General features: G+C 42.3%; 52 protein-coding genes (2 of these 52 running past the window's edge). 7 read left to right on the top strand and 45 right to left on the bottom strand.

Annotated elements, in window-relative coordinates; translation table 11 throughout:
• Positions 1 to 398: the 3' portion of an NAD(P)/FAD-dependent oxidoreductase gene (locus tag EL081_RS03835; protein WP_126404038.1), read on the top strand. The gene continues 571 nt to the left of window position 1, outside the view; 398 of the gene's 969 nt are visible here — the last part of the coding sequence; the start codon falls outside the window, past its left edge; it ends in the stop codon at positions 396 to 398.
• Positions 399 to 436: 38 nt separating this feature from the next.
• On the opposite strand, the gene whiA is transcribed toward EL081_RS03835, so the two are convergent.
• From whiA to cdaA, 11 genes are all read right to left on the bottom strand, one after another.
• Positions 437 to 1357, bottom strand: a complete 921-nt coding sequence (gene whiA, locus EL081_RS03830; protein WP_126404037.1) for a DNA-binding protein WhiA — start codon at positions 1355 to 1357, stop codon at positions 437 to 439.
• Positions 1354 to 2331, bottom strand: a complete 978-nt coding sequence (locus EL081_RS03825) for a YvcK family protein (protein ID WP_126404036.1) — start codon at positions 2329 to 2331, stop codon at positions 1354 to 1356. The genes whiA and EL081_RS03825 overlap by 4 nt, the downstream gene beginning before the upstream one ends.
• Complete coding sequence (rapZ, locus tag EL081_RS03820; RefSeq protein WP_126404035.1) at positions 2328 to 3224, bottom strand: RNase adapter RapZ; 897 nt, start codon at positions 3222 to 3224, stop codon at positions 2328 to 2330. Before rapZ ends, EL081_RS03825 begins: the two co-directional genes overlap by 4 nt.
• A gap of 111 nt (positions 3225 to 3335) precedes the next feature.
• Positions 3336 to 3713, bottom strand: a complete 378-nt coding sequence (locus EL081_RS03815) for a RidA family protein (RefSeq protein WP_126404034.1) — start codon at positions 3711 to 3713, stop codon at positions 3336 to 3338.
• 16 nt (positions 3714 to 3729) lie between these two features.
• Positions 3730 to 3891: a hypothetical protein gene (locus EL081_RS03810; RefSeq protein WP_006596601.1), complete on the bottom strand. Its 162-nt coding sequence runs from the start codon at positions 3889 to 3891 to the stop codon at positions 3730 to 3732.
• Positions 3892 to 3914: 23 nt separating this feature from the next.
• Entirely contained in the window at positions 3915 to 5228 is a 1314-nt protein-coding gene (gene obgE, locus EL081_RS03805; protein WP_126404033.1) for a GTPase ObgE, read from the bottom strand.
• A gap of 45 nt (positions 5229 to 5273) precedes the next feature.
• Positions 5274 to 5405: a DUF4044 domain-containing protein gene (locus EL081_RS03800; protein WP_006596603.1), complete on the bottom strand. Its 132-nt coding sequence runs from the start codon at positions 5403 to 5405 to the stop codon at positions 5274 to 5276.
• 194 nt (positions 5406 to 5599) lie between these two features.
• Positions 5600 to 7060: an Ig-like domain-containing protein gene (locus tag EL081_RS03795; RefSeq protein WP_126404032.1), complete on the bottom strand. Its 1461-nt coding sequence runs from the start codon at positions 7058 to 7060 to the stop codon at positions 5600 to 5602.
• A 42-nt stretch (positions 7061 to 7102) separates the two neighbouring features.
• Complete coding sequence (gene glmM, locus EL081_RS03790; RefSeq protein ID WP_126404031.1) at positions 7103 to 8458, bottom strand: phosphoglucosamine mutase; 1356 nt, start codon at positions 8456 to 8458, stop codon at positions 7103 to 7105.
• A gap of 27 nt (positions 8459 to 8485) precedes the next feature.
• A complete protein-coding gene (locus tag EL081_RS03785) occupies positions 8486 to 9226 on the bottom strand; it encodes a CdaR family protein (RefSeq protein WP_126404030.1) in 741 nt (246 codons plus the stop codon).
• On the bottom strand, positions 9223 to 10071 hold the full coding sequence (gene cdaA, locus EL081_RS03780) for a diadenylate cyclase CdaA (protein ID WP_126404029.1): 849 nt from the start codon (positions 10069 to 10071) through the stop codon (positions 9223 to 9225). The genes EL081_RS03785 and cdaA overlap by 4 nt, the downstream gene beginning before the upstream one ends.
• A gap of 180 nt (positions 10072 to 10251) precedes the next feature.
• Between cdaA and murT the strand changes: the two genes are divergently transcribed.
• The 3 genes from murT to EL081_RS03765 are packed head-to-tail and all read left to right on the top strand — an operon-like array spanning position 10252 to position 12680.
• Positions 10252 to 11592: a lipid II isoglutaminyl synthase subunit MurT gene (gene murT / locus EL081_RS03775; RefSeq protein ID WP_126404028.1), complete on the top strand. Its 1341-nt coding sequence runs from the start codon at positions 10252 to 10254 to the stop codon at positions 11590 to 11592.
• A complete protein-coding gene (gatD, locus tag EL081_RS03770; RefSeq protein ID WP_126404027.1) occupies positions 11592 to 12380 on the top strand; it encodes a lipid II isoglutaminyl synthase subunit GatD in 789 nt (262 codons plus the stop codon). Before murT ends, gatD begins: the two co-directional genes overlap by 1 nt.
• 9 nt (positions 12381 to 12389) lie before the next feature.
• Entirely contained in the window at positions 12390 to 12680 is a 291-nt protein-coding gene (locus tag EL081_RS03765; RefSeq protein ID WP_048717218.1) for a LapA family protein, read from the top strand.
• A gap of 293 nt (positions 12681 to 12973) precedes the next feature.
• Here the strand turns inward: EL081_RS03765 and EL081_RS03760 are convergent, their stop codons facing one another.
• From EL081_RS03760 to EL081_RS03640, 25 genes are all read right to left on the bottom strand, one after another.
• Complete coding sequence (locus EL081_RS03760; protein ID WP_126404026.1) at positions 12974 to 14161, bottom strand: MFS transporter; 1188 nt, start codon at positions 14159 to 14161, stop codon at positions 12974 to 12976.
• Positions 14162 to 14271: 110 nt separating this feature from the next.
• Positions 14272 to 15450 (bottom strand): MFS transporter, encoded by a 1179-nt coding sequence (locus tag EL081_RS03755; protein ID WP_126404025.1) that lies wholly within the window; start codon positions 15448 to 15450, stop codon positions 14272 to 14274.
• Between the two features lie 23 nt (positions 15451 to 15473).
• Complete coding sequence (locus tag EL081_RS03750) at positions 15474 to 16346, bottom strand: XRE/MutR family transcriptional regulator (protein ID WP_126404024.1); 873 nt, start codon at positions 16344 to 16346, stop codon at positions 15474 to 15476.
• A complete protein-coding gene (locus EL081_RS03745) occupies positions 16347 to 18254 on the bottom strand; it encodes an ABC-F family ATP-binding cassette domain-containing protein (RefSeq protein WP_126404023.1) in 1908 nt (635 codons plus the stop codon). It lies immediately after the preceding gene.
• A gap of 82 nt (positions 18255 to 18336) precedes the next feature.
• Positions 18337 to 18708 (bottom strand): hypothetical protein, encoded by a 372-nt coding sequence (locus tag EL081_RS03740; RefSeq protein WP_126404022.1) that lies wholly within the window; start codon positions 18706 to 18708, stop codon positions 18337 to 18339.
• Between the two features lie 2 nt (positions 18709 to 18710).
• Entirely contained in the window at positions 18711 to 19430 is a 720-nt protein-coding gene (locus EL081_RS03735; protein ID WP_126404021.1) for a matrixin family metalloprotease, read from the bottom strand.
• A gap of 166 nt (positions 19431 to 19596) precedes the next feature.
• Positions 19597 to 20409, bottom strand: a complete 813-nt coding sequence (locus tag EL081_RS03730) for a DNA/RNA non-specific endonuclease (protein WP_185946472.1) — start codon at positions 20407 to 20409, stop codon at positions 19597 to 19599.
• A gap of 104 nt (positions 20410 to 20513) precedes the next feature.
• On the bottom strand, positions 20514 to 20702 hold the full coding sequence (locus EL081_RS03725; RefSeq protein ID WP_126404019.1) for a DNA-directed RNA polymerase subunit beta: 189 nt from the start codon (positions 20700 to 20702) through the stop codon (positions 20514 to 20516).
• Complete coding sequence (murA, locus tag EL081_RS03720; protein ID WP_023026629.1) at positions 20692 to 21975, bottom strand: UDP-N-acetylglucosamine 1-carboxyvinyltransferase; 1284 nt, start codon at positions 21973 to 21975, stop codon at positions 20692 to 20694. Before murA ends, EL081_RS03725 begins: the two co-directional genes overlap by 11 nt.
• A gap of 66 nt (positions 21976 to 22041) precedes the next feature.
• Positions 22042 to 22272, bottom strand: coding sequence for a DUF1146 family protein (locus tag EL081_RS03715; RefSeq protein WP_040803274.1), 231 nt, complete (start codon positions 22270 to 22272; stop codon positions 22042 to 22044).
• 86 nt (positions 22273 to 22358) lie between these two features.
• A complete protein-coding gene (locus EL081_RS03710; protein ID WP_006596621.1) occupies positions 22359 to 22778 on the bottom strand; it encodes a F0F1 ATP synthase subunit epsilon in 420 nt (139 codons plus the stop codon).
• A 13-nt stretch (positions 22779 to 22791) separates the two neighbouring features.
• Complete coding sequence (atpD, locus tag EL081_RS03705) at positions 22792 to 24198, bottom strand: F0F1 ATP synthase subunit beta (RefSeq protein ID WP_006596622.1); 1407 nt, start codon at positions 24196 to 24198, stop codon at positions 22792 to 22794.
• Between the two features lie 88 nt (positions 24199 to 24286).
• A complete protein-coding gene (locus tag EL081_RS03700; RefSeq protein WP_006596944.1) occupies positions 24287 to 25168 on the bottom strand; it encodes a F0F1 ATP synthase subunit gamma in 882 nt (293 codons plus the stop codon).
• Positions 25169 to 25183: 15 nt separating this feature from the next.
• Positions 25184 to 26689: a F0F1 ATP synthase subunit alpha gene (gene atpA, locus EL081_RS03695; protein ID WP_125335369.1), complete on the bottom strand. Its 1506-nt coding sequence runs from the start codon at positions 26687 to 26689 to the stop codon at positions 25184 to 25186.
• 15 nt (positions 26690 to 26704) lie between these two features.
• A complete protein-coding gene (locus EL081_RS03690; protein ID WP_126404018.1) occupies positions 26705 to 27241 on the bottom strand; it encodes a F0F1 ATP synthase subunit delta in 537 nt (178 codons plus the stop codon).
• Positions 27241 to 27735: a F0F1 ATP synthase subunit B gene (atpF, locus tag EL081_RS03685; protein ID WP_126404017.1), complete on the bottom strand. Its 495-nt coding sequence runs from the start codon at positions 27733 to 27735 to the stop codon at positions 27241 to 27243. Before atpF ends, EL081_RS03690 begins: the two co-directional genes overlap by 1 nt.
• Positions 27736 to 27750: 15 nt before the next feature.
• Positions 27751 to 28467 (bottom strand): F0F1 ATP synthase subunit A, encoded by a 717-nt coding sequence (atpB, locus tag EL081_RS03680; protein ID WP_126404016.1) that lies wholly within the window; start codon positions 28465 to 28467, stop codon positions 27751 to 27753.
• Between the two features lie 32 nt (positions 28468 to 28499).
• A complete protein-coding gene (locus tag EL081_RS03675) occupies positions 28500 to 28700 on the bottom strand; it encodes a F0F1 ATP synthase subunit C (protein ID WP_006596628.1) in 201 nt (66 codons plus the stop codon).
• 268 nt (positions 28701 to 28968) lie between these two features.
• Complete coding sequence (locus EL081_RS03670) at positions 28969 to 34908, bottom strand: ZmpA/ZmpB/ZmpC family metallo-endopeptidase (protein WP_126404015.1); 5940 nt, start codon at positions 34906 to 34908, stop codon at positions 28969 to 28971.
• 246 nt (positions 34909 to 35154) lie between these two features.
• Positions 35155 to 36582 (bottom strand): glycogen synthase GlgA, encoded by a 1428-nt coding sequence (gene glgA / locus EL081_RS03665; protein ID WP_126404014.1) that lies wholly within the window; start codon positions 36580 to 36582, stop codon positions 35155 to 35157.
• Positions 36582 to 37718: a glucose-1-phosphate adenylyltransferase subunit GlgD gene (gene glgD, locus EL081_RS03660; protein ID WP_126404013.1), complete on the bottom strand. Its 1137-nt coding sequence runs from the start codon at positions 37716 to 37718 to the stop codon at positions 36582 to 36584. Before glgD ends, glgA begins: the two co-directional genes overlap by 1 nt.
• Positions 37708 to 38850 (bottom strand): glucose-1-phosphate adenylyltransferase, encoded by a 1143-nt coding sequence (locus tag EL081_RS03655; RefSeq protein ID WP_006596633.1) that lies wholly within the window; start codon positions 38848 to 38850, stop codon positions 37708 to 37710. The genes glgD and EL081_RS03655 overlap by 11 nt, the downstream gene beginning before the upstream one ends.
• 117 nt (positions 38851 to 38967) lie before the next feature.
• Positions 38968 to 40869: a 1,4-alpha-glucan branching protein GlgB gene (glgB, locus tag EL081_RS03650; RefSeq protein ID WP_126404012.1), complete on the bottom strand. Its 1902-nt coding sequence runs from the start codon at positions 40867 to 40869 to the stop codon at positions 38968 to 38970.
• Positions 40870 to 41256: 387 nt separating this feature from the next.
• Positions 41257 to 42990 carry a phosphoenolpyruvate--protein phosphotransferase gene (gene ptsP, locus EL081_RS03645; RefSeq protein WP_126404011.1) on the bottom strand — a complete coding sequence of 578 codons (1734 nt, stop codon included), beginning with the start codon at positions 42988 to 42990 and terminating at the stop codon, positions 41257 to 41259.
• Positions 42991 to 42992: 2 nt separating this feature from the next.
• The gene (locus EL081_RS03640) at positions 42993 to 43256 is read right to left on the bottom strand and encodes a phosphocarrier protein HPr (RefSeq protein ID WP_006596636.1); all 264 of its coding nucleotides are present in this window, start codon (positions 43254 to 43256) and stop codon (positions 42993 to 42995) included.
• Between the two features lie 428 nt (positions 43257 to 43684).
• On the opposite strand from EL081_RS03640, the gene nrdH reads away from it, so the two are divergent.
• From nrdH to nrdF, 3 genes are all read left to right on the top strand, one after another.
• Positions 43685 to 43903, top strand: coding sequence for a glutaredoxin-like protein NrdH (nrdH, locus tag EL081_RS03635; protein ID WP_006596951.1), 219 nt, complete (start codon positions 43685 to 43687; stop codon positions 43901 to 43903).
• A 132-nt stretch (positions 43904 to 44035) separates the two neighbouring features.
• Positions 44036 to 46195 (top strand): class 1b ribonucleoside-diphosphate reductase subunit alpha, encoded by a 2160-nt coding sequence (nrdE, locus tag EL081_RS03630; protein WP_126404010.1) that lies wholly within the window; start codon positions 44036 to 44038, stop codon positions 46193 to 46195.
• 122 nt (positions 46196 to 46317) lie between these two features.
• The gene (gene nrdF, locus EL081_RS03625) at positions 46318 to 47277 is read left to right on the top strand and encodes a class 1b ribonucleoside-diphosphate reductase subunit beta (RefSeq protein WP_126404009.1); all 960 of its coding nucleotides are present in this window, start codon (positions 46318 to 46320) and stop codon (positions 47275 to 47277) included.
• A gap of 260 nt (positions 47278 to 47537) precedes the next feature.
• Here nrdF and alaS read toward each other — a convergent pair whose 3' ends face one another.
• From alaS to EL081_RS03570, 9 genes are all read right to left on the bottom strand, one after another.
• Positions 47538 to 50156, bottom strand: a complete 2619-nt coding sequence (alaS, locus tag EL081_RS03615; protein ID WP_126404008.1) for an alanine--tRNA ligase — start codon at positions 50154 to 50156, stop codon at positions 47538 to 47540.
• Between the two features lie 36 nt (positions 50157 to 50192).
• The gene (locus tag EL081_RS03610; protein WP_125374277.1) at positions 50193 to 50675 is read right to left on the bottom strand and encodes an LURP-one-related/scramblase family protein; all 483 of its coding nucleotides are present in this window, start codon (positions 50673 to 50675) and stop codon (positions 50193 to 50195) included.
• Positions 50676 to 50965: 290 nt separating this feature from the next.
• Entirely contained in the window at positions 50966 to 51907 is a 942-nt protein-coding gene (locus EL081_RS03605; protein WP_126404007.1) for a peptidylprolyl isomerase, read from the bottom strand.
• 77 nt (positions 51908 to 51984) lie between these two features.
• A complete protein-coding gene (locus EL081_RS03600) occupies positions 51985 to 52698 on the bottom strand; it encodes an O-methyltransferase (protein WP_126404006.1) in 714 nt (237 codons plus the stop codon).
• Position 52699: 1 nt separating this feature from the next.
• Entirely contained in the window at positions 52700 to 54502 is a 1803-nt protein-coding gene (gene pepF / locus EL081_RS03595) for an oligoendopeptidase F (RefSeq protein ID WP_126404005.1), read from the bottom strand.
• Positions 54503 to 54571: 69 nt separating this feature from the next.
• Positions 54572 to 55522, bottom strand: a complete 951-nt coding sequence (locus EL081_RS03590; protein WP_126404004.1) for a competence protein CoiA — start codon at positions 55520 to 55522, stop codon at positions 54572 to 54574.
• A 310-nt stretch (positions 55523 to 55832) separates the two neighbouring features.
• On the bottom strand, positions 55833 to 56387 hold the full coding sequence (locus EL081_RS03580; protein WP_126404003.1) for a hypothetical protein: 555 nt from the start codon (positions 56385 to 56387) through the stop codon (positions 55833 to 55835).
• Between the two features lie 165 nt (positions 56388 to 56552).
• Complete coding sequence (locus EL081_RS03575; protein ID WP_126404002.1) at positions 56553 to 57104, bottom strand: hypothetical protein; 552 nt, start codon at positions 57102 to 57104, stop codon at positions 56553 to 56555.
• Positions 57105 to 57569: 465 nt separating this feature from the next.
• Positions 57570 to 57671, bottom strand: the final stretch of a protein-coding gene (locus tag EL081_RS03570) for a D-alanyl-D-alanine carboxypeptidase family protein (RefSeq protein ID WP_126404001.1). The gene runs 1188 nt beyond the window's last position; the window shows 102 of its 1290 coding nt (coding positions 1189–1290); the start codon falls outside the window, past its right edge; it ends in the stop codon at positions 57570 to 57572.

The raw sequence follows: 57671 nt of genomic DNA, 5'->3' as shown, positions 1-57671 counted from the left end.
AATTAAAAGCTTCTTCTGTCTCTATTCAAACTCCTCATGTTCCTAGCCGGTTAATCGGAGAAAACGGCCGTGCCAGCCATCTAGAAATCACCAAGGTTAAATCAGATGAAACCCAATTACTCCCCATCGATGAACTCTTTGTCAACTACGGCTTCAAATCCTCAGTCGGAAAATTAAAAGAATGGGGCTTGGATCTCCAACGTCATAAAATCCTCGTGAATCGCAAACAAGAAACCAGTCGCGAAGGAATCTACGCGTGTGGCGATTGTTGCTTCTACGAAGGGAAAATCGACTTAATCGCGACCGGATTAGGCGAGGCTCCGACTGCGGTAAATAATGCGATAAACTACATTTATCCAGACAAGAAAGTTCAACCAGTCCACTCGACTAGCTTATAAGAAAAAGTCTTTGAATTAAACAATTCAAAGGCTTTTTCTTATAGATTATCTAGCTCGTCTGCAATCTTATTGATTTTTCGCAAGCGATGATTGACGCCACTTTTTGTCAAAGGCGTTTTCAAGGCATCCGCAATTTGCTGGATAGAATAGTCGGGATTCTGAATTCGAACATAGGCAACTTCCTGAAGCTCAACCGGAAGGCCACCTAATCCAATAGTATCCATGATTTTGACAATATTGTTAATCGTCTTCATACTAGCCGTAACTGTACGAGCAATATTGGCCATTTCAGCATTATTGGCTCGATTGAGATCATTGCGCGCCTCTCGCAAAACCTTGACAGATTCGAATTCTTCCAAAGCCTGCTTGGCTTCTACCAAGATGAGAAAATCAATAATATCCTCTGCTCTCTGCAAATAGGTGACGACTCCTTTTTTGCGTTCGATAGTCTTGGCATCTAACAAGAAGTGTTGCATCAAGTTTGCTAAGTCCTGGGCATGGTCAGAATAAACAGAGCTAATCTCTAATTGATAGCGCCCAGACTCCGGATCCTTGATGGTCCCACTTGCTAAGAAAGCGCCTCTCAGATAAGCGCGACTCGCTTCATCTTCTTCTAAGATTCTCGGGTCAATCCCAGTCTCAATACCAAAGAAAGAATCCGCTAAGTGTAGGTCTGCAAGAATCTCTTCGACTTTTTCATCAATAGAAACAGTATAGACACGATTCTTCTTCAAATTGGTTTTTTGGTGGTGACGAATGTCAGATTTGACCTGATAAAACTCTACAATTAATTCATAGATATGGCGGGCAATCTTAGCATTCTCCGTTGTCAAAGACAAACTTAAGCCCCCCATACTCAAGCCCAAACTACCTGACATCTTAATCAGAGCAGATAACTCACTTTTCTCAAAGCGATGAAGGGTCAAGAGCTCTTCTTTTACTTTAATGGTAAAACTCATTTAATCACCTGTACAATTTGCATCAACTCATCTACCACAGCTCCTCCATCATGGAAGGCGCCGCCGTTTTCCAAGCGAAGGAAATTGCTTGAAATAACTCGGGGAACCTGCGATTTCAAACCTGCAAAATTGTGTTCTACTTGAACCAGGTATTCATCAAAGCGATTCGTGTCCATATATTCTTGAGGGACTTTTTCAATATTGACTAAAACAGTATCAATAAACGGCTTCTTCAAGTGTTTATGAAGGACGGAAACATGGTCACTATCGGTAAAGTGTTCTGTCTCCCCACGTTGGGTCATGATATTGCAGACATAAGCGACCTCTGCTTTCGTCTCAAGCAAGGCCTGTCCAATTTCTTCAATCACTAGATTAGGAAGGATTGATGTAAAAAGAGAACCGGGTCCTAAAATCACCATATCGCTTTCTAAAATCGCATCTACTACTTTTCGACTCGCTTTCGGTGTCTCATCATTATAGGTATTGGTGACATAGACATAATCAATCATTCCCTCATGATGGGCGATTTCACTCTCACCTGCGACCTCTGACCCATCCGTAAAGACGGCATGAAGGGTCAACGGTACATCGCTGGAAGGATAAATTTTTCCTGTCGTATGGAAAAATTTAGTCAGCAATTGCATGGCATTATAGGTCGAGCCCTGCATTTCAGAAATCCCGGCAATGATCAAATTCCCAAGAGGATGACCAGCTAGTGGCCCATCGTCTTCTGCAAAACGGTATTGAAAGACTTTTTCATAAAAGCGAGGCATGTCAGACATGGCTACTAGCACATTTCGCAAGTCACCTGGTGGTGTCAATTGATGAATATTTTTTCGAAGTTCCCCAGAACTACCCCCATCATCCGCCACTGTCACAATAGCCGTAATTTCAACATCCTTTTTCCGAAGGCTATCCAAGATGACGGAAATCCCTGTACCGCCTCCGATGACGGTCATTTTTGGTTTTCTCATGAACGATTCACCGTTTCTTTCCGTCGGTCTTTGTCGCGATGACTCATATTAACCGTCCAATCTTTCTCTAGATCCCGTCCAAGACGAGCAGCAAAGGCTACTGAACGGTGTTGACCCCCTGTACAGCCCACTGCAATTGTCAAAACGGATTTTCCTTCTCGTTTGTATGCAGGCAAGATGGGAGCAATCAAATCGTAAAGATGACGATAAAACTCCTCTGATTCTTTGTGATTCATGACATAGTTATAGACATCATCATCTAGCCCCGTTTGATTCCGTAGCTCTGGTTGGTAATAAGGATTCGGTAGGAAACGAACATCAAAGACCAAGTCTGCATCTAAAGGCAAACCATACTTAAAACCAAAGGACATGACTTCAATCCGAAACTCAGGCTGACTATCTTGTCTGGAGAATTGTTCAGCAATCACTTTACGAAGATTACGAGGCGTTAGTTCCGTCGTATCAATGACATTTTGACTCATGTTTTTAAGTGGAGCCAAAAGTTCCCGTTCCAACGTAATCCCATCCAAGACGCGCCCATCAGCAGCCAGTGGATGGCTACGACGAGTCTCTTTGTAGCGAGCAACCAATTCACTATCGGTCGCATCCAAAAAGAGAATTTTAAAATCAATCCCTTCGTGGTTCTCTAATTCGTCTAAAATGGAGCGAATTTCTGCAAAGAAAGACCGACTACGCATATCCACGACGAGAGCCAACTTGTTATTGTCCATCGAAAGTTGAATCAGCTCAATAAACTTCGGCAAGAGAGCTGGTGGCATATTGTCGATGGTGAAATAGCCCATATCTTCAAAGGATTGAATGGCTACGGTCTTTCCTGCACCACTCATTCCTGTTACAATGACCAGTTGAATGGTCTTTTCTGTATCTGTCATCCTAATCACCTTTTCCTTACAAAAAAGGAGGAGGGCATCATCTTTCCAGTTGGTCAGTCGATGGCTCTCACTCCAACATTCTTTTTACCCGAATGCATTCCTCTATTCAGACTAAACTTCTGCAATGACTTCAATTTCGATTTTGACATCGCGTGGCAAGCGAGCCACTTCTACTGCAGAACGTGCTGGAAATTCACTTGAAAATGCTGTCTTGTAAACCTCGTTAAAAGGTACAAAATCATTCATATCACTTAAGAAACAAGTTGTTTTCACTACGTGATCAAAGTCCGTTCCAGCTTCCTCAAGGATAGCAGCAATATTCTTCAACACTTGTTGGGTTTGTTCTTGGATGGTTTCTCCAACAATTTCACCAGTTTCTGGTGAAAGAGGTACTTGCCCACTTGCAAATAAAAGATTGCCTACAATTTTTCCTTGAACATAAGGTCCAATTGCTGCCGGTGCTTTGTCTGTGTGAATTATTTTTGCCATTTTCTTCTCCTGATTCCTAATTTTCACTGGATGCTGCTAATTTTTCCCGTTCTAAGCGTAACTTACGTTTGGGATTCAGCTTATTAAAGAGTTCTTCCAATTTTTCTGCATTCCAAACGTCTGCAGCAGAGACAAAATTTCCGTCTTTATCACGAAAGGATATAGGTTTATCTCCCATCTTCTTCTCCTCTTTAGCTCTAACTAGTCAACAAATTCAAATTCGAATTTACCGATACGTACGATATCTCCATCTTTGGCACCACGCGCACGAAGGGCTTCATCGACACCCATTCCGCGCAATTGACGCGCAAATTTCATGACAGACTCATCGCGATCAAAATTAGTCATATTGAAGAGCTTCTCTAGCTTATCACCGGACAAGATCCAAGAAGCATCATCATCACGATTAATCTCGAAGGCTGGTTGTTCCTCATCAAAGCCGTAGTAGACTTCTTCTTGCGCCATATCTTCTTCTGTATAGAGCAAGAATTCTGGTGTTTTGTCTAACAAGTCTGCTGTTGCTTCTAACAAGTTGTCCAAACCTTGATGCGCCAAACTAGAGATTGGGAAGATTTGTGGCAGTTCATCAAACTCGTCGTAGTTGGCCGCCAATTTTTTCTTGAACTCTTTCAAATTTTCCTGGCTCTCCGGCATATCCATCTTATTCGCCACGATAATCTGAGGACGTTCCATCAAACGAAGATTATAAGTTTCGAGCTCTTTATTGATTTGAACATAATCTTCATAAGGATCGCGTCCTTCACTGGCTGACATATCGATGACATGCAAGATGACACGGGTGCGCTCGATGTGACGAAGGAACTGGGTTCCTAGCCCCACTCCTTGGCTAGCCCCTTCAATCAATCCAGGAAGGTCAGCGACTGCAAAGGATTCACCTGACGGAGTCCGAACCATGCCCAAATTTGGAACGATGGTTGTAAAATGATAAGCTCCAATTTTTGGCTTAGCAGAAGTAATCACACTGAGAAGAGTTGATTTCCCTACTGATGGGAAGCCAACCAAACCAACGTCTGCTAGGACCTTGAGTTCTAATTCGAGTTCGCGTTCCTGGCCTGGTTCCCCATTTTCTGAAATCTCAGGAGCTGGATTTTTAGGAGTTGCAAAACGGATATTTCCGCGTCCTCCACGACCACCGAGTGCGACAATGTATTCTTGTCCATTTTCAACCAAGTCGGTAATGACCTTACCAGTTTCAGCATCTCGTACAGTTGTCCCTTGCGGTACTCGCACATAGAGGTCTTCTGCACCCCGTCCGTGCATCCCTTTGGTCATCCCCTTCTCGCCATTTTGAGCTTTAAAATGCCGGTTATAGCGGAAGTCCATCAGCGTGCGCAAGCCTTCATCTACAACGAAAATGACATTGCCTCCGCGTCCACCATCACCTCCCCAAGGACCGCCATTGGGAACATACTTTTCACGGCGAAAGGCCACCATGCCATCACCGCCATTTCCAGCCTTGACCTTAATCTTGGCTGTATCTAAAAACATACTCATAGTTTATCGTTTTCCTTTTATAACCAAGTATTACTTGGTAGTCCCTTAGTAGGATAGTGCACCCAAAGCTGCAGCAAAAATTGCTCCAACCGTTACAATCAACATAATCACAATGACAAGCATAGTCAATTTTTCAAAAAAAGTTTTTTTACGTTTTCCGTTATCTCCAAAAGCCACGTTTTTTACCTCAATTACAATAAATTCATTAGTCCTATTTTACCACGAAAAAGGGCATTTTTCAAACATCCACCCTCTAGAAGAAAGACAGCTAATGTATGGCAGTTGATTTTTCACAACCAAATTTTTGTATATTTATTTTTATCCATCCAATTAAAAAAGACTGGAAAATTCCAGCCTTTTAAAAACGAGGATTATTTTGTTAACTTCTTAGAGCGTAACACTGTAATAGCAACTGCACATCCCAAGATACCGACAAGGAAGATAAGAGGCGTCATCTTTTCCCCTGTACTTGGAAGAACTTTTTTCTTCCCAGTTTTTGGAGTTTCTTCTTCTTTGACAGAAGTTGATGATGAATTTGATGACTTCGGTTCTGTTTGTGGTTTAGATGGCTCTGGGTCTGGACTTGGTTTTGGATCCGGTTGAGGGTTAGATGGCTTTGGATCTGGATTTGGTTTTGGATCCGGTTGAGGGTTAGATGGCTTTGGATCTGGATTTGGTTTTGGATCCGGTTGAGGGTTAGATGGCTTTGGATCTGGATTTGGTTTTGGATCCGGTTGAGGGTTAGATGGCTTTGGATCTGGATTTGGTTTTGGATCCGGTTGAGGGTTAGATGGCTTTGGATCTGGTGTCGGTGGGGTTTGTTCTTTCTCACCTAATCCTTCTCCAGATCCTGATTCCAGTCTCACTTCTCGTGTTAAACTACGAGGCTCAGGGAAATTGGTTGCTGTCCATGTCAAGGTGTTATGAACTAGATCTCCAACTTTTGTACCAGGAGCTACTCTAGTAGAGTATTCAATGTACATTGGCCAATGGTAGTTATCTCCAAATTCAATAGTAAATCCTGTGATCTGACCAGCTGCATTCTTGTCGAAGACAGCTTTTTTACTGAAATTGTCTAATACTGGCAGACTTAAAATATGGGCTTCGTTTCTAATTCCACCATCTACTGGATTAAAGCGAACCGCACGGAAACTACCTTCTACCAGTGTCAAACCATCTCCAAATTGATCCTTAATGACCATTCCACGAAGGATATCTTGACGAGCATTTAAAATAATACGCCATTTTACAATCGTTGGATCTGTCTGATCTTGGTAGCCATATTTCATTTCATAGTCACCAGCTTGACCATCTGTTTTTTCGTAGTTTAATGAAAAATCTGTATTGCCAATTTTAAAAGTCAATGGGGATGTTTTTGTAACAACCTCTGTATCCACTTTCACATCAAAACGTAAAGAAACGCGTTTATTGAGTGGGTGTGAAGCAAAATAATCGTTAAACGTAACCGTTACAGTCTTGTTTGCCGAATTGACAACAGCTTTCCCAACTGTCTGACCATTTGTTTGGCCTTCTTCTACCACATCAAATTCAAGAGCTGTATAGAAGGTTAATTCTTTCGGCAAAGACAAGGTCAGAGTGTCTCTTGCTTGAATGGATTGTGTATCTGGAAAGGCTACATTGATGGTAGCGGACAATTTTTCGTTTGATAAGACTGTAGTTCCACTGCTTACTACTTGATTGTCCTTACTTAAGCTTGCTGTTTGCGTATAAGACAGGACTTCTGACGCTTGAATCGTTTGCACAAAAGCATTCGAAAAGAGAACTGTAGCAACAAGGGCTAGGGACCACATGATTCGACGTAAATATTTCATATTGACCTCCTCAACTCTCGCTTGGAGAGTTTACTTCTTTATTTAATCTTCAAGACCAATTTCATCTTTGACTACAGCAGCAATGGTATCCACATAGTAATCCACTTCTTCATCAGTCGGAGCTTCTGCCATGACACGAAGAAGAGGTTCGGTACCACTTGGACGCACTAAGATACGACCATTCCCAGCCATTTCAGCTTCCATTTTTTCAATAATCGCGCGAATGGCAGGAACTTCCATAGCCTTATCTTTCATGCTGTTTTCAACACGGATATTGACCAATTTTTGAGGATAGATGGTAACTTCTGATGCAAGATCTGATAAAGTACGACCAGTTTCTTGCATAATCTTGGTCAATTGAACGGCACTCATCTGACCATCCCCAGTAGTATTGTAGTCCATGACAATCACGTGACCAGACTGTTCACCACCTAGATTGTAACCAGACTTCCGCATCTCTTCGACCACATAGCGGTCTCCGACAGCAGTCACAACCTTGTTAATGCCCTTGGCATCCAAAGCCTTATGGAAGCCTAAATTAGACATGACGGTCGTTACGATAGTGTTATCTTTTAAGAGGCCCTTCTCAGAAAGGTAGGTCCCAATGATGTACATGATTTTATCACCATCAACTAGGTCTCCATTTTCGTCAACTGCAATCAAACGGTCACTATCACCATCAAAAGCCAAACCAATAGCCGCACCAGATTCTCGGACAGCCTCTTGCAAAGCCTCAGGATGGGTAGAGCCTACTTGGTCATTGATATTGAGACCATTTGGGCTTTCTCCAATAACTGTCAAGCGTGCTCCTAAGTCAGCAAATACTTGGCGGGCACTTGTAGATGCGGAACCATTCGCAGCATCCAAAGCCACGTGCATTCCTTCAAGCTGGGTCCCAGTTGAAACTAAGTATTCTTGATACTTACGAAGTCCTTCAGGATAGTCCATCACTGTTCCAAGACCTTCTGCACTAGGACGAGGAAGAGTATCAGTCTCCGCATCCAATAAGGCTTCAATCTCTAGTTCACGGTCATCGTCTAATTTATAGCCGTCATTCCCAAAGAATTTAATCCCATTGTCTAGGGCTGGATTATGACTGGCAGAAATCATGACCCCAGCACTTGCACCTTCAGAACGAACCAAATAAGCTACACCTGGTGTTGCAATTACACCCAATTTATAAACTTTAATCCCTACAGATAGGAGACCTGCTACGAGAGCACTTTCTAACATTTCACCAGAAATACGGGTATCTCGTCCTACGAAAACAAGTGGAGTTTCTTGCTCATGTTGACTGAGGACATACCCTCCGTATCGACCGAGCTTAAAGGCCAACTCTGGCGTCAATTCGACGTTTGCTTCTCCACGGACTCCGTCCGTTCCAAAATATTTACCCATTATGATAATCCTTTCGATGATTCTTTATTAATTGCTATTATTTGATGAGGAACTGGATGAAGAAGAGCTAGAACTTGTCTGTTTCAACTCAATCTTCATGTATAGCTCTGATGGAGAGATAATGACAGGTAAATCATTCCCCTCGCTATCTACCGCCTTTAAGGAGACGGTTGCCGTATAGGTATTGTTTAAAAGATCTCCTTCAGGGAAGATGGCTTCTACATGATCAACTTTGGCTAAAGTGTCCTGGTCGCTGGTTACAGAGACCTTATCCTCAGAAAAAGTAACATGTGAGAGACTCCACCCTGGGGCAATTTGTTTGTCTGGTACCGTGACGGAAACATCAAACTTTTTCGTTTTTTTCTTACCAATTTTTGCAGTAACTTTCTGAGGTTCGATGGTTGCAGTCAATCCTGAAGGCAGGTCTTCGACCTTTAAGGTGATTTCATGCTGGCCCTCTTTCAGATTGCTCAGATCAGCTACCACTTTAAATTTACGAGTACTAGCCTGCATTTCTGATGCTAAGGCGACACGGTTAGATCCCTTCAGAAAAACTGTTACTTCTGAACTAATCCCGCTAACAAAATATTTACTATCGTTATATTTTACATCAATCGGAATATTGGTTAAGGTGTTCGTGTAAGTTTCAGAGCTCACTTGACGCGCACTACTGTTATTCTGGAAATTAACAGAGGTGGCAATGATGAATAAGAGACTTGAGAAAAAGACTGATGTCACAATATAGACAATTTTTCTTTTTGGAATCATTTGATACGTCCTCCAAAAATTCTTGATTTCAAATCTTTTTTTCCTTGATCTTCTGGAATAATGAAGGAACGCAATTCTTGTTCGAATTCTTCGATACTGAGGTCGTATCTAAAGCTCCCATTTCTCGCAATGGAGATACCACCCGTTTCTTCCGAAACAACAAAGGTGAAGGCATCACTTACCTCAGACAAGCCGATTGCAGCCCGGTGTCGCGTACCGAACTCTTTTGAAATTCCCGTGCTTTCTGTTAAGGGGAGATAAGCACAAGATACAGCAATTTTATCATTGGTGACAATCACTGCCCCATCGTGAAGCGGGGTGTTGGGAATAAAAATATTAATCAGAAGTTCACCCGAAACATCTGCATCGAGGGGAATACCCGTAGAAATATATTCTTGAAGGGTTCTACTCCCTTGAATAGCAACCAAGGCACCAATCTTTCGAGGACTCATATAAGCAACGGCTTTTACATAGGATTGAACCAATTTTTCTTCTGTACTAATCTGGTTGGTTGAGAAAAATTCAGTTGCTCGACCTAATCGTTCTAATCCCGTCCGAATTTCCGGAGAGAAAATCACTACCGCAGCAATGACCCCGTATGTGATGATTTGGTTGATCAACCAAGAAATGGTCGTCAGACCAATCATATTGGCAACTAACTCAAATAAGAAAAAGGTCAAGACACCACGGACTAAAATCATAATTTTAGTGCCGACAATGGCTTTTATAAAATAATACAATAACCAAGCTACTAGGGCAATGTCAATCAGGTTGACAACCACACTCCATGGAGTGGGAAATAAACTGGCCCAATACTGGGGATTTGACAATTGTTGGATGTTCACAATCTCATACCTACCACTTCTCTTCTAGGCTTTTCACGCAGCTAACAACTGTGGATGATTACTGGAAACACAGGGCTTCTAGCAAATGGATAGCGCGTTCAAACTACTCTACATCATTATATCATGTTTCAACAGATTTTTCTGTAACCTTCTGTTGGTTTTTGTGATAAAATATGAATTATGAAGATTAAGACTAGTATAGGGCTTATTGCCGGAAAAACGAGTAGTCACCTCTTGCGTTTGCTTGGTCGTGGCTCTACCCTTCCTGGAAAAATCGCCCTCCAAATTGATAAAGACATTTTACAATACCTGGCCCAGAACTACGAAATTGTGGTTATCACTGGTACGAATGGGAAAACACTAACAACAGCTCTCACTGTTGGCATTCTTCAGGAGGCTTTCGGACCTATCGTGACCAATCCTAGTGGTGCCAATATGATTTCAGGGATTACGACTACTTTCTTGAACGCAAAAGGTTCTTCTGGTCGTCCAATTGCAGTTCTTGAAATCGATGAAGCCAGCCTGGCTCGAATTTGTGACTATATCACTCCGACCTTGTTTGTAATCACCAATATTTTCCGGGATCAAATGGACCGCTACGGAGAAATCTACACGACTTATCGGATGATCTTAGATGGGATTAAAAAAGCGCCACAGGCGACTGTTCTGATGAATGGGGATAGTCCTCTTTTCCATACCCTTCCCCTACCAAATCCCGTTCAATATTTTGGCTTTGACACGGAAAAAACTGCTCCGCAACTAGCTCATTACAATACGGAAGGAATCGTTTGTCCAGAGTGTCACGGTATTTTAACTTACCAATTAAACACCTATGCCAATCTAGGAGATTACATTTGTGAAAGCTGTGGCTTCCATCGTCCTCCATTGACAGTGGCAGTTAATGAATTGACCGAGTTGACCAATACTTCTTCTCACTTTAAAATCAACGGGACAAACTACCACATCAATATCGGGGGCCTCTATAATATTTACAACGCCCTCGCTGCGGTTGCCGTGGCCCATTATTTTGATGTCAGCCCAGACGTCATTAAGCGTGGTTTCGATAAGAGTAAGGCTGTCTTTGGTCGTCAGGAAACCTTTAAGATTGGGGATAAAGAATGTACCTTAGTCCTTATCAAAAATCCGGTTGGAGCTACTCAGGCTATTGAAATGATCAAACTAGCGCCGTATCCCTTCAGCTTGTCTGTTCTTCTCAACGCCAACTACGCAGATGGGATTGATACCAGCTGGATTTGGGATGCCGACTTTGAGCAAATCACCCAGATGGACATTCCAGAAATCAATGCTGGTGGAGTGCGACACTCAGAAATTGCTCGGCGACTTCGGGTCACTGGCTATCCGGCTGACCAGATTACTGAAAATGCAAAATTAGAGGATGTCTTTACCCAGATAAAAGAACAGACTACTCCTCACGCCTATATTTTAGCCACCTATACAGCCATGCTAGAATTCCGTGAATTGCTAGCTCAAGAACACCTGATTGAAAAGGAGATGAATTAATGACGTATACTTCACTACAATCCCCTGATCAGGAAAACTACCAATACGAATTGAGAATTGCCCATCTTTATGGGAATCTGATGAATACTTATGGGGATAATGGCAATATCCTCATGCTCAAGTACGTTGCGGAAAAGCTCGGTGCTCGCGTAACGGTGGACATCGTTTCGCTCAAAGACCGCTTTGATCCAGACACCTACGATATCGCCTTTTTCGGTGGAGGCCAAGACTACGAACAGACTATTGTATCCGAGGATCTACCAGATAAAAAAGAAGACATCGAACGCTTCATTCATGACGATGGGGTGGTCCTGGCTATCTGTGGTGGCTTTCAACTTCTAGGCCAGTACTACATTGAGGCTTCTGGCAAGCGCATTGAGGGACTTGGTATTATGGGACACTATACCCTTAACCAAGAAAACAATCGCTACATTGGCGACATCAAAATCCATAATGAAGAGTTCAACGAGACCTATTATGGTTTTGAAAACCACCAAGGTCGGACCTTCTTGGCGAAGGACGAAAAACCACTGGGCAAGGTCGTCTATGGAAATGGGAACAACAAAGAAGATGGTTGCGAAGGGGTTCATTACAAGAACGTCTTTGGCAGCTACTTCCACGGTCCTATCTTGTCCCGAAATGCCAATTTGGCCTATCGCTTGGTGACAACAGCTCTAAAGAATAAATATGGACAAGATATCGTCTTAGCGACTTATGATGATATTTTAAGTCTAGAAAAAGCGGAAGAATACGCTGATGTGAAAAGTAAGGCTGAATTAGAAGAATAGGGAGACAAAATGAATAAACGAAAACTACAATATGTTGCACTACTGATTTCTGTACTGCTCATTGCGATTATTTCCTTGGCCAATATGCAAACGGTGACTGTGAACTTTTTGCTGGTCCAATTTAAACTCCCGCTCATCATTTTGATTCTGGTCTGTGTCCTTCTCGGTTCGTTGGTGACTTTCTTAGTCAGCCTTCCTAAAAATTTCTCATTAAAACATGAGTTAAAAGCCGCGAAAAAACAACTAGGACAAAAGATGTCCGGTGAAAAAGAAGAAAAAATCAAACAAATCGAAAACTAAAAGCACCGATAGGTGCTTTTTTGATGTAGACAAACTGTTTTTCATAAAACAACCAAGGTGATGCTAAAAAAAATATAAGTAGATACTCAATTTGGCTTACTAAAAGTTATACTTAAACTTTCCGCTGTGAGAAAAGTGCCTGAAACACAATTGTTTCAGGCACTCGGGAGTTTTGGAACCTTAGGTCCAAAACTAAGTCATGGAACTTCTTCGAAGTTCGCTGACGTCCGTACTCACCTAAGGAAAGTTTCTAATATAACTTTGTCTTTAATCTGAAATCAATCGATGCTTTTTCATGCTGATTTACCTTCATTTGATTGCAGTTGCTTGGCGACTACTTGTGCTAGGAGTGAAAAGAGGATGACGCCAGCTCCTATCAGGAGAAAGGATTCTACTCGGACGCTTGGTAACCAGGTCATCAAACCTTTAGCCACCGGCATAAAGAGAATAGCTAGGGTAAAAATGGTGCTTAAGACCCTGCCCAGATAGTCTCCCTCCACCTTGGTTTGAACCTGAGTAAAAAAATGAATATTGAAAATTGTCATAAAGAGTTCACAGACTAAATTTCCAGAAAAGGAAAGAAGAGGCGGAAGAGGCAAGCCCATCATGAAGACTCCTACTCCTGTTAAGATCAATAAGAAGAGAAGCATCTCCATGCTTGATTTAAATTTATTGGCGATCAAAGCTCCGATGATGGAGCCGATAGCCCCCAATGTTAAGATGGTCGCATAGGCTCCTTTGACCCCGTAAAGGCGATTCGAAAAAGGAAGCAAAAACTCAAAAGCCGCAAAAAAGAAATTGACACTGGAAGCCACCAAGAGGAGGAAGAAAATCTCTTTCTGATGCCAGATATAGTCTAGTCCATCTTTCATATCCGAAAAAATATCTTTTCCCGTAAACTGTTTCTTTTCCTGAACCTTGGCTTCTTCTTTCGGAAGCAAAGCCACAAGGACAAAAGCCATGAAAAAGGTCAGCGCATCCAGTAAGAGGGTCGCATGGAGACTGGCAAATTGTAAAACAAGGAAAGAGAACACAGGAGAACTAACACCAACCACTTGTAAAGTCAACTCCAAGCGGGCATTATAAGTCACAATCTCATCCTTCTCTACAACTTCTGTGATAATAGCTTTATTGGCAGTTCTAGAAAAAGCGAAGGCAATGGCCTGGACAATATTGGCAACAATCAGGGCTGCAATCATCCAACGATCATTCCTGATAAAAGAAATCGCCAAACATAGGAGTCCACACACCAGATCGGTCGTCATCAAAATCTTGCGACGGGAAAAACGGTCTGAGATCACGCCTCCAAATGGATTGACTAGAATGGAGGTGACAAGTTCAGAAATTTGATAAATCCCCAACACTGTCTTTCCTATAGTCCCCATCGAGGCTAGCCAGACACTGTTCCCATAATCATAGAGCATATTTCCCATTCTATTGATCGCCCCACGAGCAATTAATTGGACTGCATGTCGATTCATCAAAAAAACCTCCTTCATTTTCTGAAACTATTGTACCAGTTCATGAAAGAGGTTTTTATTTTGTCCCCTATTTGGGAAAATTAGTGTTTTACAAATTTATCAAAGGATCCTTACTGTTCTTTTGATTGAAGCTGCTTAGCTACTAGCTGAGCCAAGAGCGAAAAGAGAATAACTCCAGCTCCAATCAGGAGAAAGGAATCTACTCGGACACTTGGCAACCAAGTCATCAAACCCTTGGCGATGGGCATAAAGAGAACAGCCAAAGTATAAATCGTACTCAAGACTCTCCCCAGATAATCATCTTCCACCTTGGTTTGCACTTGAGTAAAAACGTGGATGTCGAAAATGGTCACAAAAAATTCACAGACCAGATTTCCCGAAAAGGAAAGATAAGTCGGAAGAGGCAAGCCCATCATGAATACTCCTACACCTGCCATGATCAGTAAAAACAGGAGAATTTTCATACTTGATGTAATTTTATTGGCAACAAGTGCTCCTAGAATAGATCCAATAGCTCCCAATGTTAAGATGGTCGCATAAGCCCCCTTGCCCCCGTAGAGTCGATTGGAAAATGGAAGTAAAAACTCAAAAGCCGCAAAAAAGAAATTAACGCCGGAAGCCACCAACAAGAGAAAGAAAATGTCTTTCTGATGCCAGATATAGTCTAACCCCTCCTTGATATCAGAAAAAATATCTTTCCCCGTAAACTGTTTCTTTTCTTGAACCTTTGCTACTTCTTTCGGAAGGAATGCCACTAGGACAAAGGCAATGAAAAAGGTCAGCGCATCTAGTAAGAGTGTCGCATGGAGACTGGCAAATTGTAGAACTAGGAAAGAAAACACGGGAGAACTGACACTAACAACTTGTAAGACCAGCTCCAAGTGCGCATTATAGGTTACAATCTCTTCTTTCTCCACAACTTCTGTAATAATGGCTTTATTGGCAGGTCGAGAAAAACCAAAGGCAATGGCCTGAACAATATTGGCAACAATCAGGGCCGCAATCATCCAACGATCGTTCCTGATAAAAGAAATCGCCAAACACAGGAGACCACACACCAAGTCGGTCGTCATCAAAATCTTGCGACGAGAAAAACGGTCTGAAATCACCCCTCCAAAAGGATTCACGAGGATCCCTGTCACTAACTCAGAAATCTGATAGATTCCTAATACCGTCTTTCCTATAGTCCCCATCGAGGCCAGCCAGACACTATTCCCATAATCATAGAGCATATTTCCAATTTTGGTAATCGCTCCACGACTAATTAATTGGACCGCATGTCGGTTCATAAAATCTCCTTTATCTCTCCTATTTAGGAACATTCATTTTTTACAAATTTATCAAAGTGTTCTTGATAATAGGCTACCTGCTCTGGCAGTCCTAGCACATCAAAAATATGCATGGAATCCTGCATTTGCTTCTGCCCTTCTTCTTTTCTGCCCTTCTGATACAGAGCAAATCCCTTAAGGTAATGAAAGATATTGCGTTCGTAGAGTTTGATGCTCTTGCCGATAATCTTTTCTACGTAGGCTTCAAAATAGCTAGCATTTTCAAAAGAACGGTGTTCTAAACAATGCTGGTAACAATTGAGGGCTAGAATCAAGACTAGTTTTCGATGGCGACCAATTTCCTTGTAGAAATCTTCACGCTCCATCACTTCTCTACCAAGCCGAGTGACATAGTTCACATCATAAAAGCTATAAAGATTGCCAAAGAGGATCAACTCATACATGGTCCACTCTTCCGTTTGAAAGAGATAATCCGCCACCTTGTCCAGATCACTCTGCTTCATGGTGTAGCTGGCATCTCTCTGGCAAATCAGCCCTTGTAACAAAATCCAGTTCAATTCAAAATAAAAGGGATTGGTCGAACGTTTAGCCTTTTCAAGTTGTTCTCCTTGAAGCCTTTGAAAACCATCAATATCATTTGAATAGTAAAGCGGAATAATCTGAGCCATCAAGGCCACATGCTCATGGTGTTGAAAATTTCTGGCCTTATCCATAAAATTCTCAACAGTCACATGGATATTGTCCAAAATGTCAAAGAAGCGCGAAGCAGCCAGATCCGAATCCCCCAATTCAAAACGGGATAATTGGGAAGTCGAGCAAGCTTCTCCTGCAGCTTCTTTCAATGAATATTTTTTACTGATTCGAAATTCGCGAAAAACTTTTCCAAGATCTTCCATCTATTCTACCTGCTCTGACAGTTCTGCCCACTCTTCCATGACCGCTTCCTGCTGGACGGTTAGTTGGTCCAGGTCGCTCTGGAGTTGTACCAAGTCTTTTGCATCATTGGTGCTATGCATGGTTTCGGTGATGGCTTGGATTTTTTGATCCAGCTCTTCCATCTCTGCTTCCAATTGCTCAATGCGGCGGGTGATTTTGCGGAGTTCCTTTTGGTTTTGCTTTTGCAAGTGATAGTCATTGCCAGTGACTTCTTCCGTTGAAGAAGCGGGCTCAGCTTCTGCTTGCGCTGCAGCAAGGGCCTCTAACTCTGCTTTTTTCTCCAGATAATAATCATAGTCTCCCAGATAAAGGGTCGAGCCCTCTTCTGAGAGTTCTAGGACTTGGGTCGCTACCCGATTGATAAAGTAGCGGTCGTGGCTGACAAAGAGCAGGGTCCCATCAAAATCAATCAAGGCATTTTCCAGTACTTCCTTGCTATCGATGTCCAAGTGGTTGGTCGGCTCATCGAGAATCAAGAAGTTATTATTCTCCATAGAAAGCTTTGCCAATAGCAGGCGTGCCCGCTCTCCACCTGACAGCATGCCGACAGTTTTCTTGACATCGTCCCCTGAGAAAAGGAAGGCTCCTAGGCGATTGCGGATCTCCACTTCTGGTGTCAGTTTAAAGTCATTCCAGAGTTCATCCAAGACACTGTTATGAGGGGTTAGCTTACTTTGGGTCTGGTCATAGTAGCCTACTTCGACATTGGCTCCAAAACGGGCTTCCCCCTTGATAAAAGGAATCTGCCCGACGATGGACTTGATAAGAGTAGATTTCCCAATCCCATTTGGTCCCACAATAGCGACCGCATTCATCTTACGGATATCCAGATTGATCGGCTCGGACAGGATTTGATCATCATAGCCAACGGCCGCCTCTTCTACTGTCAAGACGACATTGCCAGAGGTCTTATCAGAATGGAAGGTCATATGGGCAGACTTGGTCCCAGCTTCGGGCTTGTCTAGGCGCTCCATTTTTTCCAACTGCTTGCGACGAGACTGGGCCCGTTTGGTGGTTGAGGCCCGCACCAAATTACGATTAACAAAGTCTTCGAGCGCTGCAATCTCTTTTTGTTGTTTCTCGTAGTTCTTAGCTTCGGTCAGAAGCTTTTGCTCTTTTTGCTCCACAAAGCTGGAGTAATTGCCGACATAGCGGTCCAAGGAATGCTTGGTCAAATCCAAAGTAATGGTTGCGACCTTGTCTAAGAAATATCGGTCGTGACTGACAATGAGAAGGGCCCCGCTATAATTAACCAGATAGTTTTCCAACCAGGCAATGGTCTCAATATCCAAGTGGTTGGTCGGCTCGTCCAGTACCAAGAGATTTGGCTTTTCCAAGAGCATCTTGGCCAGAGCGAGACGGGTATTTTGCCCACCAGATAACTCTTCAATCTTCATCTGCCACATGGACTCATCAAACTTGAAGCCGTTTAGAATAGCTCGGATATCTGCCTCATAGGTGAAGCCACCAGCTTGACGGAATTCTTCCGATAGCCGGTCATAATCCTGCATGAGTTTATCTAGGTCAGCCCCAGTTTTTTCCCCCATCTCAAGCTCCATTTGACGTAAGGTTTTCTCGGTCTTTCTGAGATTGTCAAAGACATGAAGCATCTCATCGTAGATGGTATTGGACGACTCAAAGCGACTATCTTGAGCGAGATATGAGAGGGAAAGGTCACGTTTTTTATTGATTTCCCCAGAAGTCGGCTCTTCTTCTCCCACCAAGATTTTTAAGAGCGTCGACTTGCCAGCTCCATTCTTTCCGACCAGGGCAATCCGGTCCCGTTCATCCACTTGCAGGCTGATATTATCAAAAAGAACCTCCCCTGCAAAAGAGCGTTCAATTTTGTTGGCTTGTAAAATAATCATAGTTTCATTGTACCTTACTTTTGACAAATTGACAATTGAAGAAAAGGCCAAACGCTAGATGCGCTTGACCTTTCCTTACTTTTTAAATCGCTGAGACATTGGAAGCCATTTGACTGTACTGATAGGCTAGGAAAAGCCCGATGCCAATCACCAGCAAAAACAAGCCCCATTTGATGACTCCCTTCACAAAGCGAATCACAAGCAGGATTATCATAGAGCCAATCAGCCAAGTAATGGCCGAATGGGAGAAGAAAGCTTGAACAGCTTCCTTATTGTCCCCGAAAAATTGACGGACTCCCTCAGGAGCATAGTTTTCCCAAGCCTGTTGAATGCCTAATTCATGGGAAATTGATTGACCTTTTTGGAATATCCAAAGAAAGATTCCAGAGTTAAACACGAAGAGTGCCACTTGTTCTGGAAAGGTTCGAATAAGATACAGTATGCGTTTGATCATCCTTACTCCTTGTATAGTTGACGAACAGCCTCAATATCCCTCGCTTGAATGCTATAAAAAGAACCAGCTGCCTGCATGACAGACTCTTCCTCATTATGGTCCAAACCAATGGCATGGCCTAGTTCATGCTCAGCTGTATTCACAATCCGTTGATGGGAATAGTTGTACTGCTTATTTAATAGGTAATAGTGATTTAAACGAACAATCACCCGTTTGAAACGATTGGTTAAAACATTGGTCTGGGTTTCTGCTTCACCTGCTGCAGAAACCGTGCTATCATCCATCTCTGTCAAGAGGATATCTGCCTCTTCTTCACTGGTGACAAGTTGGAAAGTGAAGGCCCCTGTCTGATTCCAAGACTCAAGAGCTTCCTCATAAGCAAGAGTAAAGGTCTCATCCATTGCAGGATCTAGATAAACTTTTGCAGTTGCATGATCCCACCTTGCTCCTGTAGAGGTATGACCATCTGTTGCAAGACCTTCTTGAGCAGATGGACTTCCCGGACCTAGCAAAGGACCAGTTCGATGAAAATAAGCATCCACCTGCGTGACAACCGTTTGGGCTGCTCGACTAACCCCATCAATCCCGCTACCGGTTTTGCCACTAAAGAATAGAACACCAACCAGTAGAGCAAAACTAAGGGTTAGGGTCCAAAACAAGCCCCAAACAAGACTCCAAATGGCCCGTATTAGAAAACGAATCATGCCTATAATGGTTCTCACAAGCTCCTCCTTTCCTTGAGAAGACCTCTGTTTAGGTCTAGAAGACAATAATATACCTTACTTTTCTTAAAATAAACTAAAGATTGAAGTCATAAAAAGAAAAAGATCCAGTTGACAGCAAAGCCAACCGAATCCTTTTCATCCTACTTCTTATTTTATCTTTAGCTTAGCGATGCACTGTTACTTTTCCAGTACGATAATCCAAACTAATCCCACTCTGGACATTCGGAACAAAGACATTAAACTCTAGACTACCATCGCTGGATTTCGCTTCAATCTGACTACCAACTGGTACTAAATCTTCATCCGATGCATAGTAGAGTGTCACCCGATAACGGACCCGTTTATTTTTGTCTAGGGCCTTGCGAACAAGGGTTTCATAGTAATTTTGTCCCGTTGAAAAACTATCACGCGCTTGATTGGCCCAAGCTGTTTGAACCGCAATATTTTTAGGATTCGTCATCGAGGCATCAAATCCATCTAAGTTGCCAATCAAGGCATAGCCGAGAAGGTGTCCCCGATCAACCGCATGGTCATATTCCCCAGCTAAATTGGTTACTTGGTGCCAGCCAGCGGGAGCCCAATCTATGTCCGTCTGTTCTCTCTTTTGGTATTGACGAGTCGCCTTGGTCATCAAAGCGTTGGCAACTGTTGGGATCTCTCTTCCTTTTACAGTCTTTGTCTTGGTATCTGCATAAGGGAGACTCGCAACATCCGCATCCAGATTGGTTTTGTTTTGATTAATGATAAAAGCGCCCGCTTCGTTCCATTGAATGTTCTTTCCTAGTTTAGCTCGAACACTATCTGTCAGAACACTCTCCGCTAGTTCCTTACTCGGGGTTGCTTCTTGACTCGAAGTAACAACCGTTTGAACCTGAGAGTGACTTGCGACTGGCTGGGGTTGACTAAAATAATAGCCACCGATGGAGAGGGCTACTGCCACCACCAAGCCCAGTAGGGTTTGTCCCGATTTTTTCATTTTAAGTGGTTTCTTCTGATTGTTTGCCACAATGTTTCCTCTATTTCTACTGAATGGGAAAGAGCCTGGGATCACAATCTCAAGCTCCTCTTTTTGACAAATAGTTACTTACCTGTAAATTTCTGAAGGATTTCCTTCCAGGTATCTGGCGAGAGAATGGACCAAGGATCCTTCCCATTGCCAATGACACCATATCCAATGACCAATCCAAGAGCGAAGACAATCGCTAAGATCGTAAGAACCAATAGGACGATTCCCAATTGTTTTCCGATTGCTTTTAATTTAGTTTTCATCATCATCTTCCTTCACACGACGTACATCTGCTCCAAGAGCCACCAATTTCTCATGGAATTTAAAATATCCACGGTCAAGGTGTGTTAACTTGCTCACTTTGGTTTCTCCCTCAGCTACAAGCCCCATTAAAATCAAGGTCGCACTAGCACGCAAGTCTGTCGACATCACTTCAGCCCCTTGTAAGCTAGCTCCACCTTGGATGCGGGCTGTATCTCTCATAATATCTGAGTGTAAGCCCATCCGACGCATCTCTTCCAAGTGTTGGAAACGATTTTCAAATACTGTTTCAATCATAGTCGATTCACCAGAGGCCATGGCCATCAAAGCAGTGAATTGGGCTTGCATATCAGTCGGGAAGCCTGGATAAGGAAGGGTTTTTACCGTCACTGGTTTCAATTTAGAGACATCTGAGCGAATGCGAATACCATTTTCTTCTTCCGTTACCTCAACACCCATTTCTTGCATCTTAGAAAGAAGAGGGCGGTTGTGTTCCCAAATAGCATCTTCAATTAAAACGTCACCACCCGTCATGGCTGCACCAACCATGAAGGTTCCCGCTTCAATTCGGTCTTGAACAACATTGTGAACCGCTCCATGCAAGCGATCTACCCCAACAATCGTCAAGGTTTCTGTTCCAGCTCCACGCACCTTAGCGCCCATTTTATTTAAAAGAGAAGCCAAATCCACAATCTCAGGTTCGCGGGCTGCATTTTCGATAACAGTAGTTCCATCTGCCAAAGTTGCTGCCATCATGATATTTTGGGTGGCACCTACAGATGGGAAATCCATATAGATATGCGCCCCATGAAGACGATCTGCTTTTGCTTCAATGTATCCAGCTGTTTGAGTAATCTTAGCCCCCATAGCTTCCAAGCCCTTCAAGTGCAAATCGATTGGACGACTACCAATGGTACATCCACCCGGCATGGAAACTTTGGCATGACCATTCCGAGCTAAGACAGGGCCTAAAACAACGATCGAAGCTCGCATCTTGCTGACATATTTGTAAGGCGCTTCTTCTGTTAATGGTTGAGTCGCATCAACGACTACTGTATTGGTCTCCTCATCAAACGTAACTTGAGTGTTCAAGCCACGAACGACATTATTCATTGTAAAGACATCAGATAAAACAGGAACATTGGTCAAGGTCGTTGTTCCTTCACTGGCCAAAACAGTTGCTGCTAAAAGGGGAAGGACTGCATTCTTTGCTCCTTCAATCTTCACAGTTCCAACTAGGCGATTTTGACCACCATTTACAATAATTTTATCCATACTTGTTATTACTCCATTTCATTTAGTCACGACTACTATCATACCATAAATTCATTAAAAAAGAAGCTAAAAGTTCCCGTTAAACAACTGCCGACTGAATTCATAAATACTGATAAAGAAACTACTAGTCAAATAGCCAAGACTAATGCTGATCAATAAAATAAGAAGCCGAATTTTTACGGCTGTTTCGGCGTTTACCTTTAAAAAACGCTCCCACTGAACCACCGTTGAAAGAAGGTGGTAGGCGAAGAAAATAAACAATAGGTGACTGCAAAAAGTAAAAATCATTTGAATCATACCTCTATTATACCATAAGAAAAACTTTCCTTTCATAATCTTTAGATTCAAAAAAAGAAGTCGATTTAATCAACTTCTTTCTATTTTTATAATCGATTTCCGACGTTAATCCGGTTAATAGCTCGTTGAAGGGCAATTTTTGCACGACGCTCCATATCAACAGAATGTTGATCTTTGGCTTCTTCAAGGGCTTTTTCAGCACGCATTTTTGCACGCTCAGCCCGGCTAACATCAATGTCTCGAGCGCGTTCCGCCGAATCCGCTACGATGGTAATGACATTATCTGCCACTTCGATAATCCCACCATTCACGGCGATCCAATCAATGTGTTTTTCGTCATCGATCCGACGGACCTTCACTTGGTCTACAGCCAAAACCGCAATGGTATTGATATGACGAGGTAAAATCCCTAATTCACCATCAATTGTCTTGACAGATACAAATGCGGCATGATGATCATAAACCAGTCCATCCGGTGTAACGATTTGGACGTTCATTTGACTCATCTTTCACCTCTTCTTAGAATCCCATTTTCTCAGCTTTCGCAATCACATCTTCGATCGAACCGACACCACGGAAGGCATCCTCAGGCAAGTGATCATGCTTCCCATCCAAAATTTCCTTAAAGCCACGAACAGTTTCTGCAACCGGTACATAAGAACCTGGTTGACCAGTAAATTGTTCCGCCACGTTAAAGTTTTGAGACAAGAAGAATTGAATACGACGGGCACGAGCCACCAAGGTCTTTTCATCATCAGACAATTCATCCATCCCCAAGATGGCAATGATATCTTGCAGTTCATGGTAGCGTTGAAGGACGCGTTTGACCTCAGAAGCCACTGCATAGTGCTCTTCTCCGACGATGTCTGGAGAAAGGGCACGAGAGCTAGATGCCAATGGGTCAACGGCAGGGTAAATCCCTAATTGTACCAATTTACGCTCCAAGTTGGTCGTTGAGTCCAAATGGGCGAAGGCTGTTGCTGGGGCAGGGTCTGTATAGTCATCGGCTGGCACATAGATGGCTTGGATCGATGTAACAGAACCTTTATTGGTTGAGGTAATCCGTTCTTGCAATTGTCCCATTTCCGTTGCCAAGGTCGGTTGGTAACCCACGGCAGAAGGCATCCGTCCCAAAAGGGCTGATACTTCTGAACCGGCTTGGGTGAAACGGAAGATATTGTCGATAAACAAGAGAACATCTTGACCTTCTACATCACGGAAGTATTCCGCAATAGTCAAACCAGTCAAAGCTACACGCATCCGTGCTCCTGGCGGTTCGTTCATTTGTCCAAAGACCATGGCTGTTTTTTCGATAACGCCAGATTCCTTCATTTCCCAGTACAGGTCATTCCCTTCACGGGTCCGTTCTCCAACCCCTGTAAATACAGAGATCCCACCATGCTCTTGGGCAATATTGTGGATCAATTCTTGAATCAAGACGGTCTTTCCAACTCCGGCACCACCAAAGAGTCCGACCTTCCCACCTTTCAGATAAGGGGCCAAGAGGTCAATGACCTTGATCCCTGTTTCAAGAATTTCTTCTGAAGTAGAAAGCTCATCAAAGGATGGAGCTTTTTTATGAATGGATTCACGAGGAGCATCTTCTGGAAATGCTTCTTCCAAGTCAATGGTATCTCCCAAGACGTTAAAGACCCGTCCAAGAGTTTCTTTTCCGACAGGTACAGAGATTGGACGACCAGTGTCCAATACTTCCATCCCACGAGTCAAGCCATCTGTTGATTCCATGGCAATGGTGCGAACGACACCATCCCCAAGTTCAAGAGCTACTTCAAGAACGACTTTTGATTTTTGTTGGTCATTTTTATAGACTACAAGCGCATTATTAATCTCAGGGAGTTTATCGCCCGCAGCAAAAGCTACGTCAACGACAGGACCTACAACCTGAGAAATTTTGCCTAAACTCATGTCATTCTCCTATTCTATTAAGTTTCTAAGCTTATTAATAACTGCGATCAAGCTTATTTTTTTATTGTTAAAATGTGCATCGAATCAACTACTCAAGCGCACTCGCTCCTGCAACAATTTCCGTAATTTCTTGCGTAATGGTTGCCTGACGAGCTCGGTTGTATTGAATGGTCAATTCATCAATTACTTTCTTGGCATTGTCTGTTGCGGTTTGCATGGCCATCATACCGGCAGCATTTTCAGCTGTTTTGGCATCAATAATGGCTCCATAAATCATACTTTCCGCAAACTGTGGAAGCAATTGATCCAAAATCGCATCGCGGTCTGATTCCAACTCCAGATTCAAGATATAATCTTCATCTGCTTCATTGGGGTCCAAGTCAATAATCGGAAGCATTTGCTCTACCCGCAATTGACTGGTCAAACTATTGACGTGGTGATTATAACAGACATACAATTCATCAAACAATTCATTTTGATACATTTGGACTGTCTTATTGATAATCTTCCGCACTTCATCAAAGCTTGGTTGATCCGCTAGGCCACGTAGTTCATAAACCGGCTGAATGCCTCTTGCTCTAAAGAAATCTGCCCCAATACTTCCAATACAGATGACTTCAAAATCCTCACCCGTTGGATGGTATTCTTCCTTCAATTCCATGACTGACTTGAGGATAGAGGCGTTGTAGCCTCCCACTAGTCCACGGTCAGAAGTGATAACAATATAAGCAGACTTTTTGACAGGACGACTCTTTAAAAATGGATGGTACTTAGCATTCTCAGCCTCGTGTCCATGTAAGAGGTCTGTCAATAGTTTACGAACCTTAGATGCGTAAATTTGGAAGTCCTTGGCAGCTTGCTCAGACTTCCCAAGTTTGGCAGCAGATACCATCTGCATAGCATTCGTAATTTGACTGGTATTCTTTGTCGATGCAATTTTATTTTTGATATCATTTAAAGAAACTGCCATCTGCCACTCCTATTTCTATTTGAAACTTGATTGGTTGACAAAATCAGTAATCACTGCATCCATTGTTTCTTCACTTGGAAGATCTTTGGTCGTACGAATGGTTTCATAGATTTCTGGATGATGCGCTTCTACAAAGGCAAACAATTCCTCTTCAAAGCGAAGGATATCATCAACTGGTACACTATCCAAGAATCCATGTGTCAAAGCATACAAGATCACCACCTGTTTTTCGACTGTTAATGGTTCATGGACCGGTTGCTTCAAGACTTCTACAGTCCGGCGACCACGGTTCAACTTGGCTTGAGTAGCAGCATCCAAGTCACTACCAAACTTGGTGAAGGCTTCCAACTCACGGTAAGATGCGAGGTCAATACGGAGAGTCCCCGCAACCTTCTTCATGGCCTTGATTTGAGCTGATCCACCAACCCGTGACACAGAGGATCCCGCATCGATGGCTGGACGAATTCCTGAGTTAAAGAGGCTATCTTGCAAGAAGATTTGGCCATCCGTAATCGAAATCACGTTAGTCGCGATATAAGCGGAAATATCACCTGCTTGTGTTTCAATAATTGGAAGCGCAGTGATAGAACCTCCACCTAATTCATCTGATACTTTCGCAGAACGTTCCAATAAACGGCTGTGAAGGTAGAAGACATCCCCTGGGAAGGCTTCACGTCCTGGCGGACGACGAAGAAGAAGGGACAATTCACGGTAAGCAACGGCTTGTTTTGACAAATCATCATAGACGATCAAAACGTGTTTGCCATTGTACATGAACTCTTCGGCCATCGCAACCCCTGCATAAGGTGCAAGGAATAACAATGGAGACGGTTGTGAGGCTGATGCCGTTACCACAATGGTGTAATCCATGGCTCCATACTTACGAAGTGTTTCTACTTGTGTCCGAACCGTTGATTCTTTTTGTCCAATTGCTACATAGATACAGATCATATCTTGATCCTTTTGGTTCAAGATGGTATCGATGGCAATCGAGGTTTTTCCTGTTTGACGGTCTCCGATGATCAATTCCCGTTGGCCTCGTCCAATTGGAACGAGGGCATCAATGGCTTTCAACCCAGTTTGTAGAGGCTCTGATACAGATTTCCGTTGCATAACACCAGGAGCTGGTGTTTCAACTGGACGGAATTTATCTGTCACGATTTCTCCCAAGCCATCCACTGGCTGACCGAGAGGATTGACAACCCGACCGATTAAGGCATCCCCAGCAGGGACTTCCATGATTTTACCAGTCCGACGAATCGAGTCTCCTTCACGAATATCCGTAAAGTCTCCGAGGATGATAATCCCGACATCTGTCGTTTCCAAGTTTTGCGCCATCCCGTATGAGCCGTTTTCAAAGATCAACAACTCACCACTCATTGCATTTTCAAGGCCATGAGCACGCGCAATCCCGTCACCAATATAGGTAACGACTCCGGTCTCTGTGACGTCAAAATTTGGCTGGAAATTTTCAATTTGTTGCTTAATTAAAGCGCTGATTTCTTGTGCGTTAATCGCCAAAATTCACACCACTTTCTATTTCAAATTTGCTTTTATGACTTGCAATTGACGTTTTAGACTGGTATCAAGCGTCTTGTGATTTGCTGAAACCACAAAACCACCAATCAAATCTGGATCCAATGTTTCTTTCAGAGAACGAACTTGAATACCAAATTTCTTTTCAATAATAGGGATCAACTTCTCTTTTTGAGCCTGATCGAGTCCTGCAACCGAGGAAACGGTTACTTCAAAACAGTTGCTCACCTGTTGAATTTGCTCCATACTCACTTTGACAATATCATAAAATAAGGCTTCACGATGATTGAGAATAACCACTTCAATCAAATGGTCTAGTAATGCTGAATCCGAGTTTTGGAAAAGTTGCAGACTCTTCGCCTTCTCTTCATCCTCTACACCGATATGAGCTAAAAATGCAGCAAGGCCTGTTTCCTCAAAAACAGCCTTTATTTGACTTAATTTTTCATAAACGTCATCTTGCTGATTTTTTTCAAATACCAATTGAACAAAAGGCTGGGAATATTTCTCAATTACCATTAATTGCTTTTTGTCCATTAGGCATCTCCTAATTCATTTAGGTAGCGATCGATCAGTTGGCGATGGCCTTCAGAGTCCAACTGTTGGCTTAGCAATTTCCCTGCTAAGTTAACGGTTAGATCTGCGACATCCCCCTTGATACTGTTCATCGCTTCTTCTTTATTTTGCGAAATTTCTAATTGCGCTTTTTCTTTCAAGCGAAGAGCTTCTTGGTTAGCTTCACTGAGAATATGGGCCTTATTTTTTTCGGCTGTTTCCTTAGCCGTTTCAAGAATCGTTGTAGCTTCTTGACGACTACCTGCCAACTCTGCTTCGCGTTTTGCAGCTAGTTCCTCAGCCTTTTTACGGGCTGCCTCTGCTTCGTCAATATCGTTGGTGATTTTTTCAGCACGCGCATCCAAAATACTAGTAATATTGCCCCAAGCAAATTTCTTTACTAAAAAGATTAATAAGAGGAAGGAACCAGCGATTAGTATAAAGTCACCAATAATGGTACCAATTGTTAAATCCATCTTCTACTCCTCTACTTACTCTTCCTCACCGTTTATTTTTTTACCTATGTACATGGATGACAACATGGTAAATACATAGGCCTGGATACATGAAATGAAAATCGAAAAGGCTGTCCATAACATGCTTCCGATAAAGGCTGCTGGATACCAATAAAAGGCTTGTTGAGACAAGGCTAAGAGCAAGCCTGCCAATACTTCACCGGCAAAAATATTCCCGTAGATCCGAATTGCTAAGGAAGCAAAATTGGTCACCTCTTCTAGGAGGTTCATCGGGGTCATAAAACCAGGAGTTGCAAAAGCCTTCAAATATTCCTTAAAGCCTCGACGACGAACCCCTTCTATATGTGCGATCAAGGTGATCATAAAGGAGAGAGATAAGTCGTATCCGAGGTTAGCCGTTGGGGAAGTCCACAAGTTATAACCATTTGTTGTTTGAATTTTTGCCATTAAGCCAATATTATTGGCCACCAAAATAAACATAAAAAGAGAAAACAAGAATAAAGAATAATTCTTCATATAGTGCTCTCCAATGTTTCCCTTGGTAAAACTAATGACAAAATCATAGATCATCTCAAGAGCATTTTGTTTGCCCTTGGGACGAAGGGTCATTTTGCGACTTGCCCAATAGACAAAGGCAAAGACCATCAGAACGGTTACAAGAGACATGGCAAGTAGGGTCAAATCAAAGGATACAGGTCCAATATTTAGGGTTGGATTCACACTTTCTTCCAAGGTTTGACACCTCCTTTCCTAAATAGAGAAGTCTATTTAATAACGAAGGCCATGGCCAAGGTTACGAAGAAGGTACCTTCTACAAAGGCGATCCCGAGGATCAAAAGGCTACGTAATTGACCGATAATCTCTGGTTGACGAGAAGCAGCTTTGAAAAGATTACTCATAATCAATCCTTCAGCAATGGACACGCCGAAGCAGGCAAAACAAAGACCTAAAAATGTTAAATTCATGATGAATTCTCCTTAAATTAATTTTACTCCCTTAGTTTACTCCTAAAATATATAATAGTCAAATGTTTGCCTAGAAAGAAAACGTTTTACGGCAATTCTGTCACTACTTTCAAAATTCCTCTTGCCACTAGTTTTTAAAAGATCTCAATCGTTTTTAGACGCTTTGTCTATTTTTGTATTCCACACAAATTTATACTATTTTTATCAGGGTGAGACCTATCTCTACCAAACATCAAAAACTCACCTGCTGAGCAGATGAGTTTTTCGATTAGTTGAAAATAGAGGTTTTGAAACTGTCCGTTTGTTGCAGCAATTTCTTAAAGATTTTTTCTTTCAGTGAAACAGTATTGACAAATTTGACAGCGCCGTTACTTAAGGTAGCTTGATCTTTATCCACTGCTTCAGCAAATGCACGTTTCAAGTCTTCATAGCTAGTGTAGGTTTTACCATCGATGTCAATAGCCTGAATTCCGTTTTTGGCACTGGTTACCACTTCATTGAAGTAAGCTTTCTTCCAGTCTTCAAGGGTACTGAATCTTCCATCAGAAATCTTCTGAATTACGAAGTCATCTCCTAGAGTGGCAAGTCCAGCTTGTTTGGACTCTTGTTTATACTTGTTTGAAGCATAACCTAGGAATCCTTTTTCATAGCCATAATAACCCCAGAGTCTGAAGGTATTGTGTTTGAAGGACATTGCTCCAGGAGCCCCTTCACTGGTGTTCCCACCATAGATCCCTGTCATCATCGGTACGGTCACATAGGCTGATCCAAAGTCAGATGGATTATAAACGCCATTTCCAGGACCACGGTTGGTCATAAAATTATTGATGATGAGGTCATCTACTGTGTGTAAAGCAATCGCTTTTTCCTCATCACTCAAAGGCCGAACCTTATCGAATTGATTCTTGGTGTTCGCTCCTCGGTATTGTTTATCAACCTTCTTGAACCAAGCATTGTTTAAGTCCTTACTATGTTTGTCCAATACAGCCTCCCCTTCTAGGTAATCCAGAAGCATGAGAGTGTCATTATAGCCCTTCATGTAACGATCAATTTCGTCACGTGATTTAAGGTCATTTGGATTAGTGTTATACCATTGATTTCCATCGTTTGGACGTTCATAAGCCATGTTGAGACCTAGGGCTTTGTACTCACCATTTGGATTTGATACTGACGGAGTTTGTAACATTCCTTGAGCAAATGCTTCAAGATCTGTTCCTTCACGGTGTCTTGAGCCACCTAGGTAAACCATTCGGTCATTTACGTGAGTCGTTTCGTGGGTAAAGGCAGAAACCCCAAAGTCACTGACCATATCGGTCACCATGAAGAAGACGGAATCATCTTTATATGGGTTTCCGTAAATTCGCGCCACTGCTCCCATCCGCCAATCTGTCGCATGATAACGATCGGTAGGCCCGTACAATTCACGGATTGGAGCGACATCTTTGCCATTATCTGTATGTCCATAACGATCTGTGCTAATGCCTTTATAGTTTTGGTTATCGAGAACAGGGGTCGGAACCATATTATTGCTCTTCAAGAGCTGATTGCGAACCTTATCCGTTGCTAGACGCGACCAGAAATCTAGGTAATTTTGTTGCCCTTTTGCGACCTTATCAATTTCCGCCTTGAAGGCATTTCGTTCCGCTTCCGTGTTCTTACCATATTTCTCGAAGGAACTATAAGCCATTGTATTGTAGGTTGAAATCAAGAACATATGGGCATCTTTTAAGTTCAAGAGTGGCAAGATCATTTTACCATGCACATCGTTATTTAAGCCTTCGTATGCTCGATGTTTCTTATCGGCAAACTCAGGAGTTGTTGTTTTTGGCTCCACAATATAGACATTGTCTTTGGTTGCTTTGATAAACCAATCATTCAAGTTTGTATCACTTGTAAAGAGTTCCATGTTGTATTTCAGGAAGTCATTTAGATTACCGGAAAGAGTATGTTTAGCTACTACTTCTCGGAAGGCATCGTGGGTACGAGTCCCTTTGATGTAGTCTTCTTTTGAACCAATTTCAATCAAACGGTCTAAGACATCAACATTCTTCCCATAGAAGTCTGGCTTGAACAACATGAGCTGTTTAAGATTGACATCATCAAACTTCACTCCGTAATAACGGTTAAGGTAAGAAAGACCAAGGAGAACCGCTGCTTTGTTATCATCAATCTTCTTGATAAGCGCCCGTTTGGCAGCCTCATCCGTGTTTAATTGATGGTCTTGGTTTTCAACCAGTTGTTTGACAAAGTGATTCAGATTGTCCTTGACTTCTTGGAAACTCTCCTCGAGGTAAAGGTTCTTAATGGCATTGACTTTGTTTGGTCCCGTTCTACCAAGATGAGTGTAGATTGGATCAGATTGCAATTCGACAGGACTTAATTTCCCTACGATGGCACTAATGAGATCGCTCCGATCTTTGTCCACCATATTCGGCGTGTAGACTACTTCACCGAGCTCCGCTACGCTGTACTCTTCGACTTGTTTGACTTTTGAATCTTTCGGTGAAATGCTAAAGATATCTTTTGTCTTATCCGAGTAATGGATAAGAATATGGTCAGCATCAGCCAATTCTGTCACAAAATCATTGTCCTTCATGGCCGTCACAGACAAGACTTCTTTTGTCAAGAGAGGACTTCCCGTAGCCAATTTGTTTCCTTGGTCGACAATCCACTCTTTGTTGTAGAATGGTTGCAGTTTTGCAATATTGCGGTAAGCAAGTTCGCGAGCGGCGTCGTAGCCATCAATTGCCTTGTATTGATCGTCTTTGTTAACAAGGTTATTGAGTTTATCTTCAACAGGTTTCGTGCTTTCAAATTTATCAGCAGTAATTCCCATTGCTTCAATTTTCTGCTCAGCTTCTGCAAGGGAAATGCTAGGGATTTTACGGGAGTTGTTATAGGTCTTCTTCCCTTCACTCACGTCCTCCACACTGTAATTGCGCTTGGTTCTTGAATAGGTGAAGTAATCATCTGCATCGATATCCGAGTGTCCGAAGACCATCTCACCTGTTTTTACTTTCATCATGGTGATGTTGTCTTCAATGGCACCCAAGGCCCAGTTGGTCCCCAGTAAGCCACCAGATTGGACCGCTTCTTTCAGTTCGATCGAGCCTTTAGCAACGGAGTTTCTGAGAACTCCTTCTCTACCTAACGTATTGTTATTCCCACCGTTTTGAGAAGAATAAACTAAACCTGCAGCTTTGGCTTTGTTACCAGTGATTTCAGCATCAACGTAAGCCTTTTCTACAATACCTTTCCAGTTCTCGCCAACAACACCTGCTAGATAGCCACCTTTATTGCCAGCAGCGTGCAGTTTCCCGATGAAGGCAACATTGCTTACCTTCCCACTACCATCAATTTTATTGATAATACCAGCTACATCATTGTTTCCAACAACGCTTCCTGTTACTTTAACATTTTCGACAGTCGCATTATTTTTGATGACACCTGCGATCGGTGCTACTCGATCTATCGTAGGTAGGTCGATAGCGACGTTTTCAAGCAGGAGATTCTTAACTGAACCACCTTCGATGTTTCCAAACAATGGTCGCGTAATGTTATGGATGGCAAATTTATTTCCATCCGTACTTTCTAAAATTCCCTTGAAGGCATTGGTTACATAAGATTTTCCTACTGCTGGCACATTGGCCGCATTCATATTGCTACCAAGCTTAAAGGTACCAGTCGGATTGGCTTGCATAGCTTTTACAAGTTCGTTGAAATCGTAGTAGACGTCTCCTTCATGAGCTTTAGGTTTTGCAATGTAGTGGACATAGTCCTCACTGAACTGCTTATCTGCTGCTCGTTGGATGAGATCAGGTGCTTTAGCAGTCACCTTGTATAATGCTTTTCCATCAATTGTGACTTCTTCGATTTTATCAATGGCCAGTTTTGTGACCTTATTATCATGGGTGGTAACCTTTAAGTAATAAGGTTTCACATCTGAAGGTGTTTCGGACAAGAGGCTACGATCGGTCTCAAGGCCTTGGTCATCCACGCTAATCAGACTGGTTTCCTTGATGTTTTTGACTTCAACTTTTTTAAGGTCAAGTCTTAGTGGTTCTTCTTTGAGAACCTCTTCTTCATCCCCATTTCCACGATCATAGACCATGGTCGTTGTAAGCGTATAATCCTTGTAGTAGTCTAAATCCACTAAGGCTGCTGCTAAATCAGACTCTGAAAGGGCAAAAGTTTTAACCACTTGATTGCCCTTCTTCAACACCGCCTGGATGGACTTGATGGTCACACCCTCGGGTTTGTCTAAATGATAGGAAGCCCTAGCACTGCGCTTCAATTCTTCCTTATCGACCTGGGTCAAGGTCAAGGTTGGCTTGTCTAGTTCTTTGGTTCCTTTTTGAATGATCCGATCTTGGGCTTGTTCAACTACTTCCTCCGAAACCGTTGGAGCATCCGCAGTTTTTACACCTTTAATGGTCTTATAGACCTTGGTGATTTTCTTCTTCCCATTTCTTCCTGCTTGAGAAACCGTTTCTCTTCCTTTTAGCAAGGTAGCATCTTGTTCGGTTACCGTCTTAAATGGAATTTCCTCAAAAGCAACTTCCTCTGTTTGGCCTTCAATCGCCTTAGTCCCACGACTAATTTTTTCTGTCACAGGAGCTTTTACCGTTTCAGTTGTCGTGCTGAGAGGCTCTCCAACTTTCTCGCCATTGACCGTTTTATAGACACGACGAATTTCCCGGCTCCCTGCCTCTCCTTTTTGAAGGATACTTTCTTCATCAGTATAGCGGTCCGCATCTGGTACATATTCAGTTTCATACGGAAGGAGCACCGTTTCTGTTTCTGTAACTGTTCCTTCCGTTATTTGATAAACTGGGTTCTCTGGCTGAATTGGGGCTTCGCCTACATGGCCTTCTTCCTGCGTTCCCTTGGCTTCAATGACACCAGTATAGGCGGGGTTCTCTGGCTGTATAGGAGCTTCTCCTACGTGGCCTTCTTCTTGGGTTCCCTTGGCTTCGATGACACCGGTATAGGCTGGATTCTCTGGCTGTATAGGAGCTTCGCCTACATGGCCTTCCTCTTGCGTTCCCTTGGCTTCAACGACACCGGTATAAGCTGGATTCTCTGGCTGTATAGGAGCTTCGCCTACATGGCCTTCCTCTTGCGTTCCCTTGGCTTCAATGACACCGGTATAAGCTGGGTTCTCTGGCTGTACAGGAGCTTCACCAACATGGCCTTCTTCCTGCGTTCCTTTAGCAGTTACAACTGGAGCAGGTTGAGGACTTGGTTGAACCTCCTCCTTTGTTCCAATAGCAATAATTTGTGGAACTGCTTCTTTTGTTACAGTTTTTTCAAGTACTTTGCGAACTTCCTGACCATTTACCGTACTCACTTCCGTTAAAACAGTTTGTTCCCCATTTTGCCCAGCTCTTAGAACCGTCGTTTGACCTTTGGCCAAAGTAGGATCTGGTTGTTCTACAGTTTCAAATGGAATACTTTCTGTTGATACTTCAACTTTTGGCTTTTCCACTACAGGGAAACTAGGTCCTTCTTTTGGTGTGATCTGAGATAGAGTCTCCTCTTTCGTTGTAGGTTGATAGAGATCAGAGATTGCCGGCTTTTCCTCAACTTTCACGACAGGCGCTTGCCCATCCAATTTAGGACTAGCTGAATATCGGAGATAGCCGACATAGTCATAACCTTCAATTGGAATAACACCGTTGGCTAATTCTTTACTGCTTGCAATTGAAAGAGTTTGATTGTAGCTTCGTAATTCAATATTTTGCAAGGCAGCAGCATCGATAGACAAAAGCAGACTTTGCCCCATAGAACCAATTAATAAAAGTCCCATTACTTTTTTACGATGTTTCTTGGACAGCAAAAGAACTGCAAAGGATGCAGTCGCTAAACTAAGCCCCGCAATCGCCAATTCGGTCGTCCCTGTTTGTGGCAGTATACTCTGGCTAGCTGTTTTCTTCCTATACACCAGATAAAAGGTATCTTCACTTTGATACTCTTCAGGAATAGCATGAATCACCTGGGCTTGTTCTTCGGGTGTTAACTCATTTTCCGTAACATAGCCTAAATGAACTGTCGCTTCTCGTGTCAGTTGATCTGCTTGTACTGATGGCGCTCCTAATAAGCTAGTTGCAAAGAAAAAGGCTCCAATAGCAACCGGTCCTACTCCTACGGATAATTTTCGAATCGAATACTTGGTAATCTTTTCAACAGCTTGTCTTCTTTGTTTCATCCTATAACTTCCTACATAGTAATATTAGCGAATCATAAGAAGTCTAGTTTATTTTTAGAGAGGACAGGCTCTTTTCCTAAAATAGCTTCCCGTGATTTTTTACCTTTACCTATCTTATCTTTTTTCAGTAATTTTAGCAACATATCTTACTCAGATTTTTTCCTTTTTTTGATTCCCTATATTTTAGTAGTAAACTCTTTCTTATACAAACAAAAAAACGCCTAAATTAGGCGTTTTTCATTCATCTTATAATGATTGATACAAATCAGCATAATGTTGACTAGCCGTATCCCAAGAGAAATCACGGCTCATGGCTTCTCTTTGGAGACCGTACCAAGCATTCTTATCATGAGTATAAACTGTCAAAGCTTGATCGACAGCCCAGTTTAACCAATAACCAGATAGGTTGTTAAAGCTAAAGCCAGTACCACTGCCATCGATGACATTATAGGCTTGCACTGTATCTCGCAGTCCACCTACCTCGTGAACCAATGGCAAGGTACCATAGCGCATAGCCATCATTTGAGAAAGGCCACACGGTTCAAATCGGCTTGGCATCAAGAAAACATCCGAAGCGGCGTAGATTTCTTGTGCCAACTGCACGTCAAACATGATGTTAGCTGAGAGTTTATCTGGATAAGCTTGACCAAACCAAGCAAAGGCCTGCTCGAAACCAGGATCTCCTGTTCCCAAGAGAACGATTTGGATATCCTTTTGTAGAAGGTTATGGAGTTCTTCAACCACCACATCAAAGCCTTTTTGGCGTGTTAAACGTGAAACGATTCCGAACAAGGGAACATCATCACGAACCGGAAGTCCAACACGTTCCTGAAGAGCTCGTTTGCTTGCTGCTTTTCCTGATAAATCATCTTTACTAAAATGATAAGTCAAGAGGGGATCTGTCTCAGGATTGTAGAGGTCTGTATCGATTCCGTTCACAATCCCTGTTAATTTACCAGATTCCATGCGCAAGATTTGATCAAGGCCACAACCATATTCAGCTGTCCGGATTTCATAGCTATAACTTGGTGAAACAGTGGTTACACGATCTGCGTAGAGAATCCCTGCCTTCATCCAGTTTAAGCAATCTTTCCACCGAAGAGTGCCATCCTCATAGCGCTCAAACCCAACTCCAAACAAATCCCACAACATTCCTGGGTCAAACTGACCTTGGAACTCCAGATTATGGATGGTTAAGACAGATTTGATTCCATTGTAAGCTTGAATCCAACGGTATTTCTCTTTTAGTAGGAAAGGAATCATAGCTGTATGGTAGTCATGAGCGTGGATAATATCAGGAATAAAGTCCACTCGTTCCATCATCTCAAGCGTTGCCAATTGGAAGTAGGCAAAGCGCTCCCCATCATCAAAATCTCCGTAGACATGTCCTCTAAAGAAATATTTCTGGTTATCAATAAAATAGAAGGTGACGCCATCACGATAGATGCGTTTCACACCAACATATTCACTTCTCCATCCCACTCTGGTCTCGAAGTGTAAAACATCTTCAACTTGGTCGCCAAATTTCGCCTCTACCATGTCGTAGTAAGGGAGGACGACACGAACATCATGACCTTTTTTAGCCAAGGATTTAGGGAGTGCTCCAATGACATCTCCCAAGCCCCCGGTTTTTGAAAAAGGAGCTCCTTCAGCGGCAACAAACAATAATTTCATTATCCAATATCCTCTGTAATCACAGCACCTTTTTTAATCACAAGAGGTGCTTCTTTGGTTCCACGAATGGTTACACCAGTTTCAACTACGACGCCCTTGTCAAGAATCGCATGCTCAACGACTGCTCCCTCATGGACAACGACACCTGGGAACAGGAGACTGCTACGAATTTCTGCCCCCTGGTGTAGATGAACACGACGGGAAATGATAGAATCATGCACCAAAGCTTCGACAATGCTTCCTGATGCAAATTGCGAATTCTTAATTTGCGAACCAGGAGCATAGTAAGTTGGCTCTTCATTTTTCACCTTGGTATATACTTTTTGATTTGGTGAGAAGAGAGACATGAATTTATTGGTTTCCAACATATCCAAGTTAGCACGATAGTAGGATTCAACTGAATGAATATTGGCAATATAGCCAGTGTATTCAAAAGCGAAGGCCCCGTGTTCTACTGCTAAATCACGAAGGATATAACGCAATTTTTCTGGATGTTCTTTATGGATTTCTGCTTCTAATTTTTCAATCAACCATGGTGTATCAACGATAAAGATATCCGTTGACATATTATAGAGAGCATCTGGATCTGTGCCATCAAACAACTTTTGTCCACGTACATGGTCTGTCTCATCGATTTCTAAAACCGCATTTACTTCAGAGATGTCACGATGATGCATCTTTTTGTACACCACTGTGATTGGTCTGTCAACGGTATTGTGCAAGTGGAAGACTTGGTTCAAATCAATGTTTACTAAGATATCACAGTTAAGAGCGACTGTCTGGTTCGAACCAGAGCGTTTCAAATAGGTCAATAGTTGCTCATAATATTCCTTGCCAACGTTTGAACTTTCTACTGGAGTGTTGTAGATACCGAGATAGTAGTGGCTCAAAAGAGTTGACAAGCCCCACTCACGACCAGAGCGGATATGGTCAAAGACAGAACTAATATTTTCTTGTTGAAAAATACCAAATACACTACGGATTCCCGCATTGGCTAAACTTGAAAGCGGGAAGTCAATCAAACGATATTTCCCATCAAATGGTAGACTGGCAACAGGACGATGATCTGTCAATGATGACATATCATGGAAGCCTACTGTGTTTCCTAAAATGGCTGAATACTTATCAATCTTCATCTGTTGCTACCCCCACTTTTTCGTTATATCCAACGACTTGTACTTCTTCCGTTCCATCGATGACTACACCTTCTGAAACGACCGCTCCTTCACCGATTATAGCGCGTTTAATCACGGCACCTTGTCCGATAATGGCACCACTCATGATGACAGAATCTTCAACGACTGCACCTTTACGAACTTGTGCTTCCGTAGACAAGATAGAATGTTTTACTGTTCCGTCTACCAAGCATCCATCCACCACCAAGGAATCTTCAATATGGGTATGTTCGCCAAAGAAGTTTGGTGGTGAAATCAAGTTACGAGAATAGATCTTCCAGTGACGATCACGGCTATCCAAAGCATTGTTTGGATCAATGTATTCCATATTCGCTTCCCAGAGAGATTCAATGGTCCCCACGTCTTTCCAATAGCCCTTGAATTCATAAGCATAAACGCTTTCTCCAGATTCAAGGTAAGTTGGAATAACATTTTTACCAAAGTCAGACATATCGATGTCACTCTTCTCTGCAGCTACTAGCATATTGCGAAGGCGAGACCAGTCAAAAATGTAGATACCCATGGAAGCTTTTGTTGATTTTGGCTCTGCAGGTTTTTCTTCAAATTCTACAATTCGATTGTTGGCATCCGTATTCATAATTCCGAAACGGCTAGCTTCTTTTAAAGGTACATCCAATACAGCTACTGTAAGACTTGCATTGTGATCTTTGTGAGACTGAAGCATTTCGTCATAGTCCATCTTGTAGATATGGTCTCCAGAAAGGATCAACACGTACTCTGGATTGATGCTATCGATGTAGTCGATATTTTGGAAAATCGCATGACTTGTTCCTTCAAACCAACGATTTCCTTCACTTGCAGAATAAGGTTGAAGGATAGAAACTCCAGTATTAATACCATCAAGACCCCAACTTGAACCATTTCCGATATGATTGTTTAAGGCAAGCGGTTGATACTGAGTAATCACGCCAACATTGTGGATACCTGAGTTGGCACAGTTGGATAAGGCAAAGTCAATAATACGATAACGTCCCCCAAATTGCACTGCAGGTTTGGCAATGCTTTGAGTGAGTTTTCCAAGGCGAGTTCCTTGCCCACCAGCAAGGATCAGAGCTAGCATTTCATTCTTCATTGATTACTCCTTTTTGGATTGACGAGACCTTCTTCCCACTTCTAAGGAGAGGCACTTTGGCCTCTTCTACAGAGTTAGGAATGGGATCATAGACTGCGATCAGTAGATCACCAACAACTATTTTTTTGTTTTAGACACATTGGAACGAAGTTTTCGTTTCACTTTCCATACACTAGCTCCAAGAGCCGGTAAGGTGAAGGTCAAGGTTTGTGGATAATCTTTCCATAATCCCTCTTGAGTCTTCACTTCCTGGTTGTGCTCTTTCCAGACACCTCCCCATTTCTCTAATTCTGTATTCCAAATTTCTTCATAGACCCCAGCAACAGGGACGCCGACCGTAAAGTCCTTGCGCTCTACTGGTGCCATATTAAAGATACAAAGCAGATGATTTCCTTTTTTATCCTTACGGGTAAAGGTCAAGACACTTTGATCTCGGTTGTCTGCATCAATAATCTCAATGCCATCATAGCTATCATCAATTTCCCACAACATCTTGTTGTCTTTGTAGAATTGATTGAGCTGTGAAGTAAACTCTTGCATCTTGCGGTTCATGTCATCGTCCAGATTAGACCATTCTAGCTGTTCTTCAGACTTCCATTCTAAGAATTGGCCGAACTCAGAACCCATGAAGAGCAATTTCTTACCTGGGTGACAAATCTGATAAGTCAAGAGATTGCGCAAGCCAGCGAACTGGTTGTAGCGATCTCCCCACATCTTATGCATGAGACTCTTCTTCCCGTGGACCACTTCATCGTGAGAGAATGGTAACAAGAAGTTTTCAGAGAAGGCATACATAAAGCTAAAGGTCACCAAGTTGAAATCAAATTTCCGGTAAATAGGATCTTCCTCGTAGAAGCGAAGAATATCATTCATCCATCCCATATTCCACTTGTAGTCAAATCCTAAACCACCATACTCTTCTGGACCAGTGATTTTGGTGCCAGATGAACTTTCCTCCGCTGCCATGATGACATCCGGATGTTCTGATTTAATCACAGCATTCATCCGCTTAAGGAAATGGATTCCCTCATAGTTGAGATTTCCACCATCGATATTTGGTGTCCATGGACCACTATCGTAGTCTAAGTAAAGCATATTGCTGACCGCATCGACCCGAATTCCATCCAAATGATAAAACTCGATCCAGAATTTCACACTAGAAATGAGGAAGGATTGAACCTGGTTTTTACCTAGGTCAAAGTTCATTGCTCCCCAACCATAGTTGTGAGCCCGATGATGGTCCTGATATTCAAAGGTTGGTGTCCCATCATAATAGGCCAAGGCATCATCATTGATGGTAAAGTGTCCTGGTACCCAGTCCACAATCACCCCAATGTTATTCAAGTGACAGGCCTCAACGAAATCCTGAAACTCTTCCGGTGTTCCATAGGTATGCTCTAAGGCAAAGTACCCCATCAGTTGATAGCCCCAACTTAGTCCAAGTGGGTGCGCCATCACCGGCATGAACTCCACATGGGTATAGTTCATTTTTACCAAGTAAGGTATCAAGTCTTCCTTCAACTGGGCAAATGAATAAGGACTTCCATCTTCATTGCGTTTCCATGATCCAGCATGAACTTCATAAATATTTACTGGACGCGATCTGAAACCAAGTTTTCTCCTTCTCGCCATCCATAGTCCATCTTTCCATTTCCGCTCTGGAATATCTGTAATCACCGCTCCAGTTCCTGGACGTTTTTCCATGCGAACCGCTAAAGGATCCACCTTCATTAAGCGGTGACCATTTTGTCTTGTAACATGGTACTTATAAATATCTCCCACTTGAGGTGAAGTTGTAAAAACTTCCCAAACACCAGCTTCATTTCGCACCATAGGGATTTCATTTTCTTCCCATTGGGTAAAATCACCTACTAAGTGTACCGCCTGTGCATTTGGAGCCCATACGCGGAAACTATACCCATCTACACCATCTACTTGCTCTTTATGAGCCCCTAGATAATGTTGAAGATGAAAGTTCTCTCCGGTTCCAAATGTATACAATGCTTGTTTCGTATCCATTCACTCACCTCTCTCGCTTTTATGTAAGCGCTTCCTATTAGTATTATTCTACTATAAATAGTTGAAATATTCAAGATTTTTTCTTGAATAATCCGATGAATATTTATGAAAATAATTTGAAATTTCCATTATCTACCCGAAATTTACTAAAATAGTTTCACAATTGTTCAGCTTTCAAACTATCTTTCTAACATTATACTATAAAAATCATTGTAATTAAACCTATTTCCGAAAATTTTTAGAAAATTTAGTTTTTTTGTTTTGATATAGGGATATCTACTCTATTTTTATTCAGCTACTTCCTTTATAAGACAAATAAAGTAGCAAAATAAAAAAGCTACCACCTCTTCCAAGGTGATAACTTTGTTATCAGATTCTTAAAATCAATTAATCTACGTTAACGTATTCTTTTGAAAGTTCAAGAACTTCTTCCATTGTTGAACATTCAGTAAGAGCACGGTTAGCGTATTCTTGCATCTTAGCTGTATCCAATTTCTTCATCAAGCTACGTGTACGTAGGACAGATGTAGCTGACATGGAGAACTCATCCAAGCCCATTCCGACAAGAAGTGGAACAGCTGTTTGGTCACCGGCCATTTCACCACACATACCAGCCCATTTACCTTCTGCGTGAGCTGCTTTGATTACGTTGTGAATCAAACGAAGGATCGATGGGTTATATGGTTGGTAAAGGTATGAAACTTGTTCGTTCATACGGTCAGCAGCCATTGTGTATTGAATCAAGTCATTTGTACCAATTGAGAAGAAGTCAACTTCTTTGGCAAATTGGTCTGCAAGCATAGCTGCAGCTGGAATTTCAATCATGATACCAACTTGGATATCATCCGCAACAGCAACACCTTCAGCAACCAATTTTGCTTTTTCTTCTTCGAGAATACCTTTAGCTGTACGGAATTCCGTCAACAAAGCAACCATTGGGAACATGATCCGCAATTTACCGTGAACAGATGCACGAAGCAAAGCACGCAATTGTGTACGGAACATTTGGTTACCCGTTTCAGAGATTGAGATACGCAAAGCACGGTAACCCAAGAATGGGTTCATTTCTTTAGGAAGATCGAAGTAAGGAAGTTCTTTATCCCCACCGATATCCATAGTACGAACGACAACAGGTTTACCATTCATACCTTCAAGAACTGCTTTGTATGCTTCGTATTGGTCATCTTCAGTTGGGAAGTCTTGAGAGTCCATGTACAAGAATTCAGTACGATAGAGACCAACTGCTTCTGCACCGTTCTCGTTCACACCTTCAACGTCTTTAGGTGTACCGATATTAGCAGCCAACTCGAAGTGTTTCCCATCTGCAGTAACAGTTTTCGCATCTTTAAGGAGAGCCCATTCAGCTTTTTGTTTCGCATAAGCTTCACCAGCTGCTTTGAAAGTTGCTATTTGTTCTTCACTTGGGTTGATGACTACTTCACCAGTGATTCCAGATACAGCCAAAACATCACCATCTTTTACAAGATCGGTAATGTTGTTTGTACCAAGAACAGCTGCGATTTCAAGTGTACGAGCCATGATGGCTGAGTGACTTGTACGGCCACCTATGTTTGTAACAAAAGCTTTAACAAACTGTTTGTTCAATTGAGCTGTATCTGATGGAGTCAAGTCATGCGCAACCACGATTGCTTCTTCATTGATCGTCGCTGGGTTTGGCAATTTCTTACCAAGTAAGTTTGCAAGAACACGTTTGGTCACGTCGCGAATATCTGCCGCACGTTCTTGCATGTATGGGTTATCTTCCATTCCTTCAAAGATGGTGATAAACATGTCTGTGATTTCTTTCAATCCAGCCTCAGCATTCACCTTCTTCGTGCGAATCGTTTCCTTGATCTGACCAACCATTTCAGGGTCAGAAAGAACCATCATGTGAGCATCAAATACTTGTGCCGCTTCCTCACCAAGGCTCGCTACTGCATTCTCCCGAATAAGAGAAAGCTCGTTTTGTGAAGCTTCAAGAGCTGCATCCAAACGAGCTTCTTCTGCATTTGTATCTTCAACTGAGATTGTATCAAATGACAAGTCGGGTTGAACAAGTAGATATGCCTTAGCAACGGCAACACCATCAGATGCTGCAATTCCTTTAAGCATTTCTGTCATGTTTATGCCAATCCTTCTTTTTCCATTGTTTCAGCGATTGCTGCAAGAGCGTCATCAGCGTCAGCACCTTCAGCTGAGATTACAACGTCAGCTCCTTGACCAACACCCAGGCTCATAACACCCATGATTGATTTCAAGTTAACTGATTTACCTTTGTATTCAAGAGTAATATCTGAAGCAAATTTGCTAGCAGTTTGAACCAACAAAGTTGCTGGACGTGCGTGGATACCTGTTTCTGCCACGATGTGGAAATCTTTAGAAGCCATAGTTTGACTCTCCTTTTATAATTAGTTTTGAGTTATCTGTGATAACCCTTACAATTTGCTATTATATCATCTTCTCCAATATTTTTCAAGATTTTTATCACACACTTACTGAAAATACTTACAGGAAGCACTCAATTTTTCTATTCTTTTGGACTACTTTTTAACTTTCTTCTATTAAATAAATAGAATTGGTTTCATGGACACAGTATATAGAATTTTAGGAAAAAGGACTAAATTACTTTGACTTTAAAAACCTATATTTTTCACGTTTTCCTTAATTTTCACTAATTCTTACAATACTACATATTGTGGTATCATTCGGAATAGTTAATTTATGTGCACAATATTTAGTTAAAACTCTTGACAAGAAAAAACCTTTTGTTTATACTAGATACAGATTTATGAATTTAGAGGAGTTAGATCACACTATGGTGACAATTTATTCAAAAAATAATTGCGTTCAATGTAAAATGACCAAACGTTTTTTAGATACCAATCACGTTGAATACCGTGAAATTAATCTAGATGAGCAACCTGAGTTTGTAGACCATGTGAAGAACCTTGGTTTCAACGCTGCACCAGTTATCCAAACGGCAGATGAAGTCTTTTCTGGCTTCCAACCAGCTAAGCTCAAGAAATTATCTTAAAACTATCAAACAGGATCTGATTGGTCTAGGGAATGAAATACTGTAGTTCTCGACTACAGTATTCCCCTAGCCCTTTTACTTGTACAGGGGAGCTTGCCTCCCCTTTGTTTTTGAATTAGAAAAAGGAACATTATGGGATTAAAATCACTTGAAGACGTAACCTACTTCCGTCTTAATAATGAAATCAACCGTCCAGTAAACGGTCAAATCATGCTTCATAAAGATAAAGAAGCCTTGGATGCCTTCTTCAAAGAAAACGTTGTGCCAAATACCATGGCCTTTGATTCAATAACGGATAAAATCAACTACCTTATTGAACACAACTATATCGAAACAGCCTTCATTCAGAAGTACCGTCCTGAATTTTTGGAAGAACTTTATCAATTTATTAAAGATCAAAACTTCCAATTCAAGTCCTTCATGGCTGCCTATAAATTCTATAACCAGTACGCTCTGAAAACAAATGATGGAGAATACTATCTCGAAAGCATGGAAGACCGCGTCTTCTTCAATGCTCTCTATTTTGCGGATGGAAATGAAGACATTGCAAAAGACATCGCAAACGAAATCATCCACCAACGCTACCAACCAGCTACTCCTTCATTCTTAAATGCTGGACGTGCCCGTCGTGGAGAATTGGTCTCCTGTTTCTTGATCCAAGTAACCGATGACATGAATGCGATTGGACGCTCTATCAACTCTGCCCTTCAACTTTCTCGTATCGGTGGTGGGGTTGGGATTTCCCTCAGCAACCTTCGTGAAGCTGGAGCACCGATCAAGGGCTATGAAGGAGCTGCTTCTGGGGTCGTACCTGTTATGAAACTCTTTGAAGATAGCTTCTCTTACTCGAACCAATTGGGACAACGCCAAGGGGCTGGGGCTGTTTATCTCAACGTCTTCCACCCAGATATTATCGCCTTTCTTTCTACCAAGAAAGAAAATGCCGATGAAAAGGTTCGTGTTAAGACCCTTTCACTTGGTGTCGTCGTGCCAGACAAGTTCTACGAGTTGGCTCGTAAGAATGAAGAAATGTACCTCTTCAGCCCTTACTCTGTAGAGCGTGAATACGGAGTGCCATTCAACTACATCGACATCACTGAAAAATACGATGAGTTGGTCGCTAATCCAAACATCCGCAAGACAAAAATCAAGGCGCGTGATTTGGAAACTGAAATTTCTAAATTGCAACAAGAATCTGGTTACCCTTATGTAGTCAACATCGATACTGCTAACCGGGCAAACCCAGTTGATGGGAAGATCATCATGAGTAACTTGTGTTCAGAGATCCTCCAGGTTCAAGAGCCAAGCTTGATTAACGATGCCCAAGAATTCATTAAAATGGGAACAGACGTCTCATGTAACCTTGGTTCAACCAACGTAGTCAACATGATGACTTCACCTGATTTTGGTCGTTCCATTCGTGCCATGGTTCGTGCCTTGACCTTTGTAACCGATAGTTCTCACATCGTCGCTGTTCCTACTATCGACCACGGAAATAGCCAAGCGCATACCTTTGGTCTTGGTGCTATGGGCCTTCACAGTTATCTTGCCCAACAATTGATTGAATACGGATCACCTGAGTCTGTTGAGTTTACGAGCATCTACTTCATGCTCATGAACTACTGGACCCTCGTGGAATCAAACAACATCGCGCGTGAACGGGGTATTACCTTCCATAACTTTGAAAAATCAGACTACGCAAATGGTAGCTACTTTGATAAGTACACGACTGGAGAGTTTGTTCCAAAATCTGATCGCGTCAAAGAACTCTTTAAAGATATCTTCATCCCAAGTGCAGAAGATTGGGCAGAATTGCGTGCGAAGGTTCAAGCAGATGGTCTTTACCACCAAAACCGCTTGGCTGTAGCACCAAATGGTTCTATCAGCTACATCAATGACGTATCTGCTTCTATCCACCCAATTACACAACGGATTGAAGAGCGCCAAGAGAAGAAAATCGGGAAAATCTACTATCCTGCTGCAGGATTATCAACAGATACCATTCCTTACTACACTTCTGCTTACGATATGGATATGCGCAAAGTCATTGATGTCTACGCTGCTGCAACTGAGCACGTAGACCAAGGGCTCTCACTGACTCTCTTTATGCGCAGTGACATTCCAAAAGGCCTTTACGAATGGAAAACTGAAAACAAACAAACCACTCGTGACTTGTCTATCCTTCGCAACTATGCCTTTAACAAGGGAATCAAGTCTATCTACTACGTCCGTACCTTTACAGATGATGGCGGAGAAGTTGGTGCCAACCAATGTGAAAGCTGTGTCATCTAAGACACTCTGATCCATTGTTACCAAAAGTCGGTCCGCCGACTTTTTGTGCAGTATTCTAACAATTGTGTTAGAATAACAATGATTGTATGATTGAATGAATTAGAAAAAGAAAGAGATTTCAAATGGAAACTTACTACAAAGCCATTAACTGGAATGCCATCGAGGATGTCATCGATAAATCTACTTGGGAAAAGCTAACCGAACAATTTTGGTTGGATACACGTATTCCCTTATCAAATGACTTGGACGACTGGAGAAAATTATCTCACAAGGAAAAAGACTTGGTTGGTAAAGTCTTTGGTGGATTGACGCTCTTGGATACCATGCAGTCTGAAACAGGTGTGCAAGCTCTTCGTGCAGATATCCGTACGCCTCATGAAGAAGCTGTCTTTAACAACATCCAATTCATGGAATCTGTCCATGCTAAGTCCTACTCTTCTATCTTTTCTACCTTGAATACTAAGTCAGAAATCGAAGAGATTTTCGAGTGGACCAATACCAATCCCTTCCTTCAGAAGAAGGCAGAGATCATCAATGAAATCTACCTCAATGGGACTCCTCTAGAAAAGAAAGTAGCCAGCGTCTTTCTTGAAACCTTCCTCTTCTACTCTGGTTTCTTCACACCACTCTACTATCTTGGAAACAACAAGTTGGCCAACGTAGCTGAGATCATCAAGTTGATCATTCGTGACGAATCTGTTCACGGAACCTATATCGGCTACAAGTTCCAACTCGGATTTAACGAATTACCAGAAGAGGAACAAGAAAAACTTAAAGAATGGATGTATGACTTGCTCTACACCCTCTATGAGAATGAAGAAGGCTATACAGAGAGCCTCTATGACGGTGTGGGCTGGACAGAGGAAGTCAAGACCTTCCTTCGCTATAACGCTAACAAAGCCCTCATGAACTTGGGACAAGACCCGCTTTTCCCTGACTCAGCGGATGATGTCAACCCCATCGTCATGAACGGGATCTCAACCGGTACATCCAACCATGACTTCTTCTCTCAAGTCGGAAATGGTTACCTTCTCGGTGAAGTAGAAGCCATGCAGGATGACGATTACAACTACGGCCTATAAGACAAAAACCTTTCCAGACGGAAAGGTTTTTTTGTTGCAATCTTTTTGTGATTAGGTTCGCTTCTTTTTAGAAAAAAGAAGCTGGGATAAAAGTCCTAGCCTCTCAATTGTTTTTGAATTGTCGAGCAAGACGCAGTGGTTGAGTGGGCTCTACTACGCTGATTTCATCAGCTTTTACAGCCCTACTCAACTGTGCGGAGGTGGGACGACGAAATCGAATTCTAACGAATTACCGATTTCTGTCCCACTCTCTCCGATTATTACAATTTACCTGCTACGGCATCCAACAATTCTTGGATCTTGGCTTGGTTGCTTCCTCCTGCCATGGCCATGTCTGGTTTTCCACCACCACGTCCATCGACGATTGGAGCCAATTCTTTAACCAAGTTACCTGCGTGGATATCTTTAGTCTTGCTAGCTACGAGAAGGTTGACCTTGTCACCAATAGCTGCGACAAGAACAAGGACGTCTGAGTAGTCTTTTTGTTTCCAGTTATCCGCAAAGGTACGAAGGGCACCTGCATCTGATACAGAAACTTGACTAGCAATGTAACGGTGGCCGTTTGCTTCCTTAACGTCTTTGAAGACATCACCTGCCGCTGCTGCTGCCGCTTTTTCCTTCAATTCAGCATTTTCTTTTTGCAATTGACGGAGTTGTTCTTGAAGTCCTTCAACCTTGTGAGGCACTTCTTTGAGTTGAGGAGCTTTCAAGGTTGCTGCGACGGCTTTCAGTGCATCTTCTTGTTCACGGTAGGCTTCGAAGGCTTCTTTACCAGTCACTGCCAAGATACGACGAGTTCCTGATCCAATCCCTTCTTCTTTGACAATCTTGAAGAGACCGATTTCAGAAGTGTTACCTACGTGAGTACCACCACAAAGTTCAACTGAGTAGTCACCAATCGTTACAACACGGACTTCCTTACCGTATTTCTCACCAAAGAGGGCCATAGCACCCATTTCTTTAGCTGTATCAATATCAGTCTCAACTGTTTCCACTGCGATAGCTTCCCAGATCTTCTCATTGACTTGTTGCTCAATAGCACGCAATTCTTCAGGAGTGACAGCTTGGAAGTGAGTGAAGTCAAAGCGAAGGAATTCTACTTCATTAAGTGAACCTGCTTGAGTTGCATGGTGACCAAGGATATTGTGAAGAGCCGCATGAAGCAAGTGAGTGGCTGTGTGGTTCTTCATGACACGATGACGACGATTGCTATCGATGGCCAAAGTGTATTCTTGGTTCAAAGCAAGTGGCGCAAGAACTTCAACAGTATGAAGTGGTTGTCCGTTTGGTGCTTTCTGTACATCTGTTACTGTCGCTACGACGTTTCCTTGAGCATCCAAGATTTGACCGTGGTCCGCAACTTGTCCACCCATTTCAGCGTAGAATGGAGTTTCTGCAAAAATCAGAGATGCAGTTCCTTCTGTTACAGCTTCTACTTCTGCATTATCCGCTACGATAGCCACCAATTTAGAAGACAATTGGCTAGCATTGTAGTTGAAGACACTTTCTACAGTGATGTTTTGAAGGGTTTCATTTTGCATCCCCATAGATCCGCCTTTGACAGCTGACGCACGCGCACGTTCTTGTTGTTCCTTCATAGCTGCTTCAAAACCTTCACGGTCTACAGTCATTCCAGCTTCTTCAGCAATCTCTTCTGTCAATTCCACTGGGAATCCATAAGTATCGTAGAGTTTGAAGACATCTTGACCAGCGATAACCGTTTGGCCTTTTTCTTTCAAGTCTGCTACGATAGTTTCTGCAAAGTGTTGACCTGAGTGAAGAGTGCGGGCAAATGACTCTTCCTCGCTCTTAACGATTTTTTCAATAAAGTCACGTTTTTCAAGAACTTCTGGGTAGTAGCTTTCCATGATCTTACCAACAGTTGGAACCAGTTTGTAAAGGAAAGGCTCATTGATACCCAATTTTTGACCATGCATAGAGGCACGACGGAGCAAACGACGAAGGACATAACCACGGCCTTCATTTCCTGGAAGGGCACCATCACCGATGGCAAATGAAAGTGAACGGATGTGGTCAGCGATGACCTTGAAGCTCATATTGTCGCCATCTTGGTCGTAGACCTTACCAGACAACTTCTCCACTTCGCGAATGATAGGCATAAATAGGTCTGTTTCAAAGTTAGTCTTAGCACCTTGGATAACAGCTACCAAACGCTCCAAACCAGCGCCCGTATCAATGTTCTTGTGTGGCAATTCCTTGTACTCGCTACGAGGGACAGCTGGGTCAGCATTAAATTGTGACAAGACGATGTTCCAGATCTCGATGTAACGGTCGTTTTCGATATCTTCTGCGAGAAGGCGAATACCAATATTTTCTGGGTCAAAGGCTTCCCCACGGTCAAAGAAGATTTCTGTATCTGGTCCAGAAGGTCCAGCACCAATTTCCCAGAAGTTGTCCTCGATTGGAATCAAGTGACTTGGATCCACGCCCACTTCAATCCAGCGGTTGTAAGAATCTGTATCAGCTGGGTAGTAGGTCATATAGAGTTTTTCTTTGGGGAAGTCAAACCATTCAGGACTTGTCAAAAGTTCATAAGCCCATGTAATAGCTTCGTCACGGAAGTAATCCCCGATTGAGAAGTTCCCCAACATTTCAAACATGGTATGGTGACGCGCCGTCTTCCCTACGTTTTCAATATCGTTGGTACGGATAGCCTTTTGCGCATTGGTAATCCGTGGGTTTTCAGGGATGATGGTCCCGTCAAAGTATTTCTTAAGAGTAGCAACCCCTGAGTTGATCCACAAAAGGGTTGGATCGTTTACTGGAACCAAGCTAACGGATGGTTCTACTGAGTGACCTTTGGTCGCCCAGAAATCAAGCCACATTTGGCGGACTTGTGCACTAGATAATTGTTTCATGTTTTCTCCTCTATTTATTGTTTTCTATTGATCGGCTTAGGAGCCATTCTCCATCATTTCTACATAGTCAATGGCAAGACACAAGGAAATCACGAGATTGGCATATTCCTCTTCATAGACGGATACCTGATAAGTCGACGTCAAGGTAAAGACTTGTTTGCTAATCTCTGCAACCAGCTGGTCCCGATCATCCAATAACTTGAAATCCAAATCCCAGATATTGCCTTCGATACGTAGTCCTAAATTAGAAATATCGTACTTATCACGGAGTAAAGTTAGTTTTTTACGGATGAAAAAACTGGAGCCATCCGCCAATTCTACAGTGAATTGGGGTAAGAGGCTAAAAGGCTTCTTCGTGATATGGCTAACCTTCTGGCCTTCCACATCAAATACCGTAAAGGTCTTGGGAATTTTCAAAAATGAACCTTCTACCTGGTATTCCACCATTCCTAGATCATTTTTGATGTCAAAGCGTTCCCCTCCAAGTCGAAACTTTTGTTTGACCAGATACGTTTTCATCAGTTTCCTCCTGCAAATCCTTATGAAGACCTTTCTCTTATTAGAAAGGATCTCCGGTAGAAATGCTGAAAAAAAGACAAGCTCACTAACGAAGGGCGAAAAACCGCGGTACCACCTTCATTCAATGAACTTGTCATTCTTCATTCGATTATGTAATTGTTCTATTGAGTAGCAAAATCATTCCTCTTCCATGGCTCGCACCCCCGCCACTTCTCTGCATCTGATTCTAAATGATTTATTCTCAACTATCTCATTATACAGATAAATACAATGCTCGTCAACTAATATCCTTATTTAGAAGATGAGCTATCTTCTGTTGTTGCACCAATATTTTGCATGTATTGGTTGAAGGTTGCCTTGAAGGCATCATCTTTCACCTTGATATTGGCATTTGTCATTGCTTTGGCAATGATGCTACGGATAAAGTTGGCATCATTTTTACGTTCTGCCGTCAGAATTTCTTTCAAGCGTTTTTCGTATTTCTTCCAGTCAGATCCTTTTTCTTCCTTCTTAGTTACTTTAACGATATAGTAGGCACCAGCGCTTTTTTGACTAGCAGGATCAATAACGACATCTGAAATACCATTTACATCAAGCTTAGATGCTGCTTCCTTGACACGAGTTGGAACAGTTGTTGTTCCAGAGTCAAATTTGATTTCTCCACCGTTTTCTTTGGTGCTAGCATCTGTAGAGTTTTCTTTGGCAATTTGTGCAAAGTCAGCGCCTTCAGCTTTTACACTTGCAAGAACTTCATTCGCTTTTTCTTCTGAATCCAATTTAATCACATTTGCAGTGATTTCTGGTGTATAAGTTTCAAAGGCTTTTTTATAAGCTTCGTCTGTCAATTCTTTTGAAATAGCTTGGTCAACCGCATACTCTAACAAAAGGTTACTACGAATTTGTTGTTTGTTGGTTTCTTCTGTTAAACCTTGTTGCGTGAGGTAGCTATTGAAGGCTTCACCCAATTGTTTTTTCTGCTCATCAACTTTTTTCTCAACATCTTTGTCTGAGACTTTTGAGCCGTATTCTTTTTCAAAGACTTTATTAATGGTCATTTGGAAAAGGTATTGTTGTGCACCTTGGTTATATTTGATTTCATCATAGAAATCACCAACAGTGATGGTATCCCCCTTCATTGTGACGATATCTTTGTCACTGCCACTTTTTGCACAAGCTGCTAGCGTTACAACGGATAAAAGGGTCACCGCTCCAGCTACAAATTTTTTCTTCATGTTTATTTCTCCATTCTAAAATTCACTTCTACTATTTTACCACAAATTCAACAGGATAACTTAAATAAGTCTAAAAGCTACTCTTCTGTCGGCAAAGAAATCTCTTCCTGATTTTTACGAATCATAAGAATGCCATCTCCGAGGGGAATCAAACTGGTCGTCAAGCTAGGATGGTCCAAAGTGGCATCAAAGAGACGTTGCAAACCTCGATAGATGGTGCGTTGTCCACGACGAACTTCCATAATATCACGCGCCACATCTCCTCCTTGGAAGATATCGTCCAAAATGACTACTCCCCCAACTTCCAATCGTTTGAGAACTTCTGGAAGAAAGACGATGTACTTAGACTTAGCCGAATCCATAAAAATCAAGTCAAAGCGTTGCTCAATATGCTCCAGCAGGTCCACCGCATCACCCTCTAAAAGAGTGATTTGCTTGCGCTGGTCAAAACGAGCAAAGTTTTCCTTGGCAAAACCAATCATTTCCTCGTTGCGATCAATGGTCATAATCTTTGCATCCGGCACTTGCTCCGCCATCAATAGGGCTGAAAAACCAATCGCCGTCCCGATTTCTAAGATCGACTTGGGTTTCATGGTCTGCAAAAAGAGACGGAAGAAAGCAACCGTTTCATGAGGGATGACGGGAATATTCTCCCGACGAGCAAATTCTTCTAGCTCCTTTAAGGCATCCGTAACAGGTGCTTGGCGCTCCCGCATGAAGGAGACAATTTCCTCCTTCACAACTGGGCGGCGCATATTGTGGTTGGCATTTTTACTGTAAGACTCAACCATCTTAGGCCAATCCTAATTTTTCAACCAGTGCCTCAAATTCATTGAGACGACGTTCAAAGACTTCAAAGGCTGCATGGAGGTAGTCTTCTTTTTCCATATCGACACCCGCCTTGCGGATCACGTTGAGTGGATAATCCGAATTTCCAGCCTTCAAATATTCTATGTATTTGTCCTTATCTTCCTGTGTTCCATGAACGATTTTCTCAGCCAAGGCAGAGGCTGCTGCAAAACCAGTTGAATATTGGAAAACATAGTAGTTATAGTAGAAATGAGGAATGCGAGCCCATTCGTATTGGATTTCTGAATTGTCTTCTTTAGAAAGACCATAGTATTTCTCATTCAAGTCCGCATAGAGCTCATTCAAGAATTCGCTGGTCAAGACCTGTCCTTCTTGGTCGGCCTTGTGAATCGCATGTTCAAACTCAGCAAACTGGGTTTGACGGAAGACCGTACCACGGAAACCATCCAAGAAGTGGTTGAGAATAGCAAAACGGGTTTCATCATCTTCTACTTCTGCTAACAGTTGCTCGGTCAAGATATTTTCATTGGTTGTGGAAGCTATCTCAGCAAGGAAGATCGAATAGTCCCCATAGACATAAGGCTGGGTTTCACGGGTATAGCTGGAGTGCATACTGTGACCAGTCTCATGCACCAAGGTGAAGAGATTATCCAATGTATCTTGCCAGTTCAACAACATAAAGGCATTGGTGTCATACGATCCACCTGAATAGGCACCTGAGCGTTTTCCTTGGTTGACATGAACATCGATCCAACGTTCAGTGAAGGCGCGCTTCACGCGGGATAGGTAGTCATCACCAAGCACCGCCAAAGCTTGCTCAGACTTGGCAAGGGCTTCTTCATAGGTGAACTTGTAATCGGTAGAAGATAATGGTGTGTAGACATCATACATCTTCAAATCTTCAATTCCCAAGATTTTTGAGCGGAGTTTCACGTAGCGTTGCAACAAAGGCAAGTGCTTATTCACTGCTTCTACTAGACTATCGTAGACGCTCTCTGGGATAAAGTTAGCAGAAAGAGCTGCCTCACGCGCGCTTGAGAATTTACGAACCTTGGCATTGTAATTGTGAACCTTGACGTTGGTCTGAAGGGTCTTAGCATAGGTATGTTGGTACTGTTCGTAGACACCATACAAGGCCTGGTAAGCTTCCTTACGGACTTGGCGATCCTTAGATTCTACCAAAGAAATATAGTTTCCATGGGTCAACTGTACTTCTTGTCCTTGGTCATCCTTCACCATCGGGAAGACGATATCGGCATTGTCCAAAATCTCAAAGGTTTCACCTGCCGCAGCAAAGATTTCACCCGCTCCTGCTAGTAACTCTTCTTCCTTTTGGGAAAGAACGTGCTCTTTGGTTTTGAGCAATTTGTCAAAGTAATGAGCATAAGCTTCTAAGGCAGGGACTTCTTTCAAGAAGTTGGCATATTGCTCTTCGGTAATCTCCATAAATTCTGGTTCGTAGAAGGCAAAAGTTTCCCCTAAAAAGCTATAAAGAGACATCGCTTTTGATTGGAATTCTTGGTATTTGGCTACGCGTGTATCCTGGTCATTCTTCATATGGGCGTAAACATAGACCTTCTCCAAACGACGGCTCAAGTCCAAATAAACTTCTGTGGTTTCTAATAGGTTAGCTGGAGAAGACAATAGAGAACCTGCAAAATGGGCAGCATCTTTAATGGCTGCAGCTAAAGCAGTTGCTTCTTCCTCCCAAGCTTGGTCTGTCGCAAAAATGGTCGACAAATCCCATTGGTATTTTTCATCAATTTCATTTCGTTGTTTTACCATTACAAAAATCCTCCAATGCTTCTATTCTAACATAATATTAGCATTTGGGGGTATTTGATTGACAGAAATTTAAGCTTTCCAGTTCTGATAAAAACGAGGCGAATAAAGAGTCTGCGTCGCTTTCATTCCGGTTTGGAGATAATAGGTCATAAAGTTCTGGTAATAGCTTCGCCAGTCTCCCTTAATCTGGATAAAACGCGAAGACTTCAGTGGCCGACAAAGGGGATAAAAGGATTCCAAGTCTAAGTCCAGAAGATGCTTTCCTTTCAGATAGAGTTGTTCCTGAAGGGCCATCCACTTAGGATGCCGGTAATACAACTGCTGACGAAGATAGTCCTTAAACTGTCGGTCTAGAGGGACCGTCATTCGTTGCAAGCCTTGTTGGGCATAAGGGGTCCGCAAAACTTCTAATAAGCTCCCTCCATAAAAAGGAAAATGTTGAGTCCGATAATGAAGACGCCCTCGCAAGTCTTGATGGATCAAATAGTGGAGCCGAACTTCCTGCTGCTCTAGGTCCAGCTCCCAGAGATGAAAGCCCCTATTTTGGCTAAAATAGACAAAACCTTCTTGCAGAGCTGACAGGCTTTTCTTGAGCCATAAGTTTTTCCCCAATAACCAATAAACTTGATAACCATGCATGCGATAGGCATCGCTCCGTTCTTTTAAACGCTCCATAGACAAGGAACTACATTGCACTTCTAAGGCAATCTTTTGATCTGGAAGGAGAACATCCGCAATCTGTTGGAGAACCTGCAAAGGACTTTCCACTTCAGCTTGGGTATTTTGTTTGGCCCATCGATAAAGCTCCAACTTTAACTCCAAATGTTCTGGACTCTCCGTTTCATGATGGAAGGGACAAGCCTCTAGGTTGACGTGGGCAAAATGAGGACGCATCACTCGCCCTTTCTTTAAGCGGACTTCCTTTCCACAAAGGAGACAGACAAAGGGACCATCTCTTCTCATCGGAACCTTCTCCAAACAATTCCAACGCTGTTGCTTTGCATCAGCCGCAATAAACATGTCATCACCTCCACTTATATAATTCGTAACTGAAGACGCTTATATTAGAGGAGAAAGAAAAAAGAGAGTGGGACAGAAATCGGTCATTCGTTAGAATTCGATTTCGTCGTCCCACCTCCGCACAGTTGAGTAGGGTTGTAAAAGCTGATGAAATCAGCGTAGTAGAGCCCACTCAACCACTGCGTCTTGCTCGACAATCCAAAGACAATTGAGAGGCCGGACTTTTGTCCCAGCCTCTGTTTAGATATGATCTTACTGACATGTATAGAGAATGTTCATTCATCTTAGACGAGACTATTCATAACGTCGGTTATTGATTTGACTCACTCGTTTTCTCGTCTGATGCCGGATCTTGACTTTCCGCTGATGGGGAGGTCCCATTTTCAGATGCTTCAGCTTGTTTTCGAGCTGTTTCAAATTTTTCAACAATGGTTGCACGAGCATCTTCCGGGACATCGGTGTCTTCAGGCCCTATCGTATCCATGGATTCATTAAAACGGGCCTTGCTCGTTTCCATTTTCTCCTTCAAGTTTTTCAGATAAGTCTCATAGGTCTCTTTTGCAGAGCCCGTGAGTGATGCTCCTGCCTCCTCCGAATGAGCAACTGTTCGGCCCATCATCAAAGCATAGAGAGCTTTAAAATCCCCAACGGTTCTGGCATTTTCAAGTTCCTCATCTGTATACAAAACAAAAGGAGATTCTGAGGATCCTTTCAAGCTGGTCACTTTCTTGCCCTGAGAAGCGCTAGAAGACTGAGCTGTTTTCTGAACTGACTTTTCACTGGACGAGGTCCCTTCTTGATTCGAGCAGGCTACTAGCCCAAGCACTCCCATTAAAGCAACCATTGATAATAGTCTTTTTTTCATTCAATCTCTCCTTTTTATCATTCCACTACCATTCTAGCATCAAGCTAGGTTGCCGTCAATTCATACATGTCCCCTGATTCTTTAAAAAAAGACCAGAGATCAGTCTATCTCCGGTCTATCGATTTATTTGGCTTTTAACCAAAAAGTCCAATGCTAGCAATCTATTTATTCATCTGAATCGCTATCTTCATCGTCTGAATCTTGGTCAACTGGTGACTCTGATGAGTCTTTGACAGAGTCGCGAGCAGTCTTCAACTGTTCAATAAAGTTTTCACGAAACTCTTTTGGAACTTCCGCATTATCATCCCCATAACGCTCAACAGCTTTATTGAATGCTTCCTTAGTTTGTGCAAGAGTCTCCTTAAGCGAATCTGCTGTTTGAGCAAATGTCTCTTTGGCACTTTCAGGAAGAGATTCCATCGATTCAGTCATCAAGCGATTGGATTCATCCACGATTTTTGCTAAGCACTTTTTAAAATCACCAACTGTTTTTAACTTTTCAAGCTCTTCGTCTGATGGGAATACATCACCTGTTGTTTGAGAGCTAGTATTAGAAGAAGTCTTTTCTGCCTTAGATGAGCTAGAAGATTTGCTTGTTACCTTTTCTGTCTTCTCAGTAGATGAAGAAGCTTCGGTTTTTACTTCTTGCTTACCTGAACAAGCTGCAAGCGAAGCAGCTGCCAACAAGGCTGTAGTAGATAAAATCAATTTTTTCATTTGATAACTCCTTTAATATTGATTTGAGACCATTGTATCATCAAATATTTTGACCGTCAAATCAATCACTAGTTCATGATAGATTGTGAAATAATATCCGAAAATGGGGAACAACTGTTCTAGCACTGCTTCTCTCAGAAACCAGATGTTCCTTTGGTTCACTACAAAAAAAGATTTCCGTATTTGGAAATCTTCGAATGTAGACAAACTATTTTTTACTTAAGATATTCGGATGATTAAATAAGAATGACATATATTTTTTAGTCATATAAGAAGATCAAAAACTTTCCGCTGTGAGAAAAGTGCTAGAAACATAATGTTTCTAGCACTCGGGAGTTTTGGAGCCTTAGATCCAAAACTAAGTCATGGAACTTCTTCGAAGTTCGCTGACGTCCGTACTCACCTAAGGAAAGTTTCTAGGAATACTATTTATTTAATTTAAGATTTCCAAATCTGGAAATCTTCTTATTTTCTCTTATATCTCATGTTAAAGAAAATTCTTAGGAAAATGAAGGGAAGGAAGCAACAGAGCCACATTGGATCCCAGCCTTTTTGACGCGTGCTAGT

The sequence above is a fragment of the Streptococcus viridans genome (assembly GCF_900636365.1).
In the GTDB taxonomy this organism is placed as follows: domain Bacteria; phylum Bacillota; class Bacilli; order Lactobacillales; family Streptococcaceae; genus Streptococcus; species Streptococcus viridans_A.
The sequence above is the reverse complement of the archived record's forward strand: the minus strand, read 5'-3'. Positions and strand labels throughout refer to the sequence as shown.

What these genes read in the sequence shown, in the direction of transcription:
- glgA (WP_126404014.1), bottom strand. Translation starts at nt 36,582, where the DNA reads ATGAAATTATTGTTTGTTGCCGCTGAAGGAGCTCCTTTTTCAAAAACC.
- EL081_RS03655 (WP_006596633.1), bottom strand. Translation starts at nt 38,850, where the DNA reads ATGAAGAATGAAATGCTAGCTCTGATCCTTGCTGGTGGGCAAGGAACT.
- glgD (WP_126404013.1), bottom strand. Translation starts at nt 37,718, where the DNA reads ATGAAGATTGATAAGTATTCAGCCATTTTAGGAAACACAGTAGGCTTC.
- EL081_RS03795 (WP_126404032.1), bottom strand. Translation starts at nt 7,060, where the DNA reads ATGAAATATTTACGTCGAATCATGTGGTCCCTAGCCCTTGTTGCTACA.
- EL081_RS03580 (WP_126404003.1), bottom strand. Translation starts at nt 56,387, where the DNA reads ATGAAAAAAAGACTATTATCAATGGTTGCTTTAATGGGAGTGCTTGGG.
- EL081_RS03750 (WP_126404024.1), bottom strand. Translation starts at nt 16,346, where the DNA reads ATGGAAGATCTTGGAAAAGTTTTTCGCGAATTTCGAATCAGTAAAAAA.
- EL081_RS03590 (WP_126404004.1), bottom strand. Translation starts at nt 55,522, where the DNA reads ATGTTTATTGCGGCTGATGCAAAGCAACAGCGTTGGAATTGTTTGGAG.
- atpD (WP_006596622.1), bottom strand. Translation starts at nt 24,198, where the DNA reads ATGAGTTTAGGCAAAATTTCTCAGGTTGTAGGTCCTGTCGTTGACGTA.
- EL081_RS03765 (WP_048717218.1), top strand. Translation starts at nt 12,390, where the DNA reads ATGAATAAACGAAAACTACAATATGTTGCACTACTGATTTCTGTACTG.
- EL081_RS03810 (WP_006596601.1), bottom strand. Translation starts at nt 3,891, where the DNA reads ATGGGAGATAAACCTATATCCTTTCGTGATAAAGACGGAAATTTTGTC.
- obgE (WP_126404033.1), bottom strand. Translation starts at nt 5,228, where the DNA reads ATGAGTATGTTTTTAGATACAGCCAAGATTAAGGTCAAGGCTGGAAAT.
- EL081_RS03745 (WP_126404023.1), bottom strand. Translation starts at nt 18,254, where the DNA reads ATGATTATTTTACAAGCCAACAAAATTGAACGCTCTTTTGCAGGGGAG.
- EL081_RS03640 (WP_006596636.1), bottom strand. Translation starts at nt 43,256, where the DNA reads ATGGCTTCTAAAGATTTCCACATCGTGGCAGAAACAGGTATCCACGCA.
- EL081_RS03785 (WP_126404030.1), bottom strand. Translation starts at nt 9,226, where the DNA reads ATGATTCCAAAAAGAAAAATTGTCTATATTGTGACATCAGTCTTTTTC.
- EL081_RS03600 (WP_126404006.1), bottom strand. Translation starts at nt 52,698, where the DNA reads ATGGTTGAGTCTTACAGTAAAAATGCCAACCACAATATGCGCCGCCCA.
- EL081_RS03605 (WP_126404007.1), bottom strand. Translation starts at nt 51,907, where the DNA reads ATGAAGAAAAAATTTGTAGCTGGAGCGGTGACCCTTTTATCCGTTGTA.
- EL081_RS03700 (WP_006596944.1), bottom strand. Translation starts at nt 25,168, where the DNA reads ATGGCAGTTTCTTTAAATGATATCAAAAATAAAATTGCATCGACAAAG.
- gatD (WP_126404027.1), top strand. Translation starts at nt 11,592, where the DNA reads ATGACGTATACTTCACTACAATCCCCTGATCAGGAAAACTACCAATAC.
- pepF (WP_126404005.1), bottom strand. Translation starts at nt 54,502, where the DNA reads ATGGTAAAACAACGAAATGAAATTGATGAAAAATACCAATGGGATTTG.
- nrdH (WP_006596951.1), top strand. Translation starts at nt 43,685, where the DNA reads ATGGTGACAATTTATTCAAAAAATAATTGCGTTCAATGTAAAATGACC.
- EL081_RS03740 (WP_126404022.1), bottom strand. Translation starts at nt 18,708, where the DNA reads ATGATCAAACGCATACTGTATCTTATTCGAACCTTTCCAGAACAAGTG.
- ptsP (WP_126404011.1), bottom strand. Translation starts at nt 42,990, where the DNA reads ATGACAGAAATGCTTAAAGGAATTGCAGCATCTGATGGTGTTGCCGTT.
- EL081_RS03825 (WP_126404036.1), bottom strand. Translation starts at nt 2,331, where the DNA reads ATGAGAAAACCAAAAATGACCGTCATCGGAGGCGGTACAGGGATTTCC.
- EL081_RS03725 (WP_126404019.1), bottom strand. Translation starts at nt 20,702, where the DNA reads ATGAAAACTAAATTAAAAGCAATCGGAAAACAATTGGGAATCGTCCTA.
- murA (WP_023026629.1), bottom strand. Translation starts at nt 21,975, where the DNA reads ATGGATAAAATTATTGTAAATGGTGGTCAAAATCGCCTAGTTGGAACT.
- rapZ (WP_126404035.1), bottom strand. Translation starts at nt 3,224, where the DNA reads ATGACAGATACAGAAAAGACCATTCAACTGGTCATTGTAACAGGAATG.
- EL081_RS03730 (WP_185946472.1), bottom strand. Translation starts at nt 20,409, where the DNA reads ATGAAAAAATCGGGACAAACCCTACTGGGCTTGGTGGTGGCAGTAGCC.
- EL081_RS03610 (WP_125374277.1), bottom strand. Translation starts at nt 50,675, where the DNA reads ATGAAAACGTATCTGGTCAAACAAAAGTTTCGACTTGGAGGGGAACGC.
- EL081_RS03690 (WP_126404018.1), bottom strand. Translation starts at nt 27,241, where the DNA reads ATGGACAAAAAGCAATTAATGGTAATTGAGAAATATTCCCAGCCTTTT.
- glmM (WP_126404031.1), bottom strand. Translation starts at nt 8,458, where the DNA reads ATGGGTAAATATTTTGGAACGGACGGAGTCCGTGGAGAAGCAAACGTC.
- EL081_RS03755 (WP_126404025.1), bottom strand. Translation starts at nt 15,450, where the DNA reads ATGAACCGACATGCGGTCCAATTAATTAGTCGTGGAGCGATTACCAAA.
- EL081_RS03715 (WP_040803274.1), bottom strand. Translation starts at nt 22,272, where the DNA reads ATGATTCAAATGATTTTTACTTTTTGCAGTCACCTATTGTTTATTTTC.
- alaS (WP_126404008.1), bottom strand. Translation starts at nt 50,156, where the DNA reads ATGAAACAATTATCTAGTGCACAAGTCCGCCAAATGTGGCTTGATTTC.
- glgB (WP_126404012.1), bottom strand. Translation starts at nt 40,869, where the DNA reads ATGGATACGAAACAAGCATTGTATACATTTGGAACCGGAGAGAACTTT.
- EL081_RS03710 (WP_006596621.1), bottom strand. Translation starts at nt 22,778, where the DNA reads ATGAGTCAAATGAACGTCCAAATCGTTACACCGGATGGACTGGTTTAT.
- EL081_RS03815 (WP_126404034.1), bottom strand. Translation starts at nt 3,713, where the DNA reads ATGGCAAAAATAATTCACACAGACAAAGCACCGGCAGCAATTGGACCT.
- murT (WP_126404028.1), top strand. Translation starts at nt 10,252, where the DNA reads ATGAAGATTAAGACTAGTATAGGGCTTATTGCCGGAAAAACGAGTAGT.
- whiA (WP_126404037.1), bottom strand. Translation starts at nt 1,357, where the DNA reads ATGAGTTTTACCATTAAAGTAAAAGAAGAGCTCTTGACCCTTCATCGC.
- nrdF (WP_126404009.1), top strand. Translation starts at nt 46,318, where the DNA reads ATGGAAACTTACTACAAAGCCATTAACTGGAATGCCATCGAGGATGTC.
- atpF (WP_126404017.1), bottom strand. Translation starts at nt 27,735, where the DNA reads ATGGATTTAACAATTGGTACCATTATTGGTGACTTTATACTAATCGCT.
- nrdE (WP_126404010.1), top strand. Translation starts at nt 44,036, where the DNA reads ATGGGATTAAAATCACTTGAAGACGTAACCTACTTCCGTCTTAATAAT.
- EL081_RS03760 (WP_126404026.1), bottom strand. Translation starts at nt 14,161, where the DNA reads ATGAATCGACATGCAGTCCAATTAATTGCTCGTGGGGCGATCAATAGA.
- EL081_RS03670 (WP_126404015.1), bottom strand. Translation starts at nt 34,908, where the DNA reads ATGAAACAAAGAAGACAAGCTGTTGAAAAGATTACCAAGTATTCGATT.
- EL081_RS03675 (WP_006596628.1), bottom strand. Translation starts at nt 28,700, where the DNA reads ATGAATTTAACATTTTTAGGTCTTTGTTTTGCCTGCTTCGGCGTGTCC.
- EL081_RS03575 (WP_126404002.1), bottom strand. Translation starts at nt 57,104, where the DNA reads ATGAAAAAATTGATTTTATCTACTACAGCCTTGTTGGCAGCTGCTTCG.